The sequence below is a fragment of the Sphaerospermopsis sp. FACHB-1194 genome (genome assembly GCF_014696235.1).
Lineage (GTDB): Bacteria > Cyanobacteriota > Cyanobacteriia > Cyanobacteriales > Nostocaceae > Sphaerospermopsis > Sphaerospermopsis kisseleviana.
Genome location: NZ_JACJPU010000034.1, coordinates 1 through 57,671 on the forward strand (window position 1 = coordinate 1; position 57,671 = coordinate 57,671).

Annotated in this window: 47 protein-coding genes and 1 pseudogene (1 of these 48 running past the window's edge); 17 read left to right on the top strand and 31 right to left on the bottom strand. The window is 36.2% G+C overall.

The genetic code is table 11. The features are described 5' to 3' along the window. The first annotated feature begins 290 nt into the window (after nucleotides 1-290). The 5 genes and pseudogenes from H6F45_RS18075 (at nucleotide 291) to H6F45_RS18095 (ending at nucleotide 3,949) form a co-directional block, all read left to right on the top strand. A complete protein-coding gene (locus tag H6F45_RS18075; RefSeq protein ID WP_190347995.1) occupies nucleotides 291-1,565 on the top strand; it encodes a hypothetical protein in 1,275 nt (424 codons plus the stop codon). Continuing rightward, nucleotides 1,534-2,661: a DNA (cytosine-5-)-methyltransferase gene (gene dcm, locus H6F45_RS18080; protein ID WP_096570809.1), complete on the top strand. Its 1,128-nt coding sequence runs from the start codon at nucleotides 1,534-1,536 to the stop codon at nucleotides 2,659-2,661. The genes H6F45_RS18075 and dcm overlap by 32 nt, the downstream gene beginning before the upstream one ends. 117 nt (nucleotides 2,662-2,778) lie before the next feature. Next, nucleotides 2,779-3,192 (top strand): hypothetical protein, encoded by a 414-nt coding sequence (locus H6F45_RS18085; protein WP_242052665.1) that lies wholly within the window; start codon nucleotides 2,779-2,781, stop codon nucleotides 3,190-3,192. An 80-nt stretch (nucleotides 3,193-3,272) separates the two neighbouring features. Next, nucleotides 3,273-3,590 carry a hypothetical protein gene (locus tag H6F45_RS18090; RefSeq protein ID WP_096570807.1) on the top strand — a complete coding sequence of 106 codons (318 nt, stop codon included), beginning with the start codon at nucleotides 3,273-3,275 and terminating at the stop codon, nucleotides 3,588-3,590. Further along, a pseudogene (locus tag H6F45_RS18095) lies at nucleotides 3,587-3,949 on the top strand (aspartyl protease). Before H6F45_RS18090 ends, H6F45_RS18095 begins: the two are co-directional and overlap by 4 nt. On the opposite strand, the gene H6F45_RS18100 reads toward H6F45_RS18095, so the two are convergent. Continuing rightward, entirely contained in the window at nucleotides 3,835-4,125 is a 291-nt protein-coding gene (locus tag H6F45_RS18100; RefSeq protein ID WP_190348021.1) for a hypothetical protein, read from the bottom strand. The pseudogene H6F45_RS18095 and the gene H6F45_RS18100 overlap by 115 nt on opposite strands. Nucleotides 4,126-4,412: 287 nt before the next feature. On the opposite strand from H6F45_RS18100, the gene H6F45_RS18105 reads away from it, so the two are divergent. Next, the gene (locus H6F45_RS18105; protein ID WP_190347996.1) at nucleotides 4,413-5,915 is read left to right on the top strand and encodes a DNA methyltransferase; all 1,503 of its coding nucleotides are present in this window, start codon (nucleotides 4,413-4,415) and stop codon (nucleotides 5,913-5,915) included. A gap of 20 nt (nucleotides 5,916-5,935) precedes the next feature. Continuing rightward, a complete protein-coding gene (locus H6F45_RS18110; protein WP_190347997.1) occupies nucleotides 5,936-7,030 on the top strand; it encodes a hypothetical protein in 1,095 nt (364 codons plus the stop codon). Nucleotides 7,031-7,097: 67 nt separating this feature from the next. Here H6F45_RS18110 and ahcY read toward each other — a convergent pair whose 3' ends face one another. Continuing rightward, a complete protein-coding gene (gene ahcY, locus H6F45_RS18115) occupies nucleotides 7,098-8,375 on the bottom strand; it encodes an adenosylhomocysteinase (protein ID WP_137669233.1) in 1,278 nt (425 codons plus the stop codon). Nucleotides 8,376-8,628: 253 nt separating this feature from the next. Beyond that, nucleotides 8,629-9,432 (bottom strand): hypothetical protein, encoded by an 804-nt coding sequence (locus H6F45_RS18120; protein WP_190347998.1) that lies wholly within the window; start codon nucleotides 9,430-9,432, stop codon nucleotides 8,629-8,631. 370 nt (nucleotides 9,433-9,802) lie between these two features. On the opposite strand from H6F45_RS18120, the gene H6F45_RS18125 reads away from it, so the two are divergent. Next, a complete protein-coding gene (locus H6F45_RS18125; protein ID WP_347237748.1) occupies nucleotides 9,803-11,128 on the top strand; it encodes a mechanosensitive ion channel family protein in 1,326 nt (441 codons plus the stop codon). 237 nt (nucleotides 11,129-11,365) lie between these two features. Next, on the top strand, nucleotides 11,366-11,629 hold the full coding sequence (locus H6F45_RS18130) for a hypothetical protein (protein WP_137666787.1): 264 nt from the start codon (nucleotides 11,366-11,368) through the stop codon (nucleotides 11,627-11,629). Between the two features lie 349 nt (nucleotides 11,630-11,978). Here the strand turns inward: H6F45_RS18130 and H6F45_RS18135 are convergent, their stop codons facing one another. Both H6F45_RS18135 and H6F45_RS18140 read right to left on the bottom strand, forming a co-directional pair. Next, on the bottom strand, nucleotides 11,979-13,112 hold the full coding sequence (locus tag H6F45_RS18135; protein ID WP_190347999.1) for a glycosyltransferase: 1,134 nt from the start codon (nucleotides 13,110-13,112) through the stop codon (nucleotides 11,979-11,981). A gap of 30 nt (nucleotides 13,113-13,142) precedes the next feature. Beyond that, the gene (locus H6F45_RS18140; protein WP_190348000.1) at nucleotides 13,143-14,321 is read right to left on the bottom strand and encodes a glycosyltransferase family 4 protein; all 1,179 of its coding nucleotides are present in this window, start codon (nucleotides 14,319-14,321) and stop codon (nucleotides 13,143-13,145) included. A gap of 417 nt (nucleotides 14,322-14,738) precedes the next feature. Here H6F45_RS18140 and H6F45_RS18145 point away from each other — a divergent pair, with 417 nt between their 5' ends. The 4 genes from H6F45_RS18145 to H6F45_RS18160 all read left to right on the top strand — a co-directional run bounded on the left by H6F45_RS18145 (nucleotide 14,739) and on the right by H6F45_RS18160 (nucleotide 19,469). Beyond that, the gene (locus H6F45_RS18145; RefSeq protein WP_190348001.1) at nucleotides 14,739-14,876 is read left to right on the top strand and encodes a hypothetical protein; all 138 of its coding nucleotides are present in this window, start codon (nucleotides 14,739-14,741) and stop codon (nucleotides 14,874-14,876) included. Between the two features lie 42 nt (nucleotides 14,877-14,918). After that, complete coding sequence (locus tag H6F45_RS18150) at nucleotides 14,919-17,144, top strand: hypothetical protein (RefSeq protein ID WP_190348002.1); 2,226 nt, start codon at nucleotides 14,919-14,921, stop codon at nucleotides 17,142-17,144. Between the two features lie 339 nt (nucleotides 17,145-17,483). Next, nucleotides 17,484-18,260, top strand: coding sequence for a PIG-L family deacetylase (locus H6F45_RS18155; RefSeq protein WP_096570791.1), 777 nt, complete (start codon nucleotides 17,484-17,486; stop codon nucleotides 18,258-18,260). A 96-nt stretch (nucleotides 18,261-18,356) separates the two neighbouring features. Continuing rightward, nucleotides 18,357-19,469: a glycosyltransferase family 4 protein gene (locus H6F45_RS18160; protein ID WP_190348003.1), complete on the top strand. Its 1,113-nt coding sequence runs from the start codon at nucleotides 18,357-18,359 to the stop codon at nucleotides 19,467-19,469. Between the two features lie 51 nt (nucleotides 19,470-19,520). Here the strand turns inward: H6F45_RS18160 and H6F45_RS18165 are convergent, their stop codons facing one another. From H6F45_RS18165 to H6F45_RS18265, 21 genes are all read right to left on the bottom strand, one after another. Beyond that, nucleotides 19,521-20,399, bottom strand: a complete 879-nt coding sequence (locus H6F45_RS18165; RefSeq protein ID WP_190348004.1) for an aspartoacylase — start codon at nucleotides 20,397-20,399, stop codon at nucleotides 19,521-19,523. 239 nt (nucleotides 20,400-20,638) lie between these two features. Next, nucleotides 20,639-22,072, bottom strand: coding sequence for an O-antigen ligase domain-containing protein (locus tag H6F45_RS18170; RefSeq protein ID WP_190348005.1), 1,434 nt, complete (start codon nucleotides 22,070-22,072; stop codon nucleotides 20,639-20,641). A 66-nt stretch (nucleotides 22,073-22,138) separates the two neighbouring features. After that, nucleotides 22,139-23,071 (bottom strand): glycosyltransferase family 2 protein, encoded by a 933-nt coding sequence (locus tag H6F45_RS18175; RefSeq protein ID WP_137666780.1) that lies wholly within the window; start codon nucleotides 23,069-23,071, stop codon nucleotides 22,139-22,141. Beyond that, a complete protein-coding gene (locus tag H6F45_RS18180; RefSeq protein ID WP_190348006.1) occupies nucleotides 22,989-24,191 on the bottom strand; it encodes a glycosyltransferase family 4 protein in 1,203 nt (400 codons plus the stop codon). The genes H6F45_RS18175 and H6F45_RS18180 overlap by 83 nt, the downstream gene beginning before the upstream one ends. Nucleotides 24,192-24,221: 30 nt before the next feature. After that, nucleotides 24,222-25,208, bottom strand: coding sequence for a glycosyltransferase family 2 protein (locus tag H6F45_RS18185; protein WP_190348019.1), 987 nt, complete (start codon nucleotides 25,206-25,208; stop codon nucleotides 24,222-24,224). 78 nt (nucleotides 25,209-25,286) lie between these two features. Continuing rightward, complete coding sequence (locus H6F45_RS18190; protein ID WP_347237749.1) at nucleotides 25,287-25,625, bottom strand: glycosyltransferase; 339 nt, start codon at nucleotides 25,623-25,625, stop codon at nucleotides 25,287-25,289. Nucleotides 25,626-25,707: 82 nt separating this feature from the next. Continuing rightward, nucleotides 25,708-27,537 (bottom strand): heterocyst formation ABC transporter subunit HepA, encoded by a 1,830-nt coding sequence (gene hepA, locus H6F45_RS18195; RefSeq protein WP_190348007.1) that lies wholly within the window; start codon nucleotides 27,535-27,537, stop codon nucleotides 25,708-25,710. A gap of 63 nt (nucleotides 27,538-27,600) precedes the next feature. Next, the gene (locus tag H6F45_RS18200; RefSeq protein ID WP_190348008.1) at nucleotides 27,601-28,545 is read right to left on the bottom strand and encodes a hypothetical protein; all 945 of its coding nucleotides are present in this window, start codon (nucleotides 28,543-28,545) and stop codon (nucleotides 27,601-27,603) included. A gap of 574 nt (nucleotides 28,546-29,119) precedes the next feature. Continuing rightward, complete coding sequence (gene hepC, locus H6F45_RS18205; RefSeq protein WP_190348009.1) at nucleotides 29,120-29,833, bottom strand: heterocyst development glycosyltransferase HepC; 714 nt, start codon at nucleotides 29,831-29,833, stop codon at nucleotides 29,120-29,122. A gap of 947 nt (nucleotides 29,834-30,780) precedes the next feature. Beyond that, the gene (locus H6F45_RS18210; protein WP_190348010.1) at nucleotides 30,781-33,012 is read right to left on the bottom strand and encodes a polysaccharide biosynthesis tyrosine autokinase; all 2,232 of its coding nucleotides are present in this window, start codon (nucleotides 33,010-33,012) and stop codon (nucleotides 30,781-30,783) included. A gap of 329 nt (nucleotides 33,013-33,341) precedes the next feature. Next, nucleotides 33,342-34,442, bottom strand: coding sequence for a glycosyltransferase (locus H6F45_RS18215; protein WP_190348011.1), 1,101 nt, complete (start codon nucleotides 34,440-34,442; stop codon nucleotides 33,342-33,344). 641 nt (nucleotides 34,443-35,083) lie between these two features. Next, nucleotides 35,084-36,397, bottom strand: coding sequence for a Gfo/Idh/MocA family oxidoreductase (locus H6F45_RS18220; RefSeq protein WP_190348012.1), 1,314 nt, complete (start codon nucleotides 36,395-36,397; stop codon nucleotides 35,084-35,086). A gap of 1 nt (nucleotide 36,398) precedes the next feature. Next, nucleotides 36,399-36,944, bottom strand: a complete 546-nt coding sequence (gene rfbC / locus H6F45_RS18225) for a dTDP-4-dehydrorhamnose 3,5-epimerase (RefSeq protein WP_137666772.1) — start codon at nucleotides 36,942-36,944, stop codon at nucleotides 36,399-36,401. A gap of 96 nt (nucleotides 36,945-37,040) precedes the next feature. Next, nucleotides 37,041-37,889, bottom strand: coding sequence for a phytanoyl-CoA dioxygenase (locus H6F45_RS18230; protein ID WP_137666771.1), 849 nt, complete (start codon nucleotides 37,887-37,889; stop codon nucleotides 37,041-37,043). A gap of 2 nt (nucleotides 37,890-37,891) precedes the next feature. Beyond that, nucleotides 37,892-38,911 (bottom strand): glycosyltransferase family 2 protein, encoded by a 1,020-nt coding sequence (locus tag H6F45_RS18235; protein ID WP_190348013.1) that lies wholly within the window; start codon nucleotides 38,909-38,911, stop codon nucleotides 37,892-37,894. Between the two features lie 122 nt (nucleotides 38,912-39,033). Then, nucleotides 39,034-40,062: an SDR family oxidoreductase gene (locus H6F45_RS18240; protein WP_096570755.1), complete on the bottom strand. Its 1,029-nt coding sequence runs from the start codon at nucleotides 40,060-40,062 to the stop codon at nucleotides 39,034-39,036. A 153-nt stretch (nucleotides 40,063-40,215) separates the two neighbouring features. After that, nucleotides 40,216-41,427 carry an L-2-hydroxyglutarate oxidase gene (lhgO, locus tag H6F45_RS18245; RefSeq protein ID WP_096570754.1) on the bottom strand — a complete coding sequence of 404 codons (1,212 nt, stop codon included), beginning with the start codon at nucleotides 41,425-41,427 and terminating at the stop codon, nucleotides 40,216-40,218. 197 nt (nucleotides 41,428-41,624) lie between these two features. After that, nucleotides 41,625-42,401, bottom strand: a complete 777-nt coding sequence (rfbF, locus tag H6F45_RS18250; RefSeq protein WP_096570749.1) for a glucose-1-phosphate cytidylyltransferase — start codon at nucleotides 42,399-42,401, stop codon at nucleotides 41,625-41,627. Nucleotides 42,402-43,281: 880 nt separating this feature from the next. Then, on the bottom strand, nucleotides 43,282-45,477 hold the full coding sequence (locus H6F45_RS18255; RefSeq protein ID WP_137669116.1) for a tetratricopeptide repeat protein: 2,196 nt from the start codon (nucleotides 45,475-45,477) through the stop codon (nucleotides 43,282-43,284). A 151-nt stretch (nucleotides 45,478-45,628) separates the two neighbouring features. Continuing rightward, nucleotides 45,629-46,411: a PP2C family serine/threonine-protein phosphatase gene (locus H6F45_RS18260; RefSeq protein ID WP_096570745.1), complete on the bottom strand. Its 783-nt coding sequence runs from the start codon at nucleotides 46,409-46,411 to the stop codon at nucleotides 45,629-45,631. 190 nt (nucleotides 46,412-46,601) lie between these two features. Further along, nucleotides 46,602-47,276 (bottom strand): VWA domain-containing protein, encoded by a 675-nt coding sequence (locus tag H6F45_RS18265; protein ID WP_096570743.1) that lies wholly within the window; start codon nucleotides 47,274-47,276, stop codon nucleotides 46,602-46,604. A 701-nt stretch (nucleotides 47,277-47,977) separates the two neighbouring features. On the opposite strand from H6F45_RS18265, the gene H6F45_RS18270 reads away from it, so the two are divergent. After that, on the top strand, nucleotides 47,978-49,342 hold the full coding sequence (locus tag H6F45_RS18270; RefSeq protein WP_096570741.1) for a response regulator: 1,365 nt from the start codon (nucleotides 47,978-47,980) through the stop codon (nucleotides 49,340-49,342). Here H6F45_RS18270 and H6F45_RS18275 read toward each other — a convergent pair. After that, on the bottom strand, nucleotides 49,326-49,532 hold the full coding sequence (locus H6F45_RS18275; protein WP_190348014.1) for a hypothetical protein: 207 nt from the start codon (nucleotides 49,530-49,532) through the stop codon (nucleotides 49,326-49,328). The two genes, H6F45_RS18270 and H6F45_RS18275, sit on opposite strands and share 17 nt — an antisense overlap. 111 nt (nucleotides 49,533-49,643) lie before the next feature. Here H6F45_RS18275 and H6F45_RS18280 point away from each other — a divergent pair, with 111 nt between their 5' ends. After that, nucleotides 49,644-50,942: an ATP-binding cassette domain-containing protein gene (locus H6F45_RS18280; RefSeq protein WP_190348020.1), complete on the top strand. Its 1,299-nt coding sequence runs from the start codon at nucleotides 49,644-49,646 to the stop codon at nucleotides 50,940-50,942. A gap of 159 nt (nucleotides 50,943-51,101) precedes the next feature. Here the strand turns inward: H6F45_RS18280 and H6F45_RS18285 are convergent, their stop codons facing one another. The 4 genes from H6F45_RS18285 to H6F45_RS18300 all read right to left on the bottom strand — a co-directional run bounded on the left by H6F45_RS18285 (nucleotide 51,102) and on the right by H6F45_RS18300 (nucleotide 56,806). Next, nucleotides 51,102-51,488 carry a HetP family heterocyst commitment protein gene (locus tag H6F45_RS18285; RefSeq protein ID WP_096570736.1) on the bottom strand — a complete coding sequence of 129 codons (387 nt, stop codon included), beginning with the start codon at nucleotides 51,486-51,488 and terminating at the stop codon, nucleotides 51,102-51,104. Nucleotides 51,489-51,801: 313 nt separating this feature from the next. Continuing rightward, the gene (locus tag H6F45_RS18290) at nucleotides 51,802-52,386 is read right to left on the bottom strand and encodes a hypothetical protein (protein WP_096570734.1); all 585 of its coding nucleotides are present in this window, start codon (nucleotides 52,384-52,386) and stop codon (nucleotides 51,802-51,804) included. Nucleotides 52,387-54,201: 1,815 nt separating this feature from the next. Beyond that, complete coding sequence (locus tag H6F45_RS18295) at nucleotides 54,202-54,369, bottom strand: hypothetical protein (RefSeq protein WP_190348015.1); 168 nt, start codon at nucleotides 54,367-54,369, stop codon at nucleotides 54,202-54,204. 31 nt (nucleotides 54,370-54,400) lie between these two features. Then, nucleotides 54,401-56,806 (bottom strand): GH116 family glycosyl hydrolase, encoded by a 2,406-nt coding sequence (locus tag H6F45_RS18300; protein WP_190348016.1) that lies wholly within the window; start codon nucleotides 56,804-56,806, stop codon nucleotides 54,401-54,403. A 280-nt stretch (nucleotides 56,807-57,086) separates the two neighbouring features. On the opposite strand from H6F45_RS18300, the gene H6F45_RS18305 reads away from it, so the two are divergent. Both H6F45_RS18305 and H6F45_RS18310 read left to right on the top strand, forming a co-directional pair. Further along, a complete protein-coding gene (locus tag H6F45_RS18305; RefSeq protein ID WP_137668851.1) occupies nucleotides 57,087-57,326 on the top strand; it encodes a hypothetical protein in 240 nt (79 codons plus the stop codon). Next, nucleotides 57,323-57,671 carry the 5' portion of an HNH endonuclease gene (locus H6F45_RS18310; RefSeq protein WP_137668852.1) on the top strand. It continues 113 nt past the right edge of the window, so the window shows 349 of its 462 coding nt (coding positions 1-349); its start codon is at nucleotides 57,323-57,325; its stop codon lies off the right edge, out of view. Before H6F45_RS18305 ends, H6F45_RS18310 begins: the two co-directional genes overlap by 4 nt.

The following is a 57,671-nucleotide window of genomic DNA, read 5'->3' on the forward strand; positions in this document are numbered from 1 at the left end:
AGGCGACTGTTCGAGTTCTGTCATGGAGATTGTTGTGGTGATCCTTGCTACGAAGCGGTCTTTTCTGACCAAGGTTGGGACGGTCTACCACTTCCTCTAACATACCTCTAAGATACAAGGTTGGGTTAAGCAAAGCGCAACCCAACGCAATAAATTTGTGAATATTTTGGTTTTCATTCTCTTTACTATTTATACTACGCTTTTGGGGGTGGGACTAATAACATAACCTTCGTGAAGGCAAAAACAAGAAGATTCATTATATGATTAGTATATTGTTTATTTGAATAACCATGCAAAATAATCAGGATGAATCCGTTAAGGTTGATGAAATAGCCAACCTTTTAGCAAGAGTAAAGCCTGTAGAAGTATATGCCCACGAAGAAGCATTAGCCACAATTCTTATTCAGAAAGCTTTGGAGAATGCACAAGTAACTTCTACTGCTCCTGGAATTTCACTAGCTGCTGCATTTGATTTAATCGTTGCTGCTGAATACTATGGAAAATTGACTAATAAAGGATGGCTTTACTGTCCAATTGATAATTCACCTCTGTTGATTTATCCATATACTAACACCTGTCCAAGATGTACTTTGCAAGGTAATTTCTTATTTCATCAAGCCAATAAACCTCCATCGGGAACAATTGGTAAAACAACAAGTCGATTACTATGTGTATTTTTAAAACACTTATTTAAAATCAATTCACAAGATTTAGAAATATATCATGGTATTGAACCTATTGATGTAATAGTTTATGATTCAAAGGAGAATATAGTTTTACTTTCAGAAGTTAAGGCTGCTCCACTGACTACTTTACCTCTAGCAGTACCTGTTGAAATACAAACTGAATTGGGAGATGAAGGTGAATTATTATCTCGTTCACATTCACCTATAGATAATTCTTTTATTAGTGCGTCTAATTTGTATATTATTCTTCCCAAAATTGAAAATGATGTATATAAATATGAACTAATAAATTTAGGAATCAAAGGAAATAATAAGTCTTCAGTATGGGTATATGAGCAAATGGGGGCAGCTTTTAATGATGATAATCAACTTTTTTATCGTTATTTCCAGTTTTGGAGTATGGCTTTTTCTGCATATAACAAAGCTGCAAGGGGTAGGGGAAATTTCCCAGAACCTGTTTATTGGTTAACTAATGCTTGTGGACAACCTATTCCTAGACCTGAAAATTGGCCGCAAAGAAGAAGTGGTGAAGGATATGAATCTATTTCTGATAGTAAATCTAGTGTAGGAATGGATAGAACTGATGATATTAAAAAAGGAATTTATCAAGTATTAAAAATTGCCGCATCCCAAAAGCCAAAGCATAGTAAAATAAGCGTAAAAACTGCTATATTATCTAATATTCATGCTGTGCGTCACTATAATGATTATTTATTAGAACTTCAGGATATTGTTTGGACTATAGATGAAACTGGACAAGCCAAAACTGTTGCTGATTTACCAGCAGATAAAGAAATATTTAATCTATTTGATGGTATAATAACTTTTACTGAAAGTCATATAAGAGATGAATGGATTAAGCAAAAGTTTAGATTTTAATATTTCTTTGGAAGTGGTTTATAATCACGTTGCTAGGCGGGTAGGTGTGGATGTGCAAAAAAGGATCAACACTCTAAAAATCGGGCAAAAAATGCAAGATTTACCCGAAGAACTTTGGCATGAAAGTTTTAAGTTTTATGTCAAAAATGATCCTAACAGACAAGGAGGACCCAATTTAAGGATGATTCGCCTTGATCCTGAAAAACCTTCATTAACAGTTACAGGTTATATTTTTAATAAGTTTGTCCATCCATATCAAAACAGATTTATTACTGTACGTGAAGCGGCTCGTTTACAAGGATTACCTGATGATTTAAAATTACAGGGAACTTTAACCAGTTGTCAGCTTCAAGTTGGTAATGCTGTACCTGTTCCACTGGCAAAAGCTGTATTTGAACAATTAGTTAAACAAGCTAATTTATTAGGATTTGAAAATAGTTCTTTGACGGGACTGAGTTTATTTAGTGGTGCGGGAGGTATGGATATTGGTGCTGATATAGCAAGGATAAAAACTAAGGTAGCTGTTGATAATTGGGGTGATGCTTGTGCAACTTTAAATGGTTATTTTGGCGATCGCATTCAAGTTCTAGAAGAGGATATTTCTCAGATTACAGATCCGTTAAGTTTCTGGCAAAATGTTTCAGGTGAAATAAATAAACCTGATATTATTTTTGGTGGTCCTCCCTGTCAAGCTTTTAGTCAAGCTGGTAAACAAAGAGGTTTAGAAGATCAACGGGGTAGTATGATCTATGAGTTTTTACGGTTTGTGGAGTATTTGCAGCCAGCTTTTTTTGTGATGGAAAATGTTTCTAATTTGAAGGGTTTAGGAGGCGGAAAGCTATATCAAGAAATTTGTAATAATATGATTGATTTAGGTTATAATGTGTCATCAGGTGTACTTTTAGCTGCTGATTTCGGTACTCCTCAATTAAGGAAAAGATTGTTTTTTATTGGTTCTAGAAAACATATTGGTAGTATTGATTTACCATTACCTACTCATAGTCCTGGTTGTCAATTATTGGGATTATTACCTTATGTTACTGTGGGAGAAGCATTTGCTAATTTACCAGATGCAGAATTTAGTCGTTGTAGATGAATAATTTTTATTTCACGCAGAGACGCAGAGAACGCAGAGGAGGAACGCAAGTATCATGTCAATTGCAATTTTTAGCAATGCGTTCTCAGATGAGCTAGTTACATTACAGCCACTGAGTTGAATCGTCAACCTAGAAAGGTTTTAGATAAAGCTTATGAACGTCCAATTACAATTACTAGAAATGACCAATCTTTTGCGCTGTTGCGTCGTGAAGATGTGGCTTATTTAGTGAAAGGGGTAACACAAAGTAAGGCTGTTTTTGAGGTGTTATCGGTTGCGTTTCGGTTATTATTAGGACAAAAAATAGGTTATGAGCATCCTTATGGATGGTTGAGCGTATTTGATGCTGATGAATTGCAAGATTTTATTAAAGAGGTAAGTAAGGCTTTTCGCTTAACTGATACTTCTAATGAGGCTTGGGATTTGATTGATGCTACTATTCATGAATGGCATGAAAGTGCGATCGCAATCACCAGTCCTGACCTAGCAGCAGCTTTTAATGATGAAAATAAAGAGGGTAAATCATGTTAAAATTTATGTTCAAATAATGATAAAAGTAGCAATTAAGCACAATTTAATTTAAAATAATAACTGGAGTTTAAGTTAATAAGATGACTTACATAACATCAAAAAGAATGGTAAGAAGAGGAAGAATTTTTCCTGAATTGACTATATCACCAGAAGAATTAGCCAGACGAGAAGCAGAAGATGAAATATTTTATCAACGTTGTCGGGCAATTTTTGAGCGTGTCCGTCCTGAATATATTGAAAATCACTATGGTTGGTATATTGCTATAGAACCAGATAGTGGAGAATATTTAATTGATCAGGATAGGATGGAATCTCATAAAAGAATGTTGGAAAAATATCCTCAAGCTAGACATTTCGTTTTTTGTTTGAATGAAACGGGGACAACTGGCACAATATGATAGAGGGTTATTTGGGAGAAAATGGGCAATTATTTTTTGAAATTGAATTAGTTACTAATGATGGCTTAAATCTTCCTATAGATGCCCTATTTGATACGGGTTTTGCAGGTTTTATGGCTATTAATACACAAGATTTAGATGGATTAGAATGGGTGTATAGTGGGGAGGAAATATTACGGACTGCGAAAGGTGAATCAAAATTTCAGATTTATTTAGGTCAAGTGATATTAGACTGAAAGCAGTATCAAATTCCTGTGAATGTTGGTAAAGGAATTAATGAAGTTTTATTGGGTTCTGAGTGGTTAAAGTTGTTGCGTTTGGTGGTGGATTTTCCAGAAGGTATTTTGACTTTGGGATGATTTTTTATCTCACGCAGAGACGCAAGTTCTATTACTTTGGTTAAATAATTTTCTGTGTGTTTTGTTAATACTGTTTTGACTAATTTAGGATAATTTATTGTTTCTATAAAATAATCTCCTGTTTGATGGATGGAAATACTAGCAATTTTAATTGATGTCAGGTATAATAGTTTCAATCTTTTATTTTCGTAGGTTGGGTTAAGCGAAGCGCAACCCAAAGCAGTTAAATTATAAAGATGTTGTGTTGAGGAAAGAAACCCAACCTATATCTACATCTACTTTTTATCCGCTTTTTTCGGATGCCATGAGTTTGTGTAGATGTAAATTATATCCGCCTAGTTATAAAGACCTTTTGTTAAATTTTATTAACGACTGATAATTTTAAAATTGATGTTATAATCTATTTTGGTTGGCTAAATTAATCCGGGTCTTTAAATAAAACATAATTTTTATTACATAAATAATGAAATCTCTTGTTAAACAATTAAGTCTATTTGAATTAGAAGTGACAACAACAAATCCTGAAAAAATAGTATTACCAAAAGGCTATAAAGGATTAGCTGCTTTTCATAAATATTGGGGTAAAAAACCAATTGAATGTTTATCATTTTTAATTGAAAACTTAACAGAAAAAGGTGATATTGTTTTAGATCCATTTTTAGGATCAGGCTTAGTTGCTCGTGAAGCAGTAATTAGGGAAAGACGATTTATAGGTATTGACATTAATCCTGTAGCTGTAGAATTATCGAATTTATTAGTCAATTTACCAAATCCAGATATTTTAAAAAAAGCTCTTAACGAATTAGAAAAAAGTATTAAATCAGACATATATAAAACTTACTTACTAGAAGATGGAAAATTTGCAACTCACTATTTATGGAATGAAAATGAACTAAATTCAGTTTGGCATTTATCACCAAGAAGAAACGAAAGTGATAAAAGGATACCAACTAATTATGACTATCAAGTACTTAAACAATTTGAGGGATACGAACCTAAAATACCTCGGCCAATTCAATTATTTCAAAATAGCCGCATAAATACAAATGATACTTTAACACTAAAAGATCTATTTACTGGTCGCGCATTATATAATATAGATTTGTTACTTGATGCAATTCACAAACAACCAGATTCTATCAAATCTGCATTATTACTATCATTAACATCTGCTTCTGGTCAAATGTCTAAGATGGTTTTTGCAATTACAGGAAGAGGTAAAACAAAATCTGACCCCACAAATAAAATAGAAGTTGGTAGTTGGGTGATAGGATATTGGCGACCAAAACTACATTTTGAAATTAATGTGTGGAATTGTTTTATTAAACGTGCAAATAGTTTACTAAAATCTATTCAAGAAGATGAATTAAAACAAGTTTATTGTGTATCTAAAAGATTAATAGATGTTATTGATAATAAAGCAGACGTGGCAATTTTTCAAGGTAATAATCGAAAAATTCTTAATAATTGCCCTGATGGAACTATTTCTTTAATATTAACTGATCCTCCACATAGTGATAGGATTCCATACTTAGAATTGAGTGAAATGTGGAATTGTTTAATAGATAAAAATCCGGATTTTTCTCAAGAAATTGTAGTTTCTAATGCTCGTAATCGAGGAAAAAATAAAAACAATTATGTGGCTGAAATGAGGGAATTTATGCAAACCGCTACTCGTATCCTCAAACCTGGTGGAATATTAGCTCTATTTTTTAATGCGAGAGATGCTGATAGTTGGCAGTTTTTAAAAGAGGTAATACCATCTGATAATCAATTACAATTTCGAGGATTATTTCCTATGAAATATTCAGCTAATTCAGTAATACAAGACAACAGAAAAGGGGGTTTAAAAAATGATTTCGTTTTAATCTATCAAAAACCTGGAAATGAAGATAATATAAAATTGATTTTTTTAGAAAAATTACCTAATTGGTCTAAAGAAATACCTAATATTCACTCAAAATAATCTTAAATCTGAAAAATCAAATGAGTTACACATTTTATCAACTTTCTCGGCTCTATGATGAAAATAAATTTTTTGAATTAACATCATCTTCTGAAGGATTATATTTTTTAAAATTACGTTCTTTGGCTCGGAAAGATTATTACTTGCATTTATTTCAAAAAGCACAAATATCTTCAGATAATTTAGGAGTAAAGCAGTATCTTGAAACACTTTTTAAATCTAATATTTCTTTAAAAACTATTCATGATTCTATTAATCAAATATATGAAGGACAAAGAGAAGAACGTCGTATACATGAACAAGAGTTACTAGCAGAATTATATAAGCTAAGAGTTTTTGACTGGGGTGGTATCCATCAAAATGATATTAATAAGTATCTAGTTGATAACTACATAAAAAAGATTACTAATTATGATAATTTAATAGAAAAAGTAGAAAATGAAATTTTACATAGTTTAAAAGGTTTTGTTCTGTGTTCTTGGTATAATAATTGGACATCAATTATTATTGAGGATATTTTTAAAGATCATGAGCGTGTTTTACCAACTGTAGGGTTAATTAAACAAGTTGATTTTTTCATTGATGATATACCTTTTGATTTAAAGGTAACGTATTTTCCTAAAGGTTTTATGGAAAATGAGAGAAAGAAAAGAAAACTAACAATTAAGGAATTATCAGAGTTAAAGAAGACAGCCAAAATATTTAATCTTCCTTTTGATCAAAATCGTCCCGATGATGAACTATTGATTGACTTGATTACAGCTTTTACTGAAAGTTCCCAGCAGAATGTAAAAGATTTTTATGATAATTTTGTGAAAATTAGAAGAGATATTATCAATGAGACATTAAAACAACCACGTGAACTTTTGCGCTGGTTGTATGAAAATCAAGGTTCTCAAAGATTTGATGCAAGTAATAGGTTATTTTTAGTTCTTGTAGATACTAATTCTTTAGAAGATAGTTGGAAGTTGAAAAGGGATTTTACTTTGTTAAAAAGTAAAATTGATGAATATCTAAATACACGCTCTTTTAAAAAGGATGATTTGTTACTAAATTGGACTTTTAATAACAATCAATACCAAAGCTATGCTGATGTTTTATTTGTACTAAAGTAACACCAATAAATTATAAAAAAAGGGATAAGCAAAACGCCTATCCCCAAAAAATCAACTAATCAATGATTTAAGTTCCAGACTGCCAAGAATTGATATACTCAACCTGATCAGCAGTCAAACTATCAATTGCAATACCCAAAGCTTGCAACTTCAAACGAGCAATTTCTTGATCAACCTCAGTAGGAATAGAATACAAACCAGGTGCTAACTTACCCTTATTCTTCACCAAGTATTCACAAGCTAACGCTTGGTTTGCAAAACTCATATCCATTACCGCGCTAGGATGTCCTTCCGCAGCAGCGAGGTTAACTAAACGACCTTCACCCAGTACAATCACAGATTTACCACTGTTGAGAATATACTGCTCTGTGAAAGGTCTTACAGTCTTGATTTCCTTAGCTTGACTAGCTAAGTATTTCAAATCTAACTCAATATCAAAGTGACCAGAGTTACAAACGATCGCCCCATCTTTCATGACATCGAAGTGTTCACCCCGGACTACGTGCTTGTTACCAGTCACAGTAATAAACAAGTCACCCTGAGATGCAGCTTCAGACATCGGTAATACCCGGAAACCATCCATTACCGCTTCAATCGCTTTAATGGGGTCAATTTCCGTAACGATAACGTTAGCACCCAAACCACGCGCACGTAAAGCAGTACCTTTACCGCACCAACCATAACCAGCTACCACAATGGTTTTACCAGCCAGCAAAATGTTTGTAGCGCGGATAATGCCGTCTAAGGTAGATTGACCAGTACCGTAGCGGTTATCAAAGAAGTGCTTGGTGTCTGCGTCGTTAACATTCATTGCAGGGAAAGTTAACACGCCATCAGCCAACATAGCGCGTAAACGGACAATACCGGTGGTGGTTTCTTCGGTTGTACCAATTAAATCTTTAATTTGATCTTGACGGTGTTGAACCAATTCGGCTACTACATCACTACCGTCATCAATAATAATGTTAGGACGATGATCTAAAGCGATTTGCACGTGGCGGCTATAGGTTTCCGCATCTTCGCCTTTCATCGCAAATACAGGAATTTCATAATCTGTGACTAAACAAGCAGCCACATCATCCTGAGTTGATAAGGGGTTACTGGCAATTAAAACTGCATCAGCACCACCCGCTTTTAAGGCGATCGCCAAATGGGCGGTTTCGGTGGTAACGTGGGCGCAAGCAACTAAGCGCAAACCAGCAAAAGGCTTTTCTTTCTCAAAGCGATCGCGAATTTGCTTTAATACTGGCATTTCCCGGCCAGCCCAGTCAATACGTTGTCTTCCCAAGGGAGCGAGAGCGAGGTCTTTAACCTCGTGCTTTAATCTGGGAGCGGTTGCGGTCATGAAAATTATCCTCTAAAAAATGCAACAGGTTGATAAACCTTTACGTACTTTAACAATATTTTCTGACAAGTAGCCATATTTTCCGGTAAATACTCATTCCCGATTGATCAGCAAAGGTAATTTTTCATTGCTAGATAGTGGAACAGGCTTCTAGCCTGTTGACGGGCAAGACTTGTACTGAGTTTATCGAAGTATGCCCATCCCACATTTTATATTGAATTATGACCAGCTACTTAGCAGTGAGTAGATTTGATTAAATCAATGAAGCCAAAGTTTGCATCAATAGCTGAGATTCCTTACCCATGTCACCTGGTAATAAAAATTGATACCATTGTTGTAACTGCTGCCGAGCTAAAGTATAAAGTGGATCATCAATACCTGAGTTAAAAAGTTCCATTATTGCCTGTCTTTGAGTTTTTCCGCGTCCTAAAATCCTCAGCCATAAAGTTGAAACATCTATAGGCAATTCACTGGTAACAACAATAGTAGTACAAAAAATTGCAGGTAAATTATAAACACCTGGAATATTAGATGATTTAATTCCAAATCCTCGAAAATGGTCAGGGAAAATAGAGGGGAAGATGATCAATTGAGTTTTATTATCTTCTTCTTTTGATTCTTCCTGATCTGTATCTTTTAAAGTTTCATTGACAGGAATAATCCTACCATCAGCTTCACTTGTCCATGTTAAAAAATGACTGAGACAAGTTCGTAATTCCCAGATATTTGGTGTCCAGCGTAGAGGTGAAATAATACACGGATTTGAAGTAAATTCTCCCAATAGTCCCAAGGATGTCCTAGATTTATTGATGTCAGGTTCAAACAATACATCTACCATTTTTGCTTCTGCCACCACTTCAGGACTAACCAATATACGCGGGTTATCAGTAAAAAGTGTTTTTATGTATGTACTTTCCCAGCCTAATCGAGAAGGATGTTTATAGACTCTCAATTTAGGGTTACGGGGAATAAGTTCATTGAGGAAAACATTACCATAATTACTAAGTAGTGCAAAAAGGTAATTTTGGGCAAAAATCACAAAAGATGGTCGAGACATAGACAATTTTTCCCAAATATTGTTTCTAATCTGTTCTGCATTTAATTAGCCATATTTTATCATAAATACCTATTAGCTATTACATACTACCTATATCTTCAACATAAGTAAGATTAAGACCCGATCTAACTTTTGGTTTTTTCATCTTTCTCTGGTAAGACTATAGGACTCCTATTTAATTATTTGCCAAAATTCTGTACACAAGAGGTCGTCAAAAGTAAGGGGTTTAGCAATCCTAAACCCTGACATAGATCATGAAACATCTGGTAAAAATTATCATAGGGACAATTCATGAATTATCCCTACAGGGGTTTCGTGGTTATACACATTTCATGACCACAAAATGTCTATTACCCAAGGAGGTATTTAAGTGCTAGGTAAATTTTTAGCGATTACGGGTTCAATGATCATATCCATTGCACCCATACCTAAAGCTACAGCCCAGACACCGAATAATTTACCAGAAATACCAGAAAGTTTACATAAAACTACATTTACTAAAACAACATTAACTCAACCACAACAAGAAAAAGAAAATCAATTTTTAGAACAATTGGCGATCGCCTCTGGTACTACCATCGCTATGGTAATCATGAGTTGGGGAGTTCGTCGTTTCCAAAAACGTTTAAGTAATAATTTCCTCAAAGTCTCTGACTCTAATTCCTCAGAATATCAACCCATCACTACATTACTAAATAAACAGCAAGAGCGACATCTTCAAGAAGTTAAAACCCGACTATTTCAACTTGCACAAGCTGGAATTTGGGTCAGTGGTAGTTTAATTATTTTAGGACTATTTCCTGCTACCCAAGCCCTACAAATTGGGATTCTCACCATTGCCAAAATTCCCATTAAATTAATAGTTGTTGGTGTGGGAACATATCTAATAGTAAGGTTTACCTATGCCATTATAGATCATTTTACCTCTACTATCATCAGTGGTGGAGCATTACTAACTCCAGAAACTTCCGAACGTTTGCAATTGAGAATATCCACATTTTCTGGGGTTACTAAAAGTATCACTATCATTATTTGGGTAGGTGCAGGAATCCTAATGTCCTTAATTGCTTTGGGAATAAATATTGTTCCTCTTTTAGCTGGTGCTGGTTTAATTGGTGTGGCTGTATCTTTGGCTTCTCAGAACTTAATTAAAGATGCCATTAATGGCTTTTTGATTATTCTTGAAGATCAATATGCTTTGGGTGATGTGATTACTGTGGGAAATGTGAGTGGTTTAGTGGAAAATCTCAATTTGCGAATGACTCAAATACGGGATGCAGAAGGAAGATTAATTACAATTCCTAACAGCGAAATTAAAGTTGTAGCTAATCTTTCTAGTCGCTGGTCTCGTGCTGATTTAATTATTCCAGTTTCTTATCAAACTGATATTGATAAGGCTTTGAAATTAATTGAAAATGTCGCTATCCAGATGAATCAAGAACCTCAATGGAAACGACAAATTATTGAAACCCCCAGTATTTTGGGAATTGATAATTTTGGCGATCGCGGGATGATGATTCGTGTTTGGATCAAAACCCAACCCCTCAAACAATGGGATGTAGCGCGAGAATATCGTCGTCGTCTGAAAATTGCTTTTGATGAAGTTGGAATTAATATTCCCGTACCTCAACAATCAATCTGGGTTAATGATGTTCAGTTATTGAGTTATCAAGAAAGTGGTTCATCTTTGCATTAAGCAGATATTTGACTGACTTAAAATGTGATTCAAACCCTGTTCTGGTGTAGCGGTAATTCATGAATTGCCGCTACTTTCGTTATTTTTTGCGTAAGTCCTGGATAAGTCAGGGGTTTTTCGCTATTCTCTTGCAAATTTAGTATAAATGTACTATAATAAATTCATCGTGTCCGACCTGTAAACAATATCTGGAAGATGGATTCAAGGGTATTACAAGGGTATTACAAGGGTATTACTATGATGAAGCACTATATTCTCAATCTTAATCCAACTGCCAAGCATGAATGGGATCGTTGTATTTTACGTGATCCTCTGACCGCAAAACGTCCAGACATAGCAAAATTAATTGCTGAAGCGGTAGGTGCGGATACGGGTAGTTATTTAGTCAGTGTCAATATTGAAGTTACAGTTTTGGAGGAAGCAGCATTACCTCAAGCTGAACAACTTTCCCTTCCCCTTCCAGAAGTGAGTATTTCTTCGCCAATTCGGGAAGCAGCGTAATTAAAAGTTAATTAAACAGTCCTGGGTTGGGTAGACATCAGGAAACCCAACACCTACAATTGTAGGATTTTTCTAAAAAATAGCAAAAATACCCAAGTAGATTGTACATATAATCATAGCACAAAAAGTAAATAAGGATTAATCAATCCTGAAAAAACCTATTTGCGTTGAATTATTGATAACATTCTCAATAATCTTGAGAATAAAGGCTGATTATTATCAACAAGGCGCAATTGATCTATTTTAGCAAAATCAATATTTAAAAAACTTATATTTAGCTAATATCCCCGACTTCTCTAATATTTAATCTTCATCAACCAGAGATATAAAATAGAAGTCGGGGATCTGATCACCTTTTTAACAATTCTTGAATTTGCTGATTAATAATATTCACATCAAACTTTTGACTAGCACTAATTCTAGCATAATTAGCGATATTTTGCATCAAGTCTTTTTCCTGAACACAATGATTAATTACCTGTGCTAATTCTTGGGGGTTATTTGGTGTGATTAAAAAACCATTTATCCCATCTTCAACTAATTCTATTGCACCCCCAGCTTTAGCAGCAACCACAGGTTTACCGCATAGCATCGCTTCCACAATAACTCTACCAAAAGGTTCAGGTGCAATTGATGTATGTGCCACTAAATCACAAGCTGACATTAATTGGGGAATATCATCACGAAAACCTAAAAATTTAACTCGGTTTTCTAAATTTAAAGCTTTTACTTGATCGTGTAATTCTTGTACATATTCATCCTCACCAAATAAAGCATCACCGACCAAAATAACATTAACATTTTCTGGACATTCTGCCAAAGCATCAATTAAAATATGCTGTCCTTTCCAGAGAGAAAGACGGCTAAAATGTCCCACTACAAATTTATCCTCTAATCCCAAATTTAGCCTTAATTGCTGAGGTTCATTTTCAGAAACTTGATAATTTTTAATAGCAAAACCATTATAGACAACTTCTACAAAATCAGCTTTCCCACCAGCTTGGATAAATGCAGTTTTACTAGCTTGAGAATTAGCAATTACTAAAGATGCAAAGCGATTAATTAAAGTAATAGCAACCCGGAGATTAGTGTTACTAAAATGTTCTAAAGATAGAATATCATGTAAATGATAAACCAAAGGACGACGAGAGAGAAAACTTGCTATTGCACCGACAACTAAAGCTTTTTGAGTATTAGCGTAAATTAAATCATATTCCCTAGCGCGTGTCACGACTTTATTAATTAAAGGTGTGAGTTTTCCTAAACTAGCTAATGCTGTAAATAAACTACTTTGTTTTTTAACTTTAATAGCTTGAGTTGCTAAAACTTCCACAGGAATATGATTAATTTCCAGTAACTTTCTAAAATCACCATCTGCAAATAAACCAACCAAAGAATTATTAGCAAAGGGTTTAGCAATATCTAATAAACATAACTCAGCACCACCCGGTTTACCACTTTGATCTAAAAACAAAATCTTCATTATTATCTACCTTTATCTGCGTTTAATTTATCAATTTTGATCAGCTAAAATAACTTGTCTTACTTGTTGAGAAATATGATTCCAATCATAATTTTGTACTGCATAATTACGACATTCTTCTCTAGAAGGTAAAATGATTTTTCTTAACATTGCTTGTTCTAATTTATCAGCAATGCTATCAACAGTAATAGAATCAGTAATTAAATCTGGTGCAAAACCCTGTAAAATTTCCGGCATTCCCCCTACAGGTGTGCATAAAACTGGAGTACCACAGGCTAAAGATTCCACAATTGCTAATCCAAAACCTTCAAAAGACTGACTGGGCATTACTGTTAAATTAGCAGATTGGTAAGCAATTGGTAACTGTTCATCAGGTAAAAAACCTAAGAATTTAACATTGTTTTCTAGTCCAAGTTCTATCACCTGTTGTTGTAGTAAATTTTGAATATGTCCACGTCCAGCAATAGCTAACCAAATATCAGGAATTGTGGGTTTAATTATGGCTAGTGCTTGTAATAACTTATCAATTCCCATGCGATAAACTAGACGACGGGAGGTAAATAATATTGGTCGATCAGTTGGCCAACCTAGTTGTTTTCTGGCTGTGAGACGAGATAAATTATATTGAAAGTGATTGATGTCTACTCCACCGGGGATAATGTGAATTTTATGCCAGGGAACTTGATATTGTTGATGTAAAATATTACCAAAAGCTTGGCTGAGAACAATGAAGCGATCGCAGCGATTATAGGTATTTTTTTCTATTAATTGCTTCTTCATCCAAATACTTAGTTTTTTATTTACTTCTTCTTCCTTACTTTCCGAAGCCCAAGGACCATGAAAATTAAAAGTAATTGGTACTTCTTTCGGTAAAAGATCCAAAATCGGAAAGCTATATAATGCGAAATGTAGATTAATTGCATCAGGTTGATCTAATCTAGTTTTTTGGAAGTTAGTCCGAATGGACCATAATCTTTTCCAAATTTGACTATCTGGAGATGCTAAATTATTTAACTGAATATTTGACTGAATGGGTGTATTTTTTGCATCAGGTAAACCTACACCACATAATTCTATTCGGTCTTTATTTAGAGCTAATTTTTGAGTTAGTTCATAAATATACCTTTCTAATCCTCCCGGTGTTTTGGGAAACCAACCTGTTCCCAATGTGAGGATAGACGCAGAAGCTAATTCCTGAGTTTTTGTCATACCTTCCACCTAATTATCTCCTTAACTTCCTCACACGATGAAACTTATTTAATAGGTAAGTCTGAAACGATACAGTTAATGCTCACAATCATCAATTAACAAACCTTTAGTTTAATCCGGTTAAAAATTTGTAAATCAGGTAGTTTTTGAATAAATTATTTTTATATATTGAGTTTACTGAGTACAGGGAGTCTTGGGATTTTGTACTTAGTAAAAGATATCATTAATATCTATTAAATCCGCACCTTTGATAATTAAATATTTTCTCAAGCTTTGTATCTATCTACAGAATTAGGCTTTGATGAATCCTGTATTATAATTAACAAGTTCCGAGGGGAAGATAAATTATTTTTCTGAAAAAGAATAATATTGGCAGATGAGAAAATATAAAAAATATATTTTTTTGATAAAGTTCTGATGAAATTACCTAAAATGCAACATTTATTTGTTAGTTTATTGATGTTTAGTACCAATGATGTTTCTGTGCCTTTTCTCCGCTACGTTTTCGCTACGGTTTTTAGAAAAGGAACAAGATATCAAAAAGCAAAAGCATAATTTAGCAACTCATTTTTGCCAATATGCAGCCATAGCAATTTTATGAAAAACAGATTCACTTCACAAATTCAAAAAAATCAACAACAGCTAATTCAAGTTATCAATAATGTAGTTAGGAGTAGGTACTGGCGACAAAATATAGCTTTCAAAATTTTACTGTCTGTCACTTGTAGCTTAATTGTCATCTTTGCGGGAATGACAATGGAAAAAGCCACAACTCAAACAGCTACAGCACCAGTATTTACTTATCAAACATCTTGGCTTGGTAATACTATTGGTAAGGGAGAACTAAGGGTACAAAACTATATAGAGGCGATGTATGTTACAGGAAATGGACTAATTTATACTAACAGCATTTGGGATGAAGCTGGCATGGAAGCAGCTATCTATAAAGATGGTAAAGTCATAGGTTTCCTAAAAGACTTGCATGGTTGGTATCGTCTTGGTGGGAAAGCGGTTACAGCCAATAGCAAATATATTTATGTTGCTATGAGACAGGGAGGAATGAGTAGTCAAAAAGAAGGTTATCCTTCTGAGGGTAAAACTTGGTACTGTGTGAGACGCTATGATTTAACGGGAAAACCTGCACCTTTTCCTGGGGGAAATGGCTGGGATAAAAGTATGTTAATTATCAGTGACAAAAGCGAAGTTACTGGTTTAGCAATTGTAGGTAATAAGTTATTTGTGAGTAATGCTGATGCCAACATTGTGCGTATTTTCAATACAGAAACAATGCAGGAAACGGGAAAATTTACTGTTAATAATCCCGGAGGAATAGCCGTTGATCCACGGGGAACTTTATGGATTATTCAAAATAAAAAAGGTAATACACCAGGGAAAATAGTTCATTATGACCAAACTGGTAAGAAATTACCCCAACAAATTGTAGATGTTGTTGATCCTACAGCGATCGCCATTTATAAACAAGATAGAATATTAGTAGCTGAAAATGGCATCCGGCAACAGGTACTAATTTACAACATCAAAAACCAACCTGTCCAGGTAGGAACTTTCGGAACTAAAAATGGAATTTATAGCGGTGTTCCTGGAGAAGTTCAAGACTTAAAACTTTATGGTATTACAGGCGTTGGTGCAGATAGTACCGGCAATTTCTATATCAACAATAATGGCTTTAATAATTCAGGAACAGATTTAAGAAAATTCTCCCCATCGGGAAAACTGCAATGGCAATTACTTGGTTTAATCTTTGTTGATAATGCCGATACAGATCCTAAAAGTGATGGTGTTAATCTTTTCACCAAACAAGAAGAATATTGGATGGATTACAGTAAACCAGCAGGTAAACAGTGGACATATAAAGCTTATACTTTAAATCCTTTCAAATATCCTCAAGATCCGCGTCTACATACATCCCCAGATGCTCCTATTTTCCGTCGCATTCAAGGAAAGCCTTTTTTATTTCTGACACATATGTTCGGAAGTATGGTGCAAATTTATCGTTTTGATCCAAAAACAGATGGTGAAATTGCTATTCCCGCGGGAATGTTTGTGGGAACTAATGATCAAGGTAAATCTATAAACGGTAATTGGCCTCCGTATCAACCAGCCAAAGGAGAATGGATCTGGCGAGATAAAAATGGTAATGGTGCATTTGATCAAAATGAATATGACAACAGTGAAGATTATCCCTACATAGGAGGTTGGTGGGTAGATACTAAAGGTGATATGTGGAAAACTTTGCGAACGGAAGATGGTATTCGCCATTATCCTTTACAGGGATTAGATAGTCAAGGAAATCCGATTTATAACTATCGTTCCATGCAAAAGGAAAAGACTCCTAGCTTCTTTAAAGATTTGCGAAGAATTGAATATTTTCCCGAAACAGATACGATGTATTTGTCAGGTTTTACTGTTGAACATCCTGCTATTGGTGATGATTGGGGAGCTGTCGGGTCAGAAATTGCCCGATTTGATAATTGGAGTAAAGGAAATCGCACTCCTAAATGGCGAAGTGTCATTCCTTATGACACCACTGGTAAACGAGAAATTGCTACCGCCGCTATGAGTGTAGCAGGAGATTATGTATTTACAGTGACATCTAAAACTGCGGAGGTTAATATCTATAATGCCACTACAGGCAAACTTGTAAGAAAATTTAGTCCAGGTCCAGAAGTTGGTGGAGAAAGTGGTTGGGTGGATATTCCCCACGGTATTCGCGCTTTTCGTCGTCGTAATGGTGAATATTTAGTGTTTGTGGAAGAAAATTGGAAAGGAAAAGTGATTATTTATCGTTTACCAATTTCCTAAAAATTAGGTTATCCAACTTATTGGATTTGGATTAAGTGTAAAAATCCAGCATTTAGGATTAAGTATGGGTTTAGCAATGCTAAACCCGTACATGAGTCAGAATATTTGCTCATTTGCCATCCAATAATGATTGTTAATGTGAACAAATAAAATTTTTTGGTGTGCTGATTCATGTACAATTTAATCTTCATAATCATAGAACAAATTTACAAAATCAATAAATCTAGCTGTTTTTATTTAAATATGATGATAATTAAGGCTTTGTACTTGTCCTTAATTTTCATAGGTTGAGACTCTGTTTAGAGAATAAATTAATAGAAGTAGAGGAAGTAAAAAAATATGCTAAAAACAACCTTGATGGAATTACAAAAATTAATTCCCAGCAATTTATTAAATACAGTCCAATATATTCATGCTAGTTTACTTGCAAAATTTATTTTAGGTTGGGGAAGTGAACAGTTTCAATTTAGTGAAGCTTCTGCAATGGTTTTTTCTCCCCATCAAGATGATGAAACTTTAGGTTGTGGTGGGATGATCGCTCGCAAACGGGAACAAGGAATAAAAGTAGCCGTCACTTTTTTAACCGATGGACGTGGTTCCCATGGTACAGATACAAATATTCAAAATCAAATTATTCAAATTCGTAAACAAGAGTCTTTAGAAGCATTAAGTATTTTGGGTATTTCTCCTTCAGAAATTCACTTTTTGAATAAAAAAGATGGCAGTTTACCAGATTTAAATCCTGAAGAAAAACAACAAACCATTGCACAGATTTCCGAACTGTTAAAACGTTATCAACCAGGAGAAGTTTATGTTCCTCACCGTAAAGATTGTCATAGAGATCATGAAGCTACATATTACTTGGTAAAAGAGGCGATCGCCCAGAGTGGAATTAAAGTCCAACTCCTACAATATCCTATTTGGGTATTTTGGAGAGCGCCCTTATTTATCCTCTTAAAATTCAATGATATTAAGTCAGCGTATCGCTTATCAATTACCTCAGTACAAGAAAAGAAAAAAAGAGCGATAGCTGCCTATCCTTCCCAAATGCAAACCCTACCACCAGGCTTTATCAAACGATTTTTATCTTCAGAAGAAATCTTCTTTCATAATTAATTCTCATGTATTGAATCAAAAGCTCAAAGCTAAAATATCAACATCTTTTGCCTGGTGAAATTTCTATTAACAACAACTGCCGTGGAGAACAAATAAATGCGTATCCTACACATTACGAACCATGTCCAAAAAATCGGTAACGGAATTGTCAATGTCGCAGTAGACTTAGCTTGTTTACAATCAAAACAAGGTTTTAAAGTTGCTGTTGCTTCAGCAGGTGGAGAATACGAAAAATTATTAGCAAATCATGAAATTGAGCATTTTCAACTCAATCAATCACGTACACCATTAAACATCATTAAAGCAGCTTGGCGTTATCGAGAAATTATCAAAGAATTTCAACCAGATATTGTTCATGCCCACATGATGACAGGAGTTGTACTGGCAGGAATTTTGAGAAATAATCATGAATATAGTTTAGTTTCCACTGTACATAATGAATTTCAACGTAGTGCAGTATTAATGGGATTAGCAGATCGGGTAATTGCAGTTAGTCATGCAGTAGCTGATTCTATGATCCGCCGTGGTATTCCTGCCGAAAAATTACGAGTAGTTGCTAACGGCACTTTAGGCAGTCCTCGACATCAAAAAATCCAAGATTATCAACCCATAAAACTACATCATCCAGCCATAACCACAGTAGCAGGAATGTATACTAGAAAAGGTATTGGTGAGTTAATTGCAGCCTTTCAAACTATTGCTACAGATTTTCCTCAAGCCCATCTTTATTTAGTAGGAGATGGACCAGACCGTGCTATATTTGAGAGCATGGTTAAAAACTGCGGTAAACTACGCAAACGTATTCATTTTGAAGGTTTCCAACCAGAACCCCAACGATATATGTTATCCACAGATATCTTTGTTCTCGCCTCACACTGTGAATCATTTGGTTTAGTTTTAACAGAAGCACGAGAAGCCGGTTGTGCCATTGTCGCTAGTGATGTAGATGGCATTCCTGAAACTTTAGATCATCGTCAAGCTGGTATTCTTATTCCACCCAAAGATAGCCAAACATTGGCTAATACCTTAGCGCAATTACTCAAAGATCCTCAACAATTACAAAGCTGGAAATTACGCGCCCAGCAAAATCTAGAAAGATTTAGTACCATGCGAGTAAGTGAGGAAACATTGGCTGTATACCGTGAGTTAACTAGAAAATATGCCGTCATCAACCCAATACAAATGAGAGAATTAGTAGTAGGTAAATAGTCATTAGTCATCAATATCCATTCATCTACCTTACCTATTCTCTATTTATTGCTATATATTAATCACTTCCTTTTGACTAAAATACATGGCAATTCCTTTTTCATAATAAGCAGCTTCATTGATAAAGAGAGGATACACAATAGACTCTCCCTCATAGAGAATTTCTTCATCTTCAAAAGTGAGAAAAATTGGATCACCAGGATGGAGAGGTTGATAATCTCTAAATTGAAGTTGGGGATGAATCATCGCTTTAATTTCCCCATCTTCATTTCTAGGATAATCAACCGCACCAATAGATTGATAAAGTGTCAGCGTGTTGTTATATTGGGGAATTTTCCCTTGGTTACATCCTTCAAAATAGTCCAACACAGCATAAATAAGTTGTTCTGTTTTTTGAAACAATTCCGCATTTAAAATACCTTGAGCGACAGCACCAACTTCTATAGCTAAACCTAATTCACTTAAAGAACGGAGAAAACCACTATTTCTAGGTTGTTGATGACTATAAACTTTTACCAAAGGATTAATTGCACTCAGATGAGCCGCCAAACGTAATAATAGGGGGTGCATATTACCTAAAATAATACATAATCCCATGTTGGCTGTAGTCGTATGTAAATCAATAATTGCATTTACACAATCTTGGTTTTGTGGTTGCAAAATTGCTTGAATTTCCCTAGCCCTTAATTCTTCATAAATAGAAATTTTGTCATCAGGTAAATTGTCTCCAGTAAAGCAACGATTTAAATCTTTATCAATGTATCTGCTTCCACTGGCAATAGCTTTAGGATTACCGAATAATGACAAAGTTTCAAAACTTGATCTCTGAATTAAATCTGGATATTTATGGAACTTTTTGATTAAATAAACTCCAATTAATTCATTACCGTGACTGCCTCCAACAATTGCCACACGATTGATTTGATTCATAATTACCTCATACATACAAAAAATGAAATTACTAAAAAGCAGCTAGATTATAATTAATTCAGCAAAAAATAAATTAGTTAAAAATCAGCCTTTTTTAATAAAACATCAAAATGATTATATAGCATGACGCGATTAAATTCCCGACTTCTCTAAGAAATCGGGAATTTTGTTCTTTACAAGAGAAACTTTGCGTTCTCTCCTTTGTTTACTGTTCAAGTTCTAAATCCTAATCCAATTAATTACATCTTCATTCCTTGCTGCTGATAGTATTTATGTGCTGCCATAGCCATAGCCAAAAATCCCCACATAATCATACCTGACACACTTAACATCCCACTATAAATAATCAACTGAGCGCAGGAACTGATCCCAATAGCACGAGCAGCACTGACAAAACTATCCAACTTTCCTTCAGTATGGTTACTAACACTAAAAAGCATTAATAACAACCCACCAAGATAAGGTATAGCACCGAACCAACCCAAAGTAAAAAACATATCTAAAATGCCGCTGTCAATTACAATAACTTCAATTTGTCCAGTTTTTTCATTAACTTTCCAGATATTTCCTAAACCATTACCAAGAGCAGTAGAAAGGGCTAAATTGAGATTTCGATCATAAGATTTTGATCTCTCCAGAAAACTAGTATCTTTTTGCAGATTAGAAAAACTTTCCAAGCGAGTAGTCACAACTTCAGAGATAGGTTCAATATTTAGCAATGGTACAACACACATAGCCATTACTAAAATGATCATAATTAAACGCATTTTAATTCGGGCATTTACCGAACCCAAAATTATAATTATTCCTAGAATCCAACCGCCCCAACTAGTACGTACTTGAGAAAGTAAAAATGACAAATACCCAACTGCGGAAGCAGGAAAAATTAATGGACCAGAACTGGTAAACAATAAAAGCAAGCCTGTTTGCATCACAGTACCAAAGGGACCTGGTGAGTGCAGTGTACTCCAAACTCGCATTCCAAAAGGTTCAGGATTACCAGAACTGGTAAACATTTTTGATTCTATTAGCCACAATTTATCCCACTCAGGAGCAACTACAAATTGATAGATTCCATAAGCTCCTGTGATTAAAACACACCATAAAAATACCCGCTGAATGTGTTGACGATAACTGGGATAATCTCGCCAATTCATAAATAAATGAAATGCAAAAAGAATGGGACTTAACCAGTCTAAAAGTCCGCGGATAACTGGAACTGGTTGATTAAAAATTAATCCCACTAAAAAACCGTAGATCACCCCGATAAAACCTAAAACAAAAGGTAAACCTCCTTGACGAACAGCACCAGGTAAATATTTGATAAAAGTGGTAATAGTCACAAATACCACTAAATAAGGTGCAAGCAGCATTTGCCGGGTGGGGTCCCAACCAATTCGATAGTCAACTAACCGAGTTAGGAATGGTGTGAGAAACCAAATCCACCAAGTAAAACCGATGTAAAGAATGGGATGACGCAAGTATAAAAATACTGCTACAAGCAAAGAGGAGGCAGGAAAAACCAAGCGTAATAAACTAGCAGCACCGCCAAAATAGCAAGTTGCTGTGAGCAAGATAAAGCCCGCAATGACTATCCAAGCTTGTGCTGATCTTTTTTCTGGGGAATAATTGGTTTGTAAAAAACTATTGAAAAGGATCTGTTTGGAAATCACTTTTTTGGTAATGGGTAATGGGTGATTGGAAAAAATTACGAATTACAAATTATCAATTATCAATTATCAATTATCAATTATCAATTTATTACTTTGCCATGCTTGCCAACGTCCCCGCAAAGAGGCTTGTAATTTTTTAGTGGCAATTGTGCCTTGACTGGGTAAAAATCTCAACCATTGTAATATTCCTAAACTATCCCTTGTCCCTATGAATACTGCCCAAAATAAAAAGATAATTCGGCGTAAAAGTGGTAAATGTTCTAATAAAACTAGGGTTTCATTATGAACTAAGTTAGTAAAGGCAATTTCATTAAAGTTTTCCCGCTGATCTTCATCAAAACGTTGGGCAGGATAGTGATCTACGGCAACGCTAGGATCATAAATAATTTTCCAACCTGCACGTTTGAGAGCTAGAGTAAATGCCATTTCAAAATGTACCTGTGCGCCAGTTCCTCGCATCCGTTGATCAAATCTTAATTTCCCCATTGCTTGGGTGCGAAAACTCATATTCACACCTTTAAGGACATCAACTTCACGAGGTTTTCCTACTCCTAAATGATGGTTGCCAATAACTCGCCCAAACCACTGTACACGCCCTACTCTTGAAGAAGAACCGTTTTCTATTTTCTCGCCTTGGTGTATCCAGTCACGTCCGCCCACAGCACCTATGCAACCATCGCTGTCAAAATGGGCAGTGATTTTTTCTAGCCAGTCAGGATGGGGAGCAGCATCATCATCAGTAATGGAAACTATGTCTCCGTTTACTGCTGTCAGTCCGGTGTTGAGAGCAGCTACTACTCCCGGTTGTGTAACTGTGACAATTTGCAATGGTAGGTTGTGGGGCGGAAATTCGCCCAGGAATTGCCATGTTTCCGTATCTGTATCCCGGACTACGACAATTACTTGATCAACTGGCTTAGTTTGGGCTTGCAGTGCGGTAAGGCAGCGTGATAAGTCCTGCGGACGGCGATAGGTGGGGATGAGAACTGTGTTCCTCATTTTGCATTAACTCTGTAAATAAGTCTAAATAGGTTTGTGCCATTATTGTCCAGCTATGTTGTTCAGCAATGGTGCGAGCAGCTTTACCCATTTGTTGGCGCAGTAGGCGATCGCTATTTAATAATTTCAAGGCATCAACTAAAGCATTAACATCGTCGCAGTCGGGTAAAACAATTCCACAATTTGGTGTTACTAAATCAGCTGCACCAGTGGTTTTGGCAGTGATCACTGGTAAGCCTGAAGCCATTGCTTCAATTATTACTAAGCCAAAGGGTTCATAACGGGAAGGAAATACAAAAAAATCCGCTGCTTGTTGCAGCAATGGCATATCACGGCGATAACCTAAAAAATGTACTCGATCACTTAATTTTAGTTCCGCGACCATCTGCGGATAAGGGCTATCTTTGGTGCCACCTACAACCGCTAAATGTAAATCGGGAACTTTAACTAAGGCATGAAGTACAGTATCTAAATTTTTGCGAGAAATGCGAATATCTCCGGCAAACATGGCTAATGTGACATTTTCTGGTAAACCTAATTTTTGCCTATTAGAAATACCTGGAGTAAATTCTTGTAAGTCTACACCATTAACAATAATGCGAATTTTATCACGGGGTACACCGATGTTAATTAATTCATTGGCCACTTTCTCAGATACAGCAACCACAACTTTGCTTTGACGGAAGGCTTTTTTTTCCCAATAAGAATTTATCCCTGTATATAGCCATTGATATAAACCATATAAATCTCGATGTTCACGAGAAATATGTACAGGCGATCGCCACCAAGAATTATGGACAAAATGTACTGCATTTACATCACTCGCACCTTTAGTAATTGCACCATTAACTTTAATTAAATCTACTTCATGGCGATGTTTACGTAACCAAGCACCACTTTTTTGAGCAAAGATAAAATTGCGAATAAATTCAGTAGGATATCCATTGACAGGAATTTTAATCCAATTTACCCGGCTATTTTCTGCTAGTTCGGGTGAGATTTCACTGGCTAATAATGTCAAATGATGACCACGACGAATGGCTTCTAGAGCAACTTCATAATTTACTCTGCCCTGACCATCACCTTTTTGAATTTTATGGGTAACAATGCAAAGTTTCACTAATAACCTCTCTAGTTAATTAAATGTTTATTAAACACCCAGTAATTTCTGCGTGAATTTGGGATGTGTAAAACTGAGAGTCAGAGCTATTAAAGTTCGCAAGTTAAATTTTTGTTTCTGTAATACTTGCCAAAAATAAGAACGTGCTGCTGTGGTTTGTTGATCTAGCATCAAGCCAATTCCTAAAGTTGTATGTGCTTCTAACCAGAGCTTTCTAAAATGTGAATGAAACTGTTGTAAACGCTTATCTTCCATAAAGGTTTGGTAACAGAAAATTTCACTTTTAGCTTTACGAATTTTTGCTTGAATATTCCGTCTACCACTGAGCATGGTATCAGTTTGTTCATGTTCCCGATAATATGTTAATTTTTCAGGATAATAGTAAACTCCATGTCCTGAGATACAACATAAGTAAGTTAAATATAAATCCCACATTCCCCCAACTTCTGAGGGAATCATATCCCAATTAATTAAATTATTGCGAATTACACAAGCTGCTGCTGTCGGTATACTTTTATCAACTAAGCCAATTTGTTGGAAATTTTCATGAATTCCATAAGCAATTTGATCACGCTTATAACTGCGGGAATTTTCTTCAGTTGCTGCTGGATTAATTTGACTTTGACCATCAATAATATATTGGTCACAGAAAGCTAAAATCAAATGAGGATTAGTTTCTAGATGTGGTACAAGTTTAGCTAAAAAATCCTGATGCCACATATCATCATCATGGAGACTAGCGACATATTTACCTTGTGCCATTTTCAAGGCATTCATTTGATTATTGAGCATTCCCACATTTTCTGGATGTCGCCAAAATCTGATCCGTGGGTCACAAAAAGATGCCACTAAATTTTCAGGATTTTCAGGACTACAATTATCAGAAACAATAATTTCAATGTTTTGATAAGTTTGGTTAACGGCGCTAGTAATTGCTTGTTTGAGGTATTCTGGGCGATTATAAGTAGGGATAATCACGCTAACCAGAGGTTCTGATAATTGAGAATTAATAGACATCATTATCACTCACTATATCTTCTAATTTTGCTGCTAATAATTTACTGTTGATCATGTAAATAATTGCTCTGATTCACATCAGAATTTCAATAAATTATTAAATTGATTTTTGAGACTTAACGGCTGTTGGTAAATTGTCTCTAAAAACCTTAATGCAGTAGGAACTGGACTATAATTTTCAATTGCCCATCTCCTTCCTTCTAAAGCAATTTTTTCTAAAATTTCTGGCTCATCAACTATTCTATCTATAGCAGCTGGTACGTTGTCTAAGTCTATGCCAATATAATGCCGCCAATTTTCAGGCATTACAGGAATATCAAGCCCATATTTGTCAAAATCCAAATGAAAAGTAACACATCCGGCTGCTAAAGATTCCCAAAATCGCCAACTATCCCACTGTACAATCGTGCTAATCATTTTTTTCCCTGTTGATTTAGTGAATTTTTTGACATCCCCTCAAAGTTGATTGGATAATTTATTACGAATTTATCCGCTTCTGTTATCTCAATTCATTTTGGATTTGATAGTATTGCCAAAATTTACCACGTTGTTGGATTAGATCGTGATATAATCCCTGTTCCACAATTTGTCCTTGTTCAATCACTACCACTTTATCTGCTTTAGCAATTGTGGAAAGACGATGGGCAATGACAATTACTGTTCGACCTATGGTAAATTTATCTAACAACTCTTGAATTACTTGCTCTGTAATTGAATCTAAAGCACTGGTTGGTTCATCTAAAATCAAAATGTCTGGATCTCTTACCAAAGCCTGAGCAATAGCAATCCGCTGTTGTTGTCCTCCTGATAATTGAATACCATCAGCACCAATCACAGTATCAAAACCTTGAGGTAATTGTTCGATAAATTCGAGAGCATTTGCTAGACGTGCAGCTTCTATAATTTCTGCCTCAGTTGCTGTTGGTGTTCCATAGGAAATGTTGTTGCGAATGGAAGTATTGAAAATAAATGTTTTTTGACTTACTATCGCCATTTTGCGGCGCAGAGAGTTAATTTCAAATTTTTGCAAATTCACACCATCTATGAAAATTCTTCCATCTATTGGCTCATAAAATCTGGCAATTAAATCAGCAAGTGTTGTTTTACCACCCCCAGATGCACCAACTAAGGCAGTCATTTTACCCTTTTCAATCGTCAGCGTAATATCTTTGAGTACCCTTTTATTAGGTTCATAACCAAAATTTACAGCTACTATATCTATGACTCGCTGTAATCCCCCAAATTGTAGATGACCGTTTTGAAAATAAATTTTATCCTCTGTTTTTAACAAGTCATTTATATTTTCTACGGCTCCGGCTTGGGTACTTAAAAAAGCTATCACTCCATTCAAATCCTGAGTCATTGGCACAAGGCGAAATAACACAAAGAAGAAAGTCAATAAGGCAGAAACCTGCATTAAGCCTGTCACCAGTGCCAAACAAATCATCGTGATCAAAATCAAAGTAGATAGACTCTCGGCTAGAGGTCTAACTATCAAAGAAACCCAATAAACTCTCTTCCAAGCCTTAACTATATTGCCACTGGCTTGATAATATCGTTGCTGTTCAAATTCTTGAGTAGAAAAGGCATGAACAGTACGTATACCTTCGATAAATTCTAAAGCCCTAGAAGTAAAATGATCATTAGCTTTAGTAATTGCAAAACTACGTTCTCTAATTTGTTTGTTTAATGTTGATAGTCCTACTGCTAAAAGACTAAATAATAAAACAGAAACTATTGAAAGTTGCCATGACAAGACAAATAATGAAATTGAATATACTATTAGGGTTAAACTTTTAGTGACTAAAAAAGCTAGTCCTCCGAAAATTTGTCTAATCCTCTCCATTTCAGTGGTGAGAGTATTAATCAACTCTCCAGAGCTTTTTTTACCAAAATAACTGAGACTTTGAGCCGCTAATTGTTCAAAGATGCGTTGACGAAGATTATCTACTAAACTTATTTCACTAAACTGGATGCAAATCTGTCCTAGATAGTTTAAAGATGCACGCAGACAAGTTGTGATAACGATTAAAGCAGATACCCGATACAATCGCTCCGTTGCTGAAGCATTAATTCCTAAAATTACAATATCAAACCAGTCAATTCCTGTTTTCACAGGTTCAGCACCTGGAGTAGTTAAGCTTTGCAGGAATACCAATAGGAAGCCTAAACCAAACCCTTCAAAACTAGCGGCTAAAGCGGAAAAAACTATAGCAAAAATAGCAGTAAATCGAAAGTGTTTAAACTCTCGTAATATTAACTTATGATTTTTCCAAAAACTTGTAGCTTTGAATATTTTTAAAGTTGTAGTAGGAAATTTAAAAACCATAAAAATTGCCGATGGGAATTTTGACACCTAACAGAAACATCAATCAAAATAATTTAAAAATCCTTACATGGGAGGGCGACGCATAAAACGACCAATAGCAGAGCCAACAAGAATTTCACATTTTTGCCAGAAGAATTTGGCTGTTGAATAGAGTTGAATAGGTGTTTGGCTATGTTGCCAATACAATTTATCAGTGATCGTGGGAGCGTTACCTTTTAAAGCACTGAGCATCAGTTTCTTGCGCCAAGGTTTCACATTTGGTACTGTGGCGTGAGACATGATAGTACCACCGGGGATAAAATCCATTCCATCAGGTCCGACGGTACTTAAAGGATCAGTATTTAGCATCAATGCTAAGTTTAAATAAGTCTGATCTCCATAAAGATAGGGATGATGATGAAAAGTATGATCAGCATAAAGATCCTGTAAATTTGCGTATCCTGACATCTCGCCTAGTTCTTCTAATTTCTGCCAAATTGTGAGGATAGATTTATAGTTTTTAGGGACACCAATAAAGCCACTATTGTAGTGATAATCTAACTCACGTTCACAAACAAAACCATTTTGATCGGCAAATTCTTTCCATGCTAGACGTTTAGGATGATTTGCCGGAACAAGATACCAAGAGTCACCACAAAGAGCAATTCCCCGACTCACCCAATTTTCGTAGAAATCCCATCTACACTTATTGACAATATCAGGATCAAAGTAAAACAATGCTTCAACATCTGGGCAATATTCTTCCCATAATTGAGACATAAAATCTGGCTTATAAAAACCTAGATGCTTTCGAGTTGTTAACTTCACAAACCGGATCGCGCAACCTTCAGCTATAGGAAACTCTTGATAACCATTTCCTGTTTTGAGAGACTTAGCCCAAGGTGGTAAATTACCACGATAACCAGCCCAAAATATACCTCTAAACCCGTGGTGATATAATGAATTTACTAACGCGCCTACACCATAGTGGTAGTCTTTTTCAAATACAGTACAAATTGCTGTTTTCATGAGGAAAATTATTTTTAAATAATGTACCTAATTCCTGTAGTTAGATATCAAAACAGGAAATAATCATCAGTTAGATCAAAAACCTAGAAGAGAATTATATTCAATACTGCATTTAGGTAATTTTGTACATCCAACTTTTAATTAATTTAGTAACGGCTTAACGGGTAAGGTTTAAAGATTTACGGTAAGTATTCAGGATACAGAATACAGGTTTCAGAATGAATGAGAGTTTTCGAGTCATTAGTTCTTGATGAAAAACTTGCTTGAAGTAAATCCCAGCTACAAACAAATATTCTGACTCCTGACTCCTGACTTCTTACGATTTTCGCTTCCCTTTTATCCTTTACCCTTTACCCGCAAAACCGGATAATTATTCAACATTTCTGGAAAATATCTCATTATCCTAGTTTGTATCTCCTGGAATTTATTACAATATAGCAGATTTAAATTTAGTTTCTATCTGCCAGGATGTTATAGGACTCCTATTTGATTTTTGAACAAAACTCCGTACATACTGAAAGCCTTCTTTCCTGTTCCCTACCTCCATGAAAAATTCATGAATCAAATCGGAACACTATATGACTTCGGGTAGTGTATCAAACTGTTGTCTTTGTCCTTCTAAACTGAGCTTGACTGCATCTTCTAAAGACCATAATTGATATTTAATTAAACTCATATCTCCGCGCAAGATGTTAAATAACTTAGGTAAATTATCCAGACCATATTTACGCATCAAAACCCCTAAAAATGAGATGTTCTGTTTTCCCCTTGTACAAAACTTGAGCGATTGAAATAGTTTACCCCGCTCACCAATCTGCCACTCATAAGAAAAAATAAATTCTGGGGATTGTAACCACAAAAGTATAGTTAATCCCAGCATTAAAGGACTAACCAATAGCAACAAAATTAACGCTAAAAGCCAATCAGTTATTCTTTGGATCACCCTGAATAATTGATGACTTTGTTTTGTGAATTGATTCATAGATGATGGGCTGATATATATTGGTTTTTGAGCTTTTTTACAAGCATTTGCCCAAAATTTTAATGCAGCATTACCTAGTTGTGGATCTATGGTTACTAAATTAACAGGAGAATGTTTTAAACACTCTACTAATAATTGTTCGTTATCTAGAGCAGGTAAATATGGTTGTTGTAAATTCACAGAAGACTTCACCAATAGCTGACCCATACGCCACTGAATTGTGCAGTATTGTAATTGATAATTTTTTGGGGACAACTGTGATATGGTGCTGTGTTCTTGTAAACTAGGAAAAATTGAAGTTGTCATAGGTATTTGCGTTTGTACAGTAGCCAATTACTGACCTAAAAATATGAGTTAACCTTTGTGCAATTCTGTAGATATGAAGATGTACAGAAAGCAACAAAAACAGTTAAGCAACAGCAATTAAGATAAATGGAGATTTAGGAAACTTGGTATTTCCTCTAGGTATATGTAGAGTGGAATTACCTTTAGGAACGCTCGCTAAATTAATTTAATTGACGCTACTTAATACTGTTGTAGCTATCACAGGAATCCTCGAATTTCAGTCTGGTGAATTGTTGTCCTCAATTTCTAGAATATAATAAAAACGAGAATTAACTAATGATTAAATCAATTCTTTATTGAGTCTTTAAATAGATAGGTTTTTTTCACACATAATGTTAAGCTATGATGAATCAATATTTTTTCGTGTTAAACATCATACATAAATTCTGTAATTTAAAAACTAACTAATTGGATTAGAAATATAATTATAAGTAGCTCAAACTAAAAAAACTCAGTTCCAAATCCCTGATTTCTTTAAGAAGTCGGGGATCTATACACTTTTTATTTGACGATAATTGCAAAATTATTTTTGGTATTTTGGGAAAAACCCTCAACTCTCAATTCTTGTCTTTTCATGATAAAAAAAGGCAAGGGTAAAAGGATTAACTTCCTTAACCATAAACTTTTTCATATTTACCAAGCCAAATTTTGAGTCGAATATTCACAAAGGTAAGCATTCGGCCATCAGCTATCAGCAAAACTCACAAAAACACAAATTTCAGCCTGTGAATTTATCTACTCAAAGCCTGGTAATCTAGTAAAATTATGATTTTATTAACAACCACTCTACTTACATCTGAAAGCTGTTAGCGTAGCGTGGCATAGCCATTTACTGATTACTGATAGCTGAATACTTACTCACAAAGAAAGTATTGTTGCCACAAAAAGGACCCGTGGAAATCATTGAGCTATTTTTCCACAAATTCTTTTAGCACTAATTGTTGTTGTTTGACATAAGGAACATAAGTGCTATCAGAATTAGATACTCCATTAGCCACAACCCCAATCAGATTTAACTTGCTCAACATTGCTGTAGCTTGGGCTAAATGGTTGCGTGTCACCCTACCAATGCTGGCTACCATAACCACACTCCGACAAGATGAAGCTGTCAGCATTGCATCCACTATACCGATAACTGAAGGAGCATCTATGAGTACCAAATCATAGTTTTCTTCAAATGCTGCCATCAGTTCCATCATGCGTGGAGAACTCAAAAGATGAGCCGGATCTACAGGTATTGGACCAGCAGTTAAAATGTCGATATAGGATGAACCGGAGTATGGAATTCCTATTTGATGAGGAAGGCTAACATCACTGGATAATAGAGTGGACAAACCTTGTTCATTAGGAAGATTCAACTGTTTGTGCAAGCTAGGATCACGTAGGTTAGCATCAATTAAAAGCACCTTTTTATGTAACCTGGCCGCACTCATAGCTAAACCTAAAGTGAAAGCTGACTTACCTTCATCTGGCAATGCTGATGTCACCATCAAAGATTTTAATTCAGAGACATTGTGGAGAAGTTCGATATTTTTATAAATCAAGTCTAGTGATTCCCAACGTGGTGGAGATTGTAAGACTTGAATTGTCCAAGGAGCAAGAACTTCAGGTTTACCAAAAGGCAATTTGATGATTGATTCTTTCGGTTTAGCTGGTGGCAATTTGGGAGTTGTTCCCAACAAAGGTAGAGCAACTTGTTTTTCTAATTCAGCAGTAGTGTGTACAGAATCATCCGATGCTTCTCTAATAAAGGCTGCAACACCCCCTAAAATAAATCCCACTACTGCGCCCAACAAAAGATTTTGTTTGAGATTTGGTCCTAATTGTATGCCTCTTTGTGGTTCTTCCACCACTTCCCAATTAAATCCACCTTTGGCCAGTTCTTGACGTAATTGTTGTTCTGCTCTCAACAGTTGCTCCAATCTTTCCCGACTAAATTCTAATTGAGGAAGTATGCGATTGTAATAAGCCAAGAGAGAGGGAAACCTTTTTAGTTGCGCTCTTAGTTCTTTCTCTTTTTCTGCCAAAGTTTGATCACGGGCGCTTAAAGAAACTATATTGGTTTGAGTTTCTACTAATTCACCTGTGAGGTTAAGGTCAATTTCTCCCAGTTGGCCTTGTTCTAGCAGATTGTCTGCAAAACTGAATGCACTGCTAGACTGTCTCCCTAAAGTTCTACTAACTTCTTTTTGCAAAAGTTCTTTTTGACTGTTCAATTGTTCTTGGAGCTTCTGCACACCGGGAGTATCATCAGTAAAACGTAAGCGTTCCTGTGCTAAAGCTAATTCTGTTTTTTGGATTTCGTTGAGTAAGCCTTGATAACGTGTAGACTGACTGAGACGGGAGGAAACCAAGGCATTCTGAGGAGAACGATTCAACTGTTCCTGCAAAGACCTCTGCTTGGCCACAGCTTCTTCATATTGAGAACGAGTTATTTGTCGCTCTTTCTGGATATTATTTAAGGATTCTTCAATTGCTTTGGCCTGCAACTCTGGATTAATTAAATTCTGGTTTCTCCGAAATCGTTGCAAATTGGCTTCCGATGCGTTCACCTCATCATTAGCTTTTCGCAACTGCTCTCTAATAACTTGCAGACCTCTTTTTAAACGTATATCCTGCTGTTGTTTGTTATATTCAACATAAACTTGCCGAATGGCAGTTAGCACTTTTTGCGTTTTTTCTGGATCACCATCACTATAGTCAACTTGAAAAATTTTAGTAGCGATATTATCTTCTGGAGTCTTGATTTGACTGACGACTAAGTATTTTTTAACTTCCTCTGCTGTGATATTTGGATATTCCGACTTGAGTTTATCAACTGCTTTTTGGATTAGTCCAGAACTCCGCATCAAATTCAATTGTGTCGCTGTGTCAATAACAACGTTAGAATCTGTAAACTGACGTTCTACTGGATCTACTCCTTCTTTTTTGCCTTGATAGTTAGGTTCTACTAACAGTTGCATTGTACTTTGGAAGGTGGGCTTGGTCTTTAAAGTTATGATTCCTGCTAAAGCTGTAGAACTCAGAAATACCAAAACAACCCAGGGGAATCTCCTGACAAACACAGCCAGCATTTGTCCATAACCTGGTTCTTGATCTGCTACTGGAGTTATCTGGGGATTTAGACTAGTTTGAACCACTTTTATTATCCTTCTGTGGGAGACGCTATGCTTAGTTTGCTACCCTTTATCAATTGATAATTGATAATTGACAATTGACAGTTTTTTCATTTGCTCCAGAGGTAATTGTCAATTGTCTATTGTTAATTTTCCATTGTTAAAGGGTCAAGCTAACAAGGTAAATATTCAGCCGTCAGTAATCAGTAATCAGCTATTATCTGGGATTTATAAGCATTTTCAGTGAGGAGTTAGGAATTGATTTTGGTGTCAGTCTCCCCTAAAATTCCTGGAAAATTAGCCTGAAAAGCAGTTTTAGCTGACTGCTGACAGCTGAATGCTTACCTAATAAGTTAAATAAATGAGTGATGCACACCAGCAAATTGAACAAGAATATCCTCAACTTTAGAGAAGAATGCTTGTTCTGAAAAATTGTTTACGGCATGATTACGAATATTTTCGTAATTCCAAGATATTCCTCTAGCCTCTAATAATGCGGCTTGTAGAGAATCGGGTGTTTGTCTCTTAAAAAAAACTCCCGTTTTACCAGGTATTTGAGTATCTAACACCCCACCGGATCCATAGGCAATTACTGGAGTTCCACTAGCATTTGCTTCTACTGGAACTAATCCATAGTCTTCTAAAGCTGCAACAATAATCGACTTAGCACTAGAAAATAAGTCTTTACGTTTGCTATCAGTAACGTGACCTAAAAATTCAATATTGCCTAATGCTTTGGATTTTAACCTTTCTAGTTCGGGTCCGTCACCTGATATTAATAAATTCCACCCTAACCAATTAAAAGCCTCGACTATGATATCAAGACGTTTATAACTTATCATCCGCGCCGATGCCAAGTAGTATTCCTCCTTAGTATCAGAAAAAACAAACTGATTGGTATCAATTGGATAGTTAATCACAATTGCTTGTTTACCGTAAATTTTTTGAATGCGACGGGCAACAACGCTGGAATTAGCAATGTAGAGGTCTGGTTCTTGAGAATATTTCAGGTCTACATTTCTCATCATTGCAAATATTTTTTCAATTAAGGGGGCAAAATAGCGATAGTCTCCATACTCCCTTAAATAAGTTTCTGTATCCCATAGGAAACGAGTGACATTATGACAGAAACAAATGTGCTTTGCCTGTGGTTTTTTACGCACTGCTTTGGCAAAACTTGTACTACTACTGATAATTAAATCGTAGTCTTCTAAATTTAAGGCTCGAAAGGCAGGAAAGTACAGAGGAGCCATCACACGAAAATACTTGGCAGCACCGGGAATATTTTGTAAGAAAGTTGTTTTAACTAAACGTTCACCCAGATCAATTGTTTTTTGAGGATCATACAAGGATGTGAAAATGTCGGCTTCGGGGTAGCGTTTACAAAGCAATTCAAACACTCGCTCTGCCCCACCGCGCTGGGTTAAGTAATCATGGACTAGAGCTATTTTCATGGATGATGCCTTATATGATAGTGTTGACTATTTGACTAAATTATTGGCTGTTGCATCAGGGTGTACAGATGTTAATAATCTCTATGTTTATAGCAGTATTATGTCTGTACTAAACCCGTCCTTAGGTAGTTACAAGCTGCAACGTCAGTGTACCAAGTGTCTGATAGCTTTGGTTAGCCTAGCTATCGCACTGCTAATTTGATGAATGGCAAAACCCACAAGGTTTGTACATTCAATTACATTACTTAATCAGGCATTTATAGTGTTAGTAATTAGTACAACCAAAGGGATTTGACAATACCATTGGCAAACCACGAAAAATCTACTATATAGATATGTTGATATTTCGCTTTTGGTGTTTTTTCAACTAGGTAGATACTTGTTAATAAGAATTTTAATTTTTCCGATCAAACTGGAAGTTGTAACAGAATACCAGGTCAAGTCTGATTGATTTGCTCGCTTTGAACAAAAATATCAATTTGTTCAAATCTTAGTGATAAAAAATTTTCAGCCCCCAACACAAGGGGGCTAAATTTCAGTTTTGATGTAAGTATTCAGCTATCAGTAATCAGCTATTATTGATGATTTTCTTCTTTTTCACTGACTACTGAATGCTTACGTTTTATGGTTAATTTTTTACTTTATTTGACACCTACTAAAGTTTTCGCAGGAGCAAAATAAGCTGTTTGTTCAGCACGTAATCTGTCACAAAGTCTACCTTCTGGTAGTTCTACATCATCATAAGAAATGACTTGATCTTTCTGAATATCTCGTTTTAAACGACATCCTTCTGCTATCCCCATTGGTAGTAAATTTTCTTGCTGTACAATATCGGAATTTTCACATTGTCCATAGGTCATATAATAACCAATGCCATCTAGTGTTTCTCCCGCTTTTAAATCAATTTTGGCTGTAGCAACTACATCTACCACTGGACCAGCTAGGGGAGCTAATACAGCATCATGAAATAATACTGCACGCGCAACGGAAAGGGGAACTTCAAAATGGCAAAGGTGATAGGGAGTATAGAAACTATAAAGGGGTCCTTCACCTAATTTATAAAGATTCAGATAATGTCTTTGTTTGGGGTCTTCATGGGTAGCAAAAACAAATACTCCAGGACTGGGTTTTGTTCCTACTACATAGTCAACAATACCGCCTAATTCTTTGAGTTGATCTATGTCATACATTTTGGTCATTTCATCAACATGACCTGTGTATTCATAGCCTAACATTCCCCGTTTTGCCACTTTCATGCCTGTGCCGTTAGCAACAATTGCTTGTTCAAAGGAAATTTTTGTACCGTCTGCAAAACTTGTCACCATTGCGGGATTTTGTCCCCAACGTTGAGCAAAACCGGCTTGAGTTGTAGGGTTACGATAGGGGTCTTGTAAACCTTTAATATTGCCACACAATAAGGGTGTTAAACCGATGCTTTTCACAAAGCGGTAGAGGTTCATTTCTACCCCTGGTTGATCACCATCACAAGCTGTTAAAATTACGCCAGCGCGGTCTGCATGAACTTTGAGAATTGGTCCAATTGTTCCATCTAATTCTGCATTCATTAAAATGATATGCTTTTGATGGGCGATCGCTCTCATCACTAAATGAGCAGCATATTCAATTGTTCCTGTGACTTCAATGATTGCGTCTATGCCTTCTGCTGCACACAGTAACATTGCATCTTCTGTTACTGCATATCCACCTTGAGCGATCGCATCTTCTAAATCTACTACACTAGAAACAGTTTGAAAATTCTCAATTCCTGCTTCTAAATAAGCTTTTTTCGCTGTATCAATGTGTCGGTTTGCAATCGCAACTAATTCCATTCCGGGAACAGAATTAATAATTTGATTGGCAATTCCCCGACCCATAAAACCAGCGCCAATCATCGCTACTTTTACAGGTTTTCCTAACTCTGCACGGGCTTTTAAAGCTTGATCAACAATAATCATCTTAAACTCCTATTAAAATAGATTCCAATAAAGGCCAATTGCGATCTTTTTCAGATATTTCTGTTACTTCTAAAGGCCAAGAAATATCTAAAAGTGGATCATCAAACCGCAAACCACGCTCATAACCAGGGGTGTAAAATTCACCCACTTGATAAACAACTTCTGCTCCATCTGTTAAGGCTTGATAGCCATGAGCAAACATTTCTGGTACATATAAAGCGCGGCGATTTTCTGCACTCAGTTCTACACCTATATGCGACAGATAAGTAGGAGATTCAGGACGCATATCAATAATTACGTCATAAATTGCCCCTTGAGTACAACGCACTAATTTTGTTTCCGTTGCGGGTGCAATTTGATAGTGCATCCCCCGCAATGTACCTTTTTTATGATTAAAAGAAAGATTGCATTGGGCAACCGTTGGTTTTAACCCATGTTCAGCAAATTCTTGAGCGCAGAAAGTTCGAGCAAAAAAACCACGATGATCTGGTTTTTCTTCTAAGTCAATAATGAATGCTCCAGGAAGATTTGTTTCTGTAAAAATCATAGTTTTTCAAAAAGGTAATGGGTAATGGGTAATGGGTAATTGGAAAACATAAAATTGATTACCCAATTACCAATCACCAATCACTAATATAATTTACTAACCTTTTTCCACAGCTTCAGGGATAAATTGCTTATTGGGTTTGATGAAAGTATCATCATGGTATTGACTACAAAGTTCTGGATGTTTTGGTGGGTTAGCAGTGTATACAAAAAATACAGTTGAACGTTCCTCGCTTCTGACAGTACCATGATGTAAAACATTTCTGGGATCTACAAAAATCACAGTTCCCGCTTTTGCTGTACAATATTTCCATTCGTTTTTAGAAATAAAATTTATCATTTGTTGATCATTAATCCCTAAAAAATTAGACTTCCATAAAGCATAATCTACCCGATAATAATTAAAAAATTCTCTAGGACTTTTTGGCAAGGGTATATATTCAAAAGCACCATGTTTTTCAGTCACATCCTGTAAATAGATAATCACTTTCATCATCCGGCGATCTTCTGAATCTTTATGCCACAGTAATGTTTGTGATTGCTGCTCATTAGGAAAATCTTTTCTGACATGAACACCATGAAAAGCTATAGGTAAACCTATATAGTTTTCGATGATATTTTGCAACCGTTTTTCAATGCCCCAGGTAAAAAATTCTGGTAAGTCTGTAACTGTATAAATTTGGGGTAAACTATACCCTGATTTTACACTTCTAGGACTTTTCATGGTTGCTGCATAATAGTTAGCACTCTCTAACATTTGTGCAGTTGATGGTAATCCTAAATCTTCTAAGGAAGTAATGTAAACACCTTCTCTTTTTAGGGTTTGGGCAATTAATTGTTCCCCAGAACATAACACAGGTAAATTGTGCTTATGTTTAGCTAATGCTACTCGATAATTTAACTCAGAGGTGAGCGTATTTATTTTGTTTTTAAGAGTTTCTAACATAGTCATGATACCGAATTATTCTTTCTGCGAACAATTTGACTTGATGTTTGATGATGACATTCAGCAATTTTTACTTCAGGAGCAGCCATAACTTCTACAGCAGAAATACTGACTACAGCTAAAAAAGGAACAACTGTTTGAATAGCAGAAATTGGCCATCTTCTCAAAGCACCCAAGAAGACTTTTAAATTAACTTGTTGAAAGTTCTGTACCATCATTTGGGCATAGAATCGTTTAGAATATCCATTTTCGTGCAGCTTTAAAACCACTTCGGGAATATGTTTATACTGCATTAACAGCGCAGATTTTTGTTCTTTTTGCCAATAACTGACACCAACAATACATTCTAAATAAGTCTCTTTACTAACTATTACTTTGCCATTAGCAGCACAATAACCAGCTAAATATGCTAAAGATATCCAATTATTAATAGCATTTGGCCAAATTTGCAGAGCGCGTTTTACTAAGTTAGTTCTGTAAATTGAGGATGACAAAAAAATAACTGCTCCTACACTTTTAGTAAAACAATATTCAAATATCGTTTTACCATCTCCTGTACCATCTTCATTATCAACATCAAACCAACGATTACCAACTATTGTCGGTGGATGTACTGCTTCACCAGTAATTTTATTTCTGCCAGAAAAATTGAGAAATAATAATGATAATTCTTGATGTTTTTTCAGTTTATCTAGCACATAACCAATTGCTCTATCTTGGATTGGATCATCATCGCCAATTGTCCAAACATATTTAGTTGTTGCAGAAATTAGGCAATACATGATATTTTTCATTACGCCCAAATTCTCAATATGTCTATTAGATTTAAAATTAACATTTTTGATATTTTCTTGCCATTTTTGGATAACTTCCTGAGTGTGATCACTAGAACAATTATCAGAAACAAATATCTCACACTCAGATTCATAACCTTTAATAGCTTGAGATAACCACTCTAGTTGCTTATCTAGTAAATCTGCACGATTATAAGTGGGAATAGCAATAGTCAGTAATTTATTCATAGTGGAATATTTCTCCTAAAATCCTAGTTTATTATTGACAGCACAGATGGGAAATGCTTATAAAATTCCGAACCAAAAATATTGATTCGGAAATTTAAGTTGATTCTTAATAAATGCCTAGTTTATTTAGTAGTCCAGAAAAAATCATGATCAATTTGTTGAGTACGAATTAAATACTCTAATTGCTTTAATCTGGTAAACCCTCTAAACAAAAAAGTATCTTCAGTCATGTCGATTTGCCGGAATAAATCAAATAACTGTTGAGCGCCTCTTTGAGCATTCCAATCACACTTAAATCCTGGTAAAATTGTATTTATTTTCTCAAAAGATACCCGATAACTACGGTTATCTGAACCGTTATCACCGAAGGTTAATTTACAACCAGGAAAAGTATCAGCAATAATTTCGGCGATTTCTTTCACCCGATAATTATTTTGTGTATCTCCCACATTAAAAACTTGATTATGGACAATATCTCTGGGTGCTTCTAACGCACAAACAATGGATTTACAAATATCCAAAGCGTGAACTAATGGCCGCCAAGGTGTACCATCGCTGGTCATTTTAATTTCTTTTGTTGTCCAAGCTAAACCAGACAAATTATTTAAAACAATATCAAATCGCATTCTGGGAGAAGCACCAAAAGCGGTAGCATTTCGCATGAAGGTAGGAGAGAAATCATCATCAGCTAATGGTTTAATATCTCTTTCTACTAATGTTTTACATTCAGCGTAAGCTGTTTGAGGATTTACAGGTGATTCTTCGGTTACATCCCCTTCACTAGCTACACCATAAACGCTGCAAGAAGACATATAAATAAAGCGACGCACACCCATTGTTTTCGCTAAGTTAGCTAATCTTACAGAACCTAAATGATTAATTTCATAAGTAATATGAGGTGCTAATTGTCCGGTAGGATCGTTAGAAAGTTCCGCCATATGAACAATTGCTTCTACACCTTCTAAATCTTCAGGTGCAATATTACGAATATCTTTGTTGAGGGTTTTAGCTGTGATTTCAGTTCCGTTATATAGCCAACCTACCTTATAAAAACCTGTGTCTACTCCGATAACTTCATGACCTTTTGCTGTTAATAAGGGAGGTAATAAAGAACCTAAATATCCTTCTGTTCCTGTGACTAATATTTTCATGGCTTTTAAATTTTTCCAGGTGTGCAATTATGTTTTTTATGCTGAATTTAGAGCATGAATAATTAACCGCAATTTAATCTAGAAATTAATCTAGAAGTTAATCTAAAATGCGGGTTAATTGAGATGATTTTTCCAAAAATCCTGATCTGGATTTTAAGCAACTAAGCTTTTTAAATGAGCTTGTTCTGGAATTTGGTTAACTACTGCTTTACCAATTTCTAAAGAAGATGTAGCTGCGGGTGAGGGAGCATTGCAAACATGAACAGAGTTTTCACCTTGAATGATTAAAAAATCATCAACTAAAGAACCATTGTTCATTAATGCTTGAGCGCGAACTCCTGCATGGGTAGGGACTAAATCTTCTGCTTGCACTTCGGGAATGAGTTTTTGTAAACTTCTCACAAAAGCAGCTTTACTAAAGGAGCGAATTATTTCTTTAATTCCTTCATCTGCGTGTTTTGCTGCTAGTTTCCAAAAACCAGGATAGGTGATTACTTCTGTAAAGTCTTTTAAGTTAAAGTCGGTTTTTTTGTAACCTTCTCTTTTGAAACTTAAAACTGCATTAGGACCAGCATGAACACTGTTATCAATCATGCGGGTAAAATGCACACCTAAAAAGGGAAATTCTGGGTTAGGAACTGGATAGATGAGAGTTTTGACCAAATAGCGTTTTTCGGGGGTGAGTTCATAATATTCGCCCCGGAAGGGAACGATTTTAGCTTCAGGGTTAGCTTTACCTAATTTTGCAATGCGATCGCTATGTAATCCGGCACAATTAATCACAAATTTTGTTTCAAAACTCCCCTGATTAGTTTCTAATATATGATTTGTACCACTCCGGGAGATTTCCATAACTTTGGTATTGAGGCGTAAATCTCCACCTTGATTGTTTATCAGTTCAGCGTATTTTAAACAAACTTGTTTGTAATTAACAATTCCTGTGGAAAATACCCTAATTGCACCTACACAACTCACATGAGGTTCAATTTCTCGAACTTCTTCAGGACTAATTCTTTTGACTTCTATACCATTTTCTAAACCTCTTTGGTAAAGTTTTTCCAGACCCGGTAATTCTGTATCATCAGTGGCAACAATTACCTTACCACAAATGTCATGATCAATATTATGCTTTTGACAAAATTCTACCATTGAGCGACTACCGTCACGGCAAAATTTCGCTTTGAAACTACCTGGTTTGTAGTAAACTCCTGAATGGATTACACCGCTATTATTACCGGTTTGGTGAAATGCCCATTGGCTTTCTTTTTCTAATACTAAAATTCTCGCATCAGGATAGCGTGAACCTAAAGCCATCGCTGTAGATAGTCCTACTATTCCACCGCCGATAATGGCAAAATCATACATGATTAATTGTTCCCTAATCGAAAATCTACAGTCAGGAGTCAGGAGTCAGAATATTTATTTGTCCCAGGAATCCACAAAATCAAGTTTTTTCATCAATGAAATCAATGATCAAAAATGAATCAAAAACTCTAATTTATTTTGCATCCTGTATTATCCTGAATATTTACCCAAAATCCAAAATCTAAAATCTAAAATTCTTATTCCCACACTTTCCAAGGAGCTTGATTATTTTTCCATAGCTCCTCTAAATATTGTTTATCTCTTAAAGTATCCATTGGTTGCCAAAATCCATCATGTTTGAAAGCTGATAATTGTTCCATTTCTGCTAACTTCTCTAATGGTTCTTTCTCCCAAACTGTGGAGTCATCAGCAATAAAATTAATTACTTCTGGTTCAAGAACAAAATAACCACCATTGATCCAAGCACCATCACCTTCTGGTTTTTCTTTAAAACTGGTAATTTTAGTTTGTTCTTGTCCTAAAGAAATTGCTCCAAACCGTCCTGCTGGCTGTACTGCACTCAGTGTAGCTAAACTTTTTTGTTCTTTATGAAATTTGATTAATTCGGTGATATTTATATCGCTGACACCATCACCATAGGTAAAGCAAAAAGTGTCATTACCAATGTGTTCTCTCACTTTTCTTAAACGTCCACCAGTCATGGTATTATCACCTGTATTGACCAAGGTAACACGCCAAGGTTCAGCATATCCAGAATGGATACTCATCTGGTTAAATCTCATGTCAAAAGTTACATCGGACATATGTAAGAAGTAGTTAGCAAAATATTCCTTGATGATGTAACCTTTGTATCCGCAACAAATGATAAAGTCATTAATACCATGAGCCGAGTATATTTTCATGATATGCCAAAGAATTGGCTTACCTCCAATCTCAACCATTGGCTTAGGTCTGATACTGGTTTCTTCACTGAGGCGTGTACCAAGACCCCCAGCCAAAATTACTGCTTTCATGCAATTTACCTCAAAAATTTGCCGATAGGTGATGATTTGAGTTCGGGATGAAGAGAATGTACAGGAAATAGAGAAACAATGAACTTCTGTAAGAATTCAAGATTCATGATTTTGAGCGTTTTAGCCGCAACACATCTAAAATTCTCGTTCTGGAATTTGAATCCTTACGAATTTTTATATTTTTCCCTAGAAAGAATCTAAAATTAATTTAACTGTAAAATGCTGAATAATTATGAAGAACAAGTAAATTTAAAACAATTTATATGTAAAAAAATCATGAATTACAGTAAGAAAAATTTTAGTTTTATACAATCCAAAAAATCAACTAATATAAAATAACTAGCATCAAACATTGCCTACCTCCAGAAGTATGATTTCTTCTTAACAAACAAAAAAATGCTAGTATCACAAAAGTCAGGAGTCTGTAGGGGTTTAGCAGTGCTAATTAGGGTTTGCTGATAGCGTAGCGTGGCGTTAGCCATATAAATCCGAAAACTTTACAGGTAAAGGGTTTTAGCTATTTTGACTTGTACTGAGCGACTTGTACTGAGCCTGTCCTGAGCCTGTCCTGAGCCTGTCCTGAGCGGTGTCGAAGGGCGGTGTCGAAGGGCGGTGTCGAAGGGCGGTGTCGAAGGGCGCAGTCGAAGTAAGCCGAAGTGCTTTCAAAAAGTGCCAGCTTTTATGAGGTGGTAACTGAAAAACCTTGCACTTAATTCCTACTTAAAGAAAAAATCGTTCCTATCCAACTCTTGAAACTGTCACCGTGGCGTAGCACCTGTCACCTGTCACCTAGCCTAATTTGTTTTTTTCTGACTAGCTACTTAAACCCCTACAGGAGTTAGGAGTCAAGAGTAAAAATCTCTTATTTTGGAAGAAAATTTTAGCGATCAATTGGGTCAAAAATAATTGAGCTTTGGAATAAAGCATCACATTTTTTGGCTACCATTACGCAAATGTTACTCAGGGCTTGCTGATAGTTATCCATGTCCTCTTGTTCCAGGTAAATTTGAGCAGATTTTTCTAAATCTTCCATGGCTTGTGCATGATTTTCTTCAACTTTACTTTCCCCGTATTGAGCCAATTCATAATAAACCATTCCCCGTTTGAGGTAAACTTTAGCCATCTGGGGATTAATATTTAATGCTTGATTAAAATCTGCGATCGCCTGATTGTATTCTTGATCATAATTACTGCTATATTGGGCAAATTGATAACGAGCCAGACCGCGATGGAAGTAAGCTTCTGCTTGGGAAGCATTCAGTTGAATTGCCTCTGTAAAATCAGCAATTGATTTTTGATATTCTTGTTGAAAATTATTGCTATATTTAGCTATTTGAGAACGGACAATACCCCGTCTAATATAAGCTTCCGTGTCACGGTTATTGATGTTGATAGCTTGATTAAAGTTTTGGATAGCTTTCTGATACTCTTGGTCAGGATCATTACTATACTCGGCCAGCATATAGTAGGCATTGCCCCGATTTACAAATGCTTTAACTTCCTGGGGATTAATTTTTAGGGCTTGGTTATAATCTGCCAATGCTCCTTCATAATCATTCAGATTGTAGCGAGAATTACCCCTATGGATATACAATCTAGAAAAATTAGGATTTTTTTTGATACCTTGGGTAAAATTTTCAATTGCTTGCTCATAGTCTCGTTTTCGATAAGCAGCGTTACCACGATCATAGTAATCTAAATAAGACAGATTTTCCTCTTGAGGATGATTATTTTCTTGGCGAGAAATCAAGCTTTGTTGAGTGTAAGGATTTTGGGAAACAAAGGGACGAGTAAATTTAATCATTAAGTCCAAATACCCCAATAAACCCAAACCCAACAGGCTAAACATAATAGTATAAAACCTTGACTTTTGAGTAGTCTTGGGAGGTTGATAAATAGAAAAATTTTGGGTAAAGACTGGTTGCCAATGATGTAGCGGTGATGCAGAAATCACAGGTCGGCGTGAACGAGGATTTTGTGTGTGGCGCTTTTTAGATTTTCGTCGGGGTTTGAGATGTTCTTTAGAAGCGATCGACTCCAGTGATGGAAAAGGATCACGTCCACCTAAACGCGCCGCACGTTCACACCAAGGACACTTGTCGAGATGATTATGGTAGCGATGCTGGGGGTTAGCAGTACAAGTAACAAGACTCTCTTCAGCGGTGGTTAAAACTGACAACCAAGTTTGAGCAGCAGGACGCAAGTGAGGGTTGTGATGCCCATCCTCAAAACAACGCACAAACAAATCCCGTAAACCGGGAGCGAGCATTTCCCAAGCAGGTGCTATGGGGGTAGGTAAATAGGGAACTTGTTGCCTTTGACTATAAGTAAAATGACCAGCAACGATTCGGACTTCGTAAGTTGGTGGATCAAACTGACCTTGAAAAATCCCGGAAAATGGGTGAGTACCTTCCATTAATAATTGAAATATCAGCACCCCTAACCCAAATAAATCATGGTAAATTTCCCGATCATAGTCAGCAAAAGTTTTATTCTGTAGTTCTGGTGGAGTATACTCTGGTTTACCAACTGCACAACGATAAACAATGTTTTGCTGTGGATCACGAACTTGAAATGAATCTGTATCTACCAAAGTCACTAAGGCAGTATCACTAACTAAAATATTTGACTCATTAACATCACCAATACAATACTGGCTCGCGTGTAAAGCTGCAAAAGCTGCGGCCAAATTACGAGCAGTCCTAAGTAAATACTGATAATTAAATAAAGGACAATTTAGGCGACGGGTTCCCGGATGATAAAAGTCCATGATCGGACGCATCCCCCGAATCCGGGGCATTAAAAAGCCGACGATACTACCACTACCATCCGCAGCTTGTAACAACTCCTGAGGCCAAGCAATGGAAATATGCCCCAAATTAGCTGTTGGGTTTTCTGGGGGGTTGGCAATCATGGTCTGAAGTTTGTGAGCATGGGTCAGAATTGGTTTGTGATATATTTTGGCCACTAAATTTTCATCTGATGGCACGGCATAGACACAGGCTTCACCCCCACGTCCCAAATTGACCGTGAGATTGAGAATTTCTTTCTGCCCAAGAGAACGAAGTACCTGCATAGTGAAATGACTGTTAACAGTGGTTATTGAAAGGGAATGGGGATTGAAGTACAGACGACCTGATCGGTCGTCAATACGAAATTAAGAATTTAAAAAACGCTGAATCTGAAACTGACAGTCTGGACTATCAACCCTACCCAATAAACATTGTTTATGAATTGCTTAGTGCTGCTATGATAAGAGTCAAATCATCATCTGTGCGATTAGTAATTCTTTCAGAGCATAAAAATTTGACTAGTTGCTCTTTGGCAACGACCTTATCTTCAGCATTGGCTACAAAGTCGAATAAAGGAAAAAAGAATGGTTTGTGGGGTTCACCAACAAGCATATTCAAAGCCAGCATTTGTAGTCCATCAGTGAGAACGCCGATATTAACTATGTGCTGACGCAAAATTTTTATCTGGGTTGTAGTTAAGGCATCAGGTGAAGTCAAAAATGTGGTTTCGTTAATGTATTCACCCCTATTAGGGATTGTCAGCGCCTGTAAGTTACCTGTACTATCCTTGGCTACAGCTAAACCATCACCGATTTGGGCTACTGCTACAACTTTTGGTGTGGCGATCGCAATAATTAAGGTAGTTGCTAAATCTGATGACTGATGTTTGCAGGCCACTGCCTCATCTTCTACTGCTTTTTTAGCAGCTAACATGGCATCAGTTAACAAATTACGCAAAAGAGTATCCTCAGTAAAGGTACTGTGAGTAATTTCGCAATTTGAAATATGTTCTATTGCTGTTTCTACAGCAATCATCGCTCCCACTTTTCCCAAAGTTGCTGAACCAGCCCCATCTGCTGCTGCTGTCACTAAGACATTATTTGGCAATATCTGCCAATGGTGAGCATCCTGACATAACTGCTGGTTTTTAATGTGGCTAGTTCCACATACCGAAGCGGCTACTATCCGCCATTGAGGAATCTGTTTTGGTGTGTTCATAAATTTTTTCTCACAGCTATAGCAGGTGATAGGTGACAGGTGACAGGTGACAGGTGACAGGTGACAGGTGACAGAGTGGAAAGTTTGCTTGTATATTAGTTTTGTCAATGGCTTACGCCATGCTGCGCTATCAGTTCGTGAACTACCACCTGAGTTGTTGCTATAACTGCTAACTGATAACTGATAACTGTTAAACAGACCCCCAACCGATTGGTGGTAGTGCTACTTGCTCGTCTACTTTGGAATGGGAAACCGCTGACATACTTGCTGAAAGCCAAACAAACATTTCAATAAAGTTTAACCCTTTAAGTTTCAGGGGAGTACGTACAGCTATTTGACTTAAACGGTTCATATTAGCATTTTCTACTCCTACCGTAAAAAAGGCAACACGTTTATTCGCCTCATCTCCTTGTAGCCTCTGTATTGCTTGTTCTATAACATCATCTAGCTCACCTTGTGGCTCACCATCTGTAATCATAAATACCCAAGGACGGTAGTAAGCAATGCCATTGGCACGATACTGAGATTTGCGTTCTTGAATTATTTCTAACGATTTATTAATTCCTGCCCCCATTGTCGTTAGTCCTTGGGCTGTTAGAATAGGTGGGTTGAATTGGTCTGCTGTTACAAAGTCTTGCACAATATTGACATGACTATCAAAAGTAACAATTGCTACTTCTACCCTTCTAGCTGCCAATGAATTTTTTAGTAGCTCATCCTTAAAACTCAGTAGGCCTTGATTTAAAGCCTCAATCCTTTCTCCTTGCATGGAGCCAGATGTGTCTAGCAATAGCACGCACGGACAACGTGGTTCTGGGTTTTCTGCAAATTCTACAACTTCATCTAGTTTTAATGTATCCAGCATAACCTTTTGTGTTATGTTATAGTCCAAAGCGTTACTTTCCCTTGCTCAAAGTATCATAGTCTCCCAGACTAGTACAACTACAAGTATGGTATTTTGCGGTAGATGGATAAAAATTCATCCATGCAAATTATTCCAATCAAATTATCTATTTCAGGAAACTTGAATCACCATATACTTTAGTTAAAGCTAATTAATCAGGGGGAGAAACATTATTTTTGGGTAGATAACCTATCTATCATTTATATCCAAATCATTAAGAATATAATATTCAATATATACATTTCTAAGAAATAAAAATTTAAAGATTTTATGTGGAAAATTTGCTAATTATCAACCAATCAGGAAACACAGTTAATACCGCAATGGGAAAATGTGTACCCTGTAATAATGAGAACAGAAAGTTTTACTCTTCTGGAAAATAGGAAAATATTTGACAGTCTAGTATTATTATGTAATTCACGGAGGATTAATTGATATAGCTGGAGGTAGATTTATGATATTTCATCATCAATTAGTTGGTTGATAGAGAAATATGAAAATAAGTGAAGGGAGAAAAACCTTTACCTTTGACCCAAACCAACTTACTAATTCCCATTTCTTGACCGAGCAGTATTGAGACATATTTCACCTAATCCAGAAATTCATTATTGCTCCAGACTCAATCAATAGTAAAGCAATTTTTCTTTAAAAACTGTAAAAATATGAATAATACTGGCACATTTACCAAACTATCTCCTAAACGTTTATTAAGACAGTTAAGCAATTCTTCTGACACTACTTGTTTACAAGTTTTAAACAATTCAGTGCTATGGTCAATATACTTAGACCAAGGCAAAATTATCTATGCCACTCATTCAGTAGAACCCTTTGATAGACTGGAACGGCATATACGTCGTCTAAGTCAGCAAATTCCCGTAATGAGTAATGAACTTCGTGTACAATTACGCATGACGTTTGAACCTGACTGGCAAACTCAGTTAATTGAACGTAGTGATGATGAACACCAACAACCGCCGGAATATCAAGCTATTTATTGGTTGGTGAATGAAAAACATTTACTCTCTCACCAAGCTGCGTTACTGATTCAAGAGTTAGTAAAAGAGGTAATCGAATCATTTTTGTTGATTAGAGAAGGCACGTTTGAATTAACAGCAACAGTTAATAGCCTACCGAAAATTTGCAAACTTGATGTTGATAGTATTATGGAACACTGCAAAAATCGGTTGCAAAATTTGCAGTCTTTCGCTCCTCAAATCTCTTCTCCTTATCAGCGTCCATACCTGTTGATTAACAGTAAATTTTATGATAAACAATTACCAGAATTACAGCAAAATATCACTACCTGGATGAAGGGTTTTAGCCTGCGTCATTTGGCAGTAATTATGAATCTCGATGAGGTGGAACTGGCTCGAACTTTATACCCGCATATCCTTCAGGGTTCGATTATTTTGCATGAACCGGATCCTCCATTCGATAAATTACCTAAAACCTTTGAAGATGTTTCACTAGCTCCTAGATACAGCACAATCAGAATTAATGGCAAATCGTTTAAGGTAGAAGCATCACCATCCATTACCCTGGGAGAGAACCCTGTACCTCAAGTTTCTGCTTTACCAAAAGAAAACCTTGAGCAATCAACCATACCCAATAACATACTAACTAATGGGGAAAACGTAACCGCTGCTACCATAACCGCTAAAAAGCCTTACAAAATTATTTCTGTAGATGATAGTCCGACGGTTCTCAAAGAAATCAGCCGTTGTTTGGAAGATGAAAATGTTGCTGTAGTAACTATTAATGATCCAATCAAAGCAGTGATGTCTATCATTAGGCATAAACCCGATTTGATTTTATTGGATCTGAATATGGCGGGAATTGATGGTTATGAGTTATGCCGAATTATTCGTAATAATTCAATGTTTAAGGAAATTCCCATTATTTTTGTGACTGGTAGTAAGGGAATTATTGATAAGGTGAAAGCAAGAATGGTCGGAGCTTCTGGTTATTTAACTAAACCTTTTACTCGTGCGGAACTGTTAAAAATGATTTTCATGCACTTGGCGTAAAGGTGACTGGGGAATGGTGACTGGTGACTGGTGACTGGGGACTGAGGACTGAGGACTGGGGACTGGGGACTGGGGACTGGGGACTGGTGACTGGGGACTGGGGACTGGTGACTGGGGACTGGTGACTGGTGACTGGTGACTGGTGACTGGTGACTGGGTTAAGATGAATAACCCAATTCCCAATTCCCAATTCCCAATTCCCAATTCCCAATTCCCAATTACCCATTACCCATTACCCATTACCAATTACCCATTACCAATTACCCATGACCCATTACCCATTACCCATTACCTGAGAACTGTGGCACAAGTTGTATTAGAAAACGTTTATAAAAGTTTCCCTCCCCGGAAGGGGGAAAGTGTGAAGACACAGCAGTCATCACCAGAAAAAGAGGGTGCAGATAGTATTAATGTCCTCAGACGCATTAATTTAACCATTGCTGATGGTGAATTTATGGTGTTGGTGGGACCTTCTGGTTGTGGTAAAAGTACCTTGCTGCGGCTAATAGCAGGGTTAGAGGTGATGACTGGGGGTAATATTTGGGTGGGCGATAGCGCCAGCGCGCCCGCAGGGCTTCGCCTAATTAATGACTTACCCCCCAAAGCGCGAGACATTGCAATGGTGTTCCAAAATTACGCCCTTTACCCCCACATGAGTGTTTATGACAACATTGCTTTTGGGTTACGTCGTCGTTTGGGAAATGGTGAAACAATTTCTACCCGTAATTTTCGTACATGGGGAGAGAATCTACTTGTGGGAGTGACTAAAAAACTACCCAAAGGACTGCGTTATCTTTCTCCAAAAGAACGCACAATAGAACAACAAGTGCTGAATGTTGCCCAATTATTACAAATTGAAAATTTATTAAATCGCCTACCTAAACAGTTATCAGGAGGACAAAGACAAAGGGTAGCATTAGGGAGAGCGATCGCCCGAAATCCTCAAGTATTTTTAATGGATGAACCCTTATCTAATTTAGATGCTAAATTACGGGCAGAAACCCGCACCCAAATTGTTAAATTACAGCGTCAGTTGGGGACAACGACAATTTACGTTACCCATGATCAAACTGAAGCTATGACAATGGGCGATCGCATTGCCATCATGTCTGGGGGACAAATTCAACAAGTCGCCCCTCCTTTAGAACTATATAATTATCCTGCTAACCGCTTTGTAGCCGAATTTATTGGTTCACCACCAATGAATTTTATTCCGGTAGAATTTCATGCACCTTTATTAATTACCCATGCTAATTTTCGCTTTACCCTCCCAGATGTATGGGGAAAAGCATTACAAAAATACGATGGACAAACTGTAATTTTAGGTATTCGTCCAGAACACTTAATGTTAAGTGTACCAGCTACCAAAAATTTACCAGTTAAAGTAGATTTAGTAGAGAATTTAGGAAACGATAGTTTTCTTGCTGTAAGAATATATAACCCTGATTTACCAAATACAGATGGTCAAACTTTACAAGTACGAGTTCCTCCAGATAGATTTATCAGTTTGGGTGAGCAACTTTGGTTATCATTAGTTTCTGAAAAACTCCACTTTTTTGACCTAGAAACCGATTTAGCCATATTTCCCAAAGGTAGGTAATAGGCGACTGGGGAGAAAAATTTTAGATTTTAGATTTTAGATTTTAGATTGGAGTTGACAAAAATAAATAATCCAAAATCCAAAATCCAAAATCCAAAATAAATAGCTCCTGACTCCTTGAACTTTGATTCTGAGATTATTAACTATCATCATTATCGGTTATGCCGATTTCTTATCCCTATGGCTATTACGGACTTCTACTTTTTGCTTACCAGCAACTTCCAGATAAGCTAAATCTTTAATTTTCTTGCTCAAGCTGCTAGGTGCTAAATGACTCTCTGACCTTTTCTCTGTTGGTGATGGAGCAATTTTCAAATTTTCATTCTGTTGAGGGTTAGACCGACTATTGCGAGAGTTTTCTTTGAGTAGTCGGTTATAAGTACGGTAAGGAATGTAATGCAAAGGATTGTAACCAACAAACCGCAACATTAACACACAAGCCCAAGAATACTTACCAGCGAGAATTGCTTCTATTACTTGGTCAAACTGTTCAGGATTGATTTTTTTGTCAGGGAGTCCACTATTTCCAGAAATGCCTTGATTCATAGTACGTTTGAGTTTTATTTCAATGAGGTAAATTGTCGAGTTTCTTCGAGTTTTATTGTCAAGTGCTATTTACAACTGCAATACACAAACTGCAATACACAAACTGCAATATCAGTTCACCACACCAACATTTACCAGTTGATCGCAGGAAGTGATATCGTACCTTCACCCAGTAATTTTGGTTTGGTTGATGACTATTTGTGAAACAGTTGTTGAATTAATTACAGGAATATATTGGTAATAGACCAGTAGCAAATGTTGAAAAATATAGATTCACCTTTTCCACAGGCACATCCAGAAATTTTACAACTTCTCAGCAGTTCCCGTAATTAAGAGCAAAAAAGCTATTCCTAAAACTGCTCTGTTGTGTTCGCTGCATCCAGATACGGTGAAGCAAAGTTTTAGTTTTGGCAATTTTTACTGCTAACTGGTTCGTTGTCTGTAGGTTTGGGAGCAACTTCCATAAACTAACTTTCAAAACTAAGCTGCTTGGGGTTGCTTGTTCTGCTCTAGCTTTTATCTTCCCCAGTGTCTTAGTTATTAAAGTTGTGATTTGCGTTGTGATTTGCGTTGTGATTTGCTTTCCTGGGATGTTATTGACTTGTGCTATCTTGCCTATACACTCCCACATCACAACTCTGGGTAAAAAATCTAATTTCTTCTCCCAAACTACATCAACAAAGGCTGAAAGTGCTTTATTCTCCCAGGATGTTGACTTGTTGCTTTTATTTTTAATTAATACGTCACTACTTTGGGGTAGGACTGATAAATTTACCGTTGGTGAAAGTACGAGACTTTCCCCGGATGCCTGACGAAAATGTAAATCAGAGCGTTGTATCCCTAAATTACCTCGTGGGCTTGGTGTTTCGACTGCATTTGACCTGATGATTTGTTTCATGACCTGACCTGTGATTGAAAACCTGACTGTTTTTAATCAAGTCTGTTTGCTGCTTTGCTGTATTGACCCTGTTGTACAGTTTTGTAACCTCGTCGCTGTGGTTGCTGGTGAAAGCAACTGCTATTGGTTACTTGTGTTCTGTGATTTTTGCTGACTCCTGAAAGAAAGGAAAAAATTTACCATCTTTCTGTAATTCAGCGGGTTTAGTAGATGCAGTTGTGTCTTCTAAAAATTCCACAAGCTGTAATTCAATAGATGTTCCCTGAATATTATTGTATAACTAGCCGCCGAAAATTATTAAGTCTTTTCAGTAAAGTTTCATAATTTTCCAGTCAGCTAAGAAGAGCATTCATATTGCCTTCTTAAAAGCTACATTCGTATTTATACTATTTTTTTTCTCTAATGTCATCTGCCACTTTGGCAGTCTTATAAGTTAAATTTACTGAATATCTCAGAATGTTCATTTAGCCAATGTGCAACTTTCACTTTTGTCCCATTTTTGTCAAGAAAATGGGGGGTAACACCCCTCATTTTATGAGGTTATCAAAGTTGATTATCTTGATTTTTCCGCCAATTATTACTATTAACTAAATTCACAAACCTTTATAAATTAAGCATTCTAGAGAATTTTATCAAAAAACAATACCGGATTTTTCATAAATTTCACTCTAGAAGTTTAGTGATTATATATTGTTATATGTTTTTCTTTTAGGTCTGATGGGAGAATCATTAGGGCTACACTTATTCTTAATGGCGGCTGGTAAATACATAGTAATAATTGTATATCAATAAGTCCGATCTTCTAAAAATTAAGTTGTTGTTGATACTATTTTATGATATACTACATTTATCGTCTTTATCACACAAAGTTACACATAAAAAAACACCCATAAGCGGGTGTGTTAAGAGAAAAAGTAATATATTAAACCTGCATTTAATCATGTAATCAAACCGCTCAATATAAATTAAGCGTCATCAGAGAATTGTGAATTTAGCTGAGTGAAAATTTTGAGTTTTTGTGAAGTCAAGTAACTCAGTTGCTAGGGAGAAAAATTATCATGTCAATTTTATTATGTGTAAATGTAAATCGTTAATTATGATGAGTTTGTGTTTTAGAGATTCTAAAAAATTGATACTTATGTGATTCAGTAGGTGAATTTGGTGATATACAAATTTTGAGATTTGGGCAGTAATTCACATTGGTTTTTACTTGCCAATCAGAAACCAAAGAGCTATAATATAAATCCCTAGCACTGGAACTCTTTTTTTATGAGTAACGGTGCAGTTGGTTGTAAACCTGAAACAATCAAAATCGTTGCTGCTGCTTTTTCTGACCCTACATAGACCTAGATTTTGTTTTGTACTAAATTTTGTACTATCTGGCTGGTTTTCAGTCAAGGTTAAACAACACAATTAAGCGCAGAAACTCATAGCATCTGACATGAGAGTAACTTTTATATTCTGAATGCCAGCTAATTCTATCAGGGTGAGGTAGGTTTTACGGTTTTTATATTGAATGTTCATTTTTCCAATGTTCCTGGAGATAAGTTTTAAGTGGGTTGTCCTCGATGCTTCAAAGTGAATTTTGAATTATTTATGTATCCTTTGGCACAAAAATGTTCGCATTCTGAGAAAAAGAGTAGTTATCTATAGACTTTGTTGATGAAACAGGTGTTCATTGCGTATTTTCAAACATGGGTATAGGGGTTGAGAACTTTCAACTATTACTATTACTGTTTTTTTCTCAGGATTCCGGAAATAACCAGAAAATAAAATCACATTTCTGCTGATACATTTTTTAACTATAAAAGATGTTTATTTACGACAAATCTTAAAAAAATCTAAAATTTTTACGTAAAGTTCTGCATAAGTGCTTGAGCGAAATGTTACCAAAGGATATGGGGAGGTGGGGTGATGGGGAGGGAAATAAATTCTTCCTTCTTCTTTCTCAACTCCTATTATCTTCTTACTGTCACCTGTCACCTGTCACCTATTCCCAATTCCCTCTTATACATTATTTAAAGCATAGGTAAACTGCCCAGATAGCCATTGCCCGTAAATACGTACTAGCGCGAAAAGTACCTGCTGCGGTGATAGCTTCCGGGGTGCGGAACTGTAAACCGTTTTCATAAACTTGTTTAACCACCGCTTCAGTTAAACGCAAACCTTCATTTTTCATCCCCATCTGTAACAAAAATGCAGCTAAACCAAAATTAATACCTGTCCAAACTTCTAGGGGATGGGTAGCGTAGGGGTTTTCTGGTGAACCATCGGGAAGGACACCGTTTGCAGCGCCAAATTTTCCATTTTGGAACTTGAGGAAACAAGCATTATATATAGTAGTCAAAGCAGAAAGAGCGTTATCAGTGGGTACAATATCTGGTAAACTAAGCAAACGAGCATAAAATTGCCCACATAACTGATCAGCCATCACCACATTAGAACCACTTTCACTATCCAAACGGTAAAACTGACCATTCCACAGTTTTTCTTGATAAATTGGTTGTGATTGATTTAACCAAGTTTGATAGATTGATTTTTGGGAAGTTGTGTGTTTATGATCTTTGAGAATATCACAAATAGCGATCGCACTTTCTAACGCTGCTAACCACAAACCACCACAATAAGCACTAACACCATTTAACCGCCAATCGTCAAAAGTCTGATCCGGTGCGCCAGAATTTTCTGGTATACCATCTCCATCTAAATCAAATTGTTTCACATAATCCAAAGTTTGCACAATTGCATCCCAACATTCTGCGAGAAATTCGATATCATTTGCACCAGTAAATAGAAAATCGCGGTATACTTGCAAGACAAAATCACAACCTAAATCTTTCCACAAATTGCAATCTTGATAAGCAGTATAATTGGTTTTTTCCCAAACCCACTCATTAGGTGCGCCTAAGTCGTGAGGTGTAGCACCTGCTACTTTACGGATAGCTTGGGGACTTTCAGTGTTGATGGTGAGATAATAACCGATAATTCTAGTTCTATCATCACTTTGGGGAATTGCCCTAGCAAATGCACGCATAACGGCTTTTTCTAGTTCTGGGAATAACATTAATAACCCGAAAGAACCGTATAACCGCACATCTAAACTTTCATACCAGCGGTAATCTAAACATTCTAACACTGCAAATTGACCGATGGGGTCTTTTTCCGTTGCTGCACTCCAGAGAGTACCCCCACTGGTTAAGTCGTAGAGTTCGTTAAATAACGCCATTTTCAACCAGTCGGGTAAGTCTTCCCGGTTTAAAATAGGACTTTGCCAGTTTTGAATTTGCGATCGCCAATTATGATATTCTTTCAGTGCATGGGTAGCAATGTGCCAAGCGTTATCACCACTACAACCAAAAAAGTCTGTATATCTGCGATAATAGTTTACACCTTCTGCAAATTCTGTCACCGGAAAATCCCAACTTAACACAAAAGGAACTTCTAAAGTTTCCCCTGGTTGCAAAGTGAAACGCACAGCAACAGCAGCACCTAAACGAGTATTTTCATCTGTGGGAGTTTCATCTAAATAATTAGTTAAAGAACCATCTTTACTAAAAGTCTGCCAAATTTCCTCACCATTTCCTATAGTGTTAAAACGGGAATGATAAAATAATTCAACTTGATCATTTTTAGCAGTAGCAATACACCAAGTTCCATCACCTTCTTGGGGAGTTTCATTATTAGTAACTCGACCTAAAACACAACCTAAAAACTTATCATCTTCAACTAACCAATTATAGTTACCTTTACTTTCTCCCCATTTTGGTTGATATTCATAAACAGGACTGCCATCATCTCTAATTTTCACATCAGGAGATTTTAAAACATTGGTAAACCAACCTGCCATATTTTCCCAAGTTAGCATTATACTAACAGTAATTGGTTGGTTAGTTGGGTTGTGTGCAGTCCATAGGAAAACCGCTACAGGATAACTGGTTTCTTGGTAATTATTAGCCCAGATAGGTGAAAATTGTTCACAGGTTAATTGAACTGGAAAAACATTTTCATAAACAAACCAACTACGGGGATAAAGTGCATGATAAATTCCTACATTTTGTGGGGTGGGCATCTTGCCCGCCTCTTCTGATACCTTTGAAGAAGGTGGATAAAATTCCCAAGTTTGTAATGTGTTATCTTCTGGGGGTTGGGTAGATAATGCGTAGGTTTTGTCTGATGTAAAGATGCTAAATTGACAAGCAGGGACATTTTTAAATGTATGTTCTCCACCGTCAATGTGCCATAAATTGAAATCTCCGCGAGAGGAACGGCCGATACAACCTGCACCAAAACCACCTAATGGCATTCCGTGAAATGGTCCATCATCGAGGTTGCTGGGATAGCGGACGGTGTAGGGTTTTTCCCATCCTAAACCGATGGGGCGTTTCCAGGTGTAGGGGGGTATTTGGGGGTGGGTGTTCATGGTTTTGAGGATCACATTTTTGATGTTAATGCAGGGTAGCTGTTTATGTGGTTTTTTTCAAGTAGTTATGAGGTTGTTTTTTTCTCACGCAGAGGCGCAGAGGCGCAAAGGAAGAGAGGTTTTTAAGTGTATTATTATTTTTATTTCGCGCAAAGGCGCTAAGGAGCAAAGGCGCAAAGGTTGATTTATAATTTTAGGTTGAGTTATGGATAGGAATTTTATTTATTAGATATTTAATATGTGATAAGATGTAGTTTATTACAAGAGATCAAATAAGTCTATGATTACTCAAGTGATGATTCAACCCTCATCCTGGGTAGAGTCGGGAATTGAAATCAAAAAAGTTAGAGATTTGAATTTGTTTAAGTTTAGCTCTGAGTTACAGTCTCGTTTGGAAGAACTTTCTGAAAGAAAGAAGGCGGAAATGCTAACTGCAAGTGAAGAGGCTGAGTTAGCAGGAATATTAGAACTGGATAGAATTTTTACTTTATTGAATGCGAAAATAATTGCTGAATCATGACAGTTAATGATACGACCAGAAAATTAGTCAGAGAAAGAGCAAAATTTCTATGCGAATACTGTCATTCTTTGGAAGAAGCAAGTGCAGCTTTATTTGCAATTGATCACATTATTCCTCAATCTCTTCCTGGTTCATCAGATAATCCCGATAATTTAGCTTTAGCTTGTCAACGTTGTAACGGATATCGCTATAATTTCACAACGGGTATCGATCCGGAAACTGGAGATATCATTCCCATATTTAATCCGCGAAAACAAAAATGGTCTGATCATTTTATTTGGTCGGCTGATGGTTTAAAAATTATTGGTATTACTCCTACGGGAAGGGCTACTTGTAATCGTTTGG

Excerpts from the sequence above, each read along its gene's own strand:
- H6F45_RS18075 (WP_190347995.1), top strand. The coding sequence starts at position 291 with ATGCAAAATAATCAGGATGAATCCGTTAAGGTTGATGAAATAGCCAAC.
- dcm (WP_096570809.1), top strand. The coding sequence starts at position 1,534 with ATGAATGGATTAAGCAAAAGTTTAGATTTTAATATTTCTTTGGAAGTG.
- H6F45_RS18090 (WP_096570807.1), top strand. The coding sequence starts at position 3,273 with ATGACTTACATAACATCAAAAAGAATGGTAAGAAGAGGAAGAATTTTT.
- H6F45_RS18105 (WP_190347996.1), top strand. The coding sequence starts at position 4,413 with ATGAAATCTCTTGTTAAACAATTAAGTCTATTTGAATTAGAAGTGACA.
- H6F45_RS18110 (WP_190347997.1), top strand. The coding sequence starts at position 5,936 with ATGAGTTACACATTTTATCAACTTTCTCGGCTCTATGATGAAAATAAA.
- ahcY (WP_137669233.1), bottom strand. The coding sequence starts at position 8,375 with ATGACCGCAACCGCTCCCAGATTAAAGCACGAGGTTAAAGACCTCGCT.
- H6F45_RS18120 (WP_190347998.1), bottom strand. The coding sequence starts at position 9,432 with ATGTCTCGACCATCTTTTGTGATTTTTGCCCAAAATTACCTTTTTGCA.
- H6F45_RS18130 (WP_137666787.1), top strand. The coding sequence starts at position 11,366 with ATGATGAAGCACTATATTCTCAATCTTAATCCAACTGCCAAGCATGAA.
- H6F45_RS18135 (WP_190347999.1), bottom strand. The coding sequence starts at position 13,112 with ATGAAGATTTTGTTTTTAGATCAAAGTGGTAAACCGGGTGGTGCTGAG.
- H6F45_RS18140 (WP_190348000.1), bottom strand. The coding sequence starts at position 14,321 with ATGACAAAAACTCAGGAATTAGCTTCTGCGTCTATCCTCACATTGGGA.
- H6F45_RS18145 (WP_190348001.1), top strand. The coding sequence starts at position 14,739 with ATGAAATTACCTAAAATGCAACATTTATTTGTTAGTTTATTGATGTTT.
- H6F45_RS18150 (WP_190348002.1), top strand. The coding sequence starts at position 14,919 with ATGAAAAACAGATTCACTTCACAAATTCAAAAAAATCAACAACAGCTA.
- H6F45_RS18155 (WP_096570791.1), top strand. The coding sequence starts at position 17,484 with ATGCTAAAAACAACCTTGATGGAATTACAAAAATTAATTCCCAGCAAT.
- H6F45_RS18160 (WP_190348003.1), top strand. The coding sequence starts at position 18,357 with ATGCGTATCCTACACATTACGAACCATGTCCAAAAAATCGGTAACGGA.
- H6F45_RS18165 (WP_190348004.1), bottom strand. The coding sequence starts at position 20,399 with ATGAATCAAATCAATCGTGTGGCAATTGTTGGAGGCAGTCACGGTAAT.
- H6F45_RS18175 (WP_137666780.1), bottom strand. The coding sequence starts at position 23,071 with ATGAGGAACACAGTTCTCATCCCCACCTATCGCCGTCCGCAGGACTTA.
- H6F45_RS18185 (WP_190348019.1), bottom strand. The coding sequence starts at position 25,208 with ATGTCTATTAATTCTCAATTATCAGAACCTCTGGTTAGCGTGATTATC.
- H6F45_RS18190 (WP_347237749.1), bottom strand. The coding sequence starts at position 25,625 with ATGATTAGCACGATTGTACAGTGGGATAGTTGGCGATTTTGGGAATCT.
- hepA (WP_190348007.1), bottom strand. The coding sequence starts at position 27,537 with ATGGTTTTTAAATTTCCTACTACAACTTTAAAAATATTCAAAGCTACA.
- H6F45_RS18200 (WP_190348008.1), bottom strand. The coding sequence starts at position 28,545 with ATGAAAACAGCAATTTGTACTGTATTTGAAAAAGACTACCACTATGGT.
- hepC (WP_190348009.1), bottom strand. The coding sequence starts at position 29,833 with ATGACAACTTCAATTTTTCCTAGTTTACAAGAACACAGCACCATATCA.
- H6F45_RS18215 (WP_190348011.1), bottom strand. The coding sequence starts at position 34,442 with ATGAAAATAGCTCTAGTCCATGATTACTTAACCCAGCGCGGTGGGGCA.
- H6F45_RS18220 (WP_190348012.1), bottom strand. The coding sequence starts at position 36,397 with ATGATTATTGTTGATCAAGCTTTAAAAGCCCGTGCAGAGTTAGGAAAA.
- rfbC (WP_137666772.1), bottom strand. The coding sequence starts at position 36,944 with ATGATTTTTACAGAAACAAATCTTCCTGGAGCATTCATTATTGACTTA.
- H6F45_RS18230 (WP_137666771.1), bottom strand. The coding sequence starts at position 37,889 with ATGTTAGAAACTCTTAAAAACAAAATAAATACGCTCACCTCTGAGTTA.
- H6F45_RS18235 (WP_190348013.1), bottom strand. The coding sequence starts at position 38,911 with ATGAATAAATTACTGACTATTGCTATTCCCACTTATAATCGTGCAGAT.
- H6F45_RS18240 (WP_096570755.1), bottom strand. The coding sequence starts at position 40,062 with ATGAAAATATTAGTCACAGGAACAGAAGGATATTTAGGTTCTTTATTA.
- lhgO (WP_096570754.1), bottom strand. The coding sequence starts at position 41,427 with ATGTATGATTTTGCCATTATCGGCGGTGGAATAGTAGGACTATCTACA.
- rfbF (WP_096570749.1), bottom strand. The coding sequence starts at position 42,401 with ATGAAAGCAGTAATTTTGGCTGGGGGTCTTGGTACACGCCTCAGTGAA.
- H6F45_RS18255 (WP_137669116.1), bottom strand. The coding sequence starts at position 45,477 with ATGCAGGTACTTCGTTCTCTTGGGCAGAAAGAAATTCTCAATCTCACG.
- H6F45_RS18260 (WP_096570745.1), bottom strand. The coding sequence starts at position 46,411 with ATGAACACACCAAAACAGATTCCTCAATGGCGGATAGTAGCCGCTTCG.
- H6F45_RS18265 (WP_096570743.1), bottom strand. The coding sequence starts at position 47,276 with ATGCTGGATACATTAAAACTAGATGAAGTTGTAGAATTTGCAGAAAAC.
- H6F45_RS18270 (WP_096570741.1), top strand. The coding sequence starts at position 47,978 with ATGAATAATACTGGCACATTTACCAAACTATCTCCTAAACGTTTATTA.
- H6F45_RS18285 (WP_096570736.1), bottom strand. The coding sequence starts at position 51,488 with ATGAATCAAGGCATTTCTGGAAATAGTGGACTCCCTGACAAAAAAATC.
- H6F45_RS18290 (WP_096570734.1), bottom strand. The coding sequence starts at position 52,386 with ATGAAACAAATCATCAGGTCAAATGCAGTCGAAACACCAAGCCCACGA.
- H6F45_RS18300 (WP_190348016.1), bottom strand. The coding sequence starts at position 56,806 with ATGAACACCCACCCCCAAATACCCCCCTACACCTGGAAACGCCCCATC.
- H6F45_RS18305 (WP_137668851.1), top strand. The coding sequence starts at position 57,087 with ATGATTACTCAAGTGATGATTCAACCCTCATCCTGGGTAGAGTCGGGA.